This window comes from Nocardioides pacificus, from assembly GCF_054775955.1.
Map to the genome: position 1 here is coordinate 221,518 of NZ_BAAHCI010000004.1, position 54,490 is coordinate 276,007.

General features: G+C 71.3%; 61 protein-coding genes and 1 pseudogene (2 of these 62 running past the window's edge). 33 read left to right on the forward strand and 29 right to left on the reverse strand.

Going from position 1 to position 54,490, the window contains the following annotated elements; translation table 11 throughout:
* A protein-coding gene (locus ACYU7L_RS02220) for an NAD(P)H-dependent flavin oxidoreductase (protein WP_460793550.1) crosses the window boundary here: on the reverse strand, positions 1–950 show its 5' portion. It extends 169 nt beyond the left edge of the window; 950 of the gene's 1,119 nt are visible here — the first part of the coding sequence; its start codon is at positions 948–950; the stop codon falls past the left edge of the window.
* Between the two features lie 46 nt (positions 951–996).
* Here ACYU7L_RS02220 and ACYU7L_RS02225 point away from each other — a divergent pair, with 46 nt between their 5' ends.
* A complete protein-coding gene (locus tag ACYU7L_RS02225) occupies positions 997–1,821 on the forward strand; it encodes a crotonase/enoyl-CoA hydratase family protein (RefSeq protein ID WP_460793551.1) in 825 nt (274 codons plus the stop codon).
* Positions 1,822–1,831: 10 nt separating this feature from the next.
* Here ACYU7L_RS02225 and ACYU7L_RS02230 read toward each other — a convergent pair whose 3' ends face one another.
* Positions 1,832–2,743, reverse strand: coding sequence for a hypothetical protein (locus ACYU7L_RS02230; RefSeq protein ID WP_460793552.1), 912 nt, complete (start codon positions 2,741–2,743; stop codon positions 1,832–1,834).
* Positions 2,740–3,264, reverse strand: a complete 525-nt coding sequence (locus tag ACYU7L_RS02235) for an RNA polymerase sigma factor (RefSeq protein ID WP_460793553.1) — start codon at positions 3,262–3,264, stop codon at positions 2,740–2,742. Before ACYU7L_RS02235 ends, ACYU7L_RS02230 begins: the two co-directional genes overlap by 4 nt.
* Before the next feature lie 104 nt (positions 3,265–3,368).
* On the opposite strand from ACYU7L_RS02235, the gene ACYU7L_RS02240 reads away from it, so the two are divergent.
* A complete protein-coding gene (locus ACYU7L_RS02240) occupies positions 3,369–3,746 on the forward strand; it encodes a PaaI family thioesterase (RefSeq protein ID WP_460793554.1) in 378 nt (125 codons plus the stop codon).
* Between the two features lie 6 nt (positions 3,747–3,752).
* Here the strand turns inward: ACYU7L_RS02240 and ACYU7L_RS02245 are convergent, their stop codons facing one another.
* Entirely contained in the window at positions 3,753–4,661 is a 909-nt protein-coding gene (locus ACYU7L_RS02245; protein ID WP_460793555.1) for a helix-turn-helix transcriptional regulator, read from the reverse strand.
* Positions 4,662–4,787: 126 nt separating this feature from the next.
* On the opposite strand from ACYU7L_RS02245, the gene ACYU7L_RS02250 reads away from it, so the two are divergent.
* The 3 genes and pseudogenes from ACYU7L_RS02250 to ACYU7L_RS02260 form a co-directional block, all read left to right on the forward strand.
* Positions 4,788–5,585: an alpha/beta fold hydrolase gene (locus ACYU7L_RS02250; RefSeq protein ID WP_460793556.1), complete on the forward strand. Its 798-nt coding sequence runs from the start codon at positions 4,788–4,790 to the stop codon at positions 5,583–5,585.
* A gap of 72 nt (positions 5,586–5,657) precedes the next feature.
* Positions 5,658–6,962 (forward strand): PP2C family protein-serine/threonine phosphatase, encoded by a 1,305-nt coding sequence (locus tag ACYU7L_RS02255; protein ID WP_460793557.1) that lies wholly within the window; start codon positions 5,658–5,660, stop codon positions 6,960–6,962.
* A 129-nt stretch (positions 6,963–7,091) separates the two neighbouring features.
* Positions 7,092–7,421: pseudogene (locus ACYU7L_RS02260) on the forward strand (VOC family protein); the annotation flags it as partial.
* 10 nt (positions 7,422–7,431) lie between these two features.
* Here the strand turns inward: ACYU7L_RS02260 and ACYU7L_RS02265 are convergent.
* Positions 7,432–7,941, reverse strand: coding sequence for a DUF2087 domain-containing protein (locus ACYU7L_RS02265; RefSeq protein WP_460793558.1), 510 nt, complete (start codon positions 7,939–7,941; stop codon positions 7,432–7,434).
* A 218-nt stretch (positions 7,942–8,159) separates the two neighbouring features.
* On the opposite strand from ACYU7L_RS02265, the gene ACYU7L_RS02270 reads away from it, so the two are divergent.
* Positions 8,160–8,813, forward strand: a complete 654-nt coding sequence (locus ACYU7L_RS02270) for an HD domain-containing protein (RefSeq protein WP_460793559.1) — start codon at positions 8,160–8,162, stop codon at positions 8,811–8,813.
* A 17-nt stretch (positions 8,814–8,830) separates the two neighbouring features.
* Here the strand turns inward: ACYU7L_RS02270 and ACYU7L_RS02275 are convergent, their stop codons facing one another.
* Complete coding sequence (locus tag ACYU7L_RS02275; protein ID WP_460793560.1) at positions 8,831–9,016, reverse strand: hypothetical protein; 186 nt, start codon at positions 9,014–9,016, stop codon at positions 8,831–8,833.
* Between the two features lie 216 nt (positions 9,017–9,232).
* Here ACYU7L_RS02275 and ACYU7L_RS02280 point away from each other — a divergent pair, with 216 nt between their 5' ends.
* Entirely contained in the window at positions 9,233–10,216 is a 984-nt protein-coding gene (locus ACYU7L_RS02280; RefSeq protein WP_460793561.1) for an NAD(P)-dependent alcohol dehydrogenase, read from the forward strand.
* Between the two features lie 85 nt (positions 10,217–10,301).
* Here the strand turns inward: ACYU7L_RS02280 and ACYU7L_RS02285 are convergent, their stop codons facing one another.
* From ACYU7L_RS02285 to ACYU7L_RS02295, 3 genes are all read right to left on the reverse strand, one after another.
* A complete protein-coding gene (locus ACYU7L_RS02285; protein ID WP_460793562.1) occupies positions 10,302–10,982 on the reverse strand; it encodes a DUF6989 domain-containing protein in 681 nt (226 codons plus the stop codon).
* A 61-nt stretch (positions 10,983–11,043) separates the two neighbouring features.
* Complete coding sequence (locus tag ACYU7L_RS02290; protein ID WP_460793563.1) at positions 11,044–11,487, reverse strand: VOC family protein; 444 nt, start codon at positions 11,485–11,487, stop codon at positions 11,044–11,046.
* A 28-nt stretch (positions 11,488–11,515) separates the two neighbouring features.
* Positions 11,516–11,869: an MmcQ/YjbR family DNA-binding protein gene (locus ACYU7L_RS02295; protein ID WP_460793564.1), complete on the reverse strand. Its 354-nt coding sequence runs from the start codon at positions 11,867–11,869 to the stop codon at positions 11,516–11,518.
* A 59-nt stretch (positions 11,870–11,928) separates the two neighbouring features.
* Between ACYU7L_RS02295 and ACYU7L_RS02300 the strand changes: the two genes are divergently transcribed.
* The 3 genes from ACYU7L_RS02300 to ACYU7L_RS02310 are packed head-to-tail and all read left to right on the forward strand — an operon-like array spanning position 11,929 to position 15,491.
* Entirely contained in the window at positions 11,929–12,720 is a 792-nt protein-coding gene (locus ACYU7L_RS02300; RefSeq protein ID WP_460793565.1) for a hypothetical protein, read from the forward strand.
* A gap of 42 nt (positions 12,721–12,762) precedes the next feature.
* Complete coding sequence (locus ACYU7L_RS02305) at positions 12,763–13,791, forward strand: NAD(P)H-binding protein (RefSeq protein WP_460793566.1); 1,029 nt, start codon at positions 12,763–12,765, stop codon at positions 13,789–13,791.
* Between the two features lie 44 nt (positions 13,792–13,835).
* On the forward strand, positions 13,836–15,491 hold the full coding sequence (locus ACYU7L_RS02310; protein WP_460793567.1) for a sensor histidine kinase: 1,656 nt from the start codon (positions 13,836–13,838) through the stop codon (positions 15,489–15,491).
* Positions 15,492–15,516: 25 nt separating this feature from the next.
* Here ACYU7L_RS02310 and ACYU7L_RS02315 read toward each other — a convergent pair whose 3' ends face one another.
* The 5 genes from ACYU7L_RS02315 to ACYU7L_RS02335 form a co-directional block, all read right to left on the reverse strand.
* Positions 15,517–15,813, reverse strand: coding sequence for a DUF4193 domain-containing protein (locus ACYU7L_RS02315; protein ID WP_460793568.1), 297 nt, complete (start codon positions 15,811–15,813; stop codon positions 15,517–15,519).
* Positions 15,814–15,990: 177 nt separating this feature from the next.
* Complete coding sequence (locus ACYU7L_RS02320) at positions 15,991–16,191, reverse strand: hypothetical protein (RefSeq protein WP_460793569.1); 201 nt, start codon at positions 16,189–16,191, stop codon at positions 15,991–15,993.
* 106 nt (positions 16,192–16,297) lie between these two features.
* The gene (locus tag ACYU7L_RS02325) at positions 16,298–17,530 is read right to left on the reverse strand and encodes a hypothetical protein (protein ID WP_460793570.1); all 1,233 of its coding nucleotides are present in this window, start codon (positions 17,528–17,530) and stop codon (positions 16,298–16,300) included.
* Positions 17,527–19,158: a fatty-acid--CoA ligase FadD8 gene (fadD8, locus tag ACYU7L_RS02330; RefSeq protein WP_460793571.1), complete on the reverse strand. Its 1,632-nt coding sequence runs from the start codon at positions 19,156–19,158 to the stop codon at positions 17,527–17,529. The genes ACYU7L_RS02325 and fadD8 overlap by 4 nt, the downstream gene beginning before the upstream one ends.
* Positions 19,155–20,198, reverse strand: a complete 1,044-nt coding sequence (locus ACYU7L_RS02335; RefSeq protein ID WP_460793572.1) for an LLM class F420-dependent oxidoreductase — start codon at positions 20,196–20,198, stop codon at positions 19,155–19,157. The genes fadD8 and ACYU7L_RS02335 overlap by 4 nt, the downstream gene beginning before the upstream one ends.
* A 79-nt stretch (positions 20,199–20,277) precedes the next feature.
* On the opposite strand from ACYU7L_RS02335, the gene ACYU7L_RS02340 reads away from it, so the two are divergent.
* The 5 genes from ACYU7L_RS02340 to ACYU7L_RS02360 all read left to right on the forward strand — a co-directional run bounded on the left by ACYU7L_RS02340 (position 20,278) and on the right by ACYU7L_RS02360 (position 24,999).
* The gene (locus ACYU7L_RS02340) at positions 20,278–21,240 is read left to right on the forward strand and encodes a Zn-ribbon domain-containing OB-fold protein (RefSeq protein ID WP_460793573.1); all 963 of its coding nucleotides are present in this window, start codon (positions 20,278–20,280) and stop codon (positions 21,238–21,240) included.
* A gap of 19 nt (positions 21,241–21,259) precedes the next feature.
* Positions 21,260–22,312 (forward strand): thiolase domain-containing protein, encoded by a 1,053-nt coding sequence (locus tag ACYU7L_RS02345; RefSeq protein ID WP_460793574.1) that lies wholly within the window; start codon positions 21,260–21,262, stop codon positions 22,310–22,312.
* Entirely contained in the window at positions 22,312–23,475 is a 1,164-nt protein-coding gene (locus ACYU7L_RS02350) for a thiolase domain-containing protein (protein WP_460793575.1), read from the forward strand. The genes ACYU7L_RS02345 and ACYU7L_RS02350 overlap by 1 nt, the downstream gene beginning before the upstream one ends.
* 127 nt (positions 23,476–23,602) lie before the next feature.
* Positions 23,603–24,367 (forward strand): type I methionyl aminopeptidase, encoded by a 765-nt coding sequence (gene map / locus ACYU7L_RS02355; RefSeq protein ID WP_460793576.1) that lies wholly within the window; start codon positions 23,603–23,605, stop codon positions 24,365–24,367.
* A gap of 284 nt (positions 24,368–24,651) precedes the next feature.
* On the forward strand, positions 24,652–24,999 hold the full coding sequence (locus tag ACYU7L_RS02360) for a hypothetical protein (RefSeq protein ID WP_460793577.1): 348 nt from the start codon (positions 24,652–24,654) through the stop codon (positions 24,997–24,999).
* A 102-nt stretch (positions 25,000–25,101) separates the two neighbouring features.
* Here ACYU7L_RS02360 and ACYU7L_RS02365 read toward each other — a convergent pair whose 3' ends face one another.
* The gene (locus ACYU7L_RS02365) at positions 25,102–27,351 is read right to left on the reverse strand and encodes a SpoIIE family protein phosphatase (protein WP_460793578.1); all 2,250 of its coding nucleotides are present in this window, start codon (positions 27,349–27,351) and stop codon (positions 25,102–25,104) included.
* A 161-nt stretch (positions 27,352–27,512) separates the two neighbouring features.
* On the opposite strand from ACYU7L_RS02365, the gene ACYU7L_RS02370 reads away from it, so the two are divergent.
* Positions 27,513–28,397 (forward strand): ABC transporter ATP-binding protein, encoded by an 885-nt coding sequence (locus tag ACYU7L_RS02370; RefSeq protein WP_460793579.1) that lies wholly within the window; start codon positions 27,513–27,515, stop codon positions 28,395–28,397.
* Positions 28,394–29,146: a hypothetical protein gene (locus ACYU7L_RS02375; protein ID WP_460793580.1), complete on the forward strand. Its 753-nt coding sequence runs from the start codon at positions 28,394–28,396 to the stop codon at positions 29,144–29,146. Before ACYU7L_RS02370 ends, ACYU7L_RS02375 begins: the two co-directional genes overlap by 4 nt.
* 105 nt (positions 29,147–29,251) lie before the next feature.
* Here the strand turns inward: ACYU7L_RS02375 and ACYU7L_RS02380 are convergent, their stop codons facing one another.
* A complete protein-coding gene (locus ACYU7L_RS02380) occupies positions 29,252–30,487 on the reverse strand; it encodes a cytochrome P450 (protein ID WP_460793581.1) in 1,236 nt (411 codons plus the stop codon).
* A gap of 206 nt (positions 30,488–30,693) precedes the next feature.
* On the opposite strand from ACYU7L_RS02380, the gene ACYU7L_RS02385 reads away from it, so the two are divergent.
* On the forward strand, positions 30,694–31,857 hold the full coding sequence (locus ACYU7L_RS02385; protein WP_460793582.1) for a steroid 3-ketoacyl-CoA thiolase: 1,164 nt from the start codon (positions 30,694–30,696) through the stop codon (positions 31,855–31,857).
* Entirely contained in the window at positions 31,857–33,086 is a 1,230-nt protein-coding gene (locus ACYU7L_RS02390; protein WP_460793583.1) for an acyl-CoA dehydrogenase family protein, read from the forward strand. Before ACYU7L_RS02385 ends, ACYU7L_RS02390 begins: the two co-directional genes overlap by 1 nt.
* A 100-nt stretch (positions 33,087–33,186) precedes the next feature.
* Here ACYU7L_RS02390 and ACYU7L_RS02395 read toward each other — a convergent pair whose 3' ends face one another.
* Entirely contained in the window at positions 33,187–33,324 is a 138-nt protein-coding gene (locus ACYU7L_RS02395) for a hypothetical protein (protein WP_460793584.1), read from the reverse strand.
* Here ACYU7L_RS02395 and ACYU7L_RS02400 point away from each other — a divergent pair.
* A complete protein-coding gene (locus ACYU7L_RS02400; RefSeq protein ID WP_460793585.1) occupies positions 33,301–34,281 on the forward strand; it encodes a hypothetical protein in 981 nt (326 codons plus the stop codon). The genes ACYU7L_RS02395 and ACYU7L_RS02400 overlap by 24 nt on opposite strands.
* A gap of 53 nt (positions 34,282–34,334) precedes the next feature.
* On the opposite strand, the gene ACYU7L_RS02405 is transcribed toward ACYU7L_RS02400, so the two are convergent.
* Complete coding sequence (locus ACYU7L_RS02405) at positions 34,335–35,243, reverse strand: SDR family oxidoreductase (RefSeq protein WP_460793586.1); 909 nt, start codon at positions 35,241–35,243, stop codon at positions 34,335–34,337.
* The gene (locus ACYU7L_RS02410) at positions 35,240–36,007 is read right to left on the reverse strand and encodes an SDR family oxidoreductase (protein ID WP_460793587.1); all 768 of its coding nucleotides are present in this window, start codon (positions 36,005–36,007) and stop codon (positions 35,240–35,242) included. The genes ACYU7L_RS02405 and ACYU7L_RS02410 overlap by 4 nt, the downstream gene beginning before the upstream one ends.
* 119 nt (positions 36,008–36,126) lie before the next feature.
* On the opposite strand from ACYU7L_RS02410, the gene ACYU7L_RS02415 reads away from it, so the two are divergent.
* The 4 genes from ACYU7L_RS02415 to ACYU7L_RS02430 are packed head-to-tail and all read left to right on the forward strand — an operon-like array spanning position 36,127 to position 39,627.
* Complete coding sequence (locus ACYU7L_RS02415) at positions 36,127–36,885, forward strand: enoyl-CoA hydratase family protein (RefSeq protein WP_460793588.1); 759 nt, start codon at positions 36,127–36,129, stop codon at positions 36,883–36,885.
* Positions 36,882–37,772: a CoA transferase subunit A gene (locus ACYU7L_RS02420; protein ID WP_460793589.1), complete on the forward strand. Its 891-nt coding sequence runs from the start codon at positions 36,882–36,884 to the stop codon at positions 37,770–37,772. Before ACYU7L_RS02415 ends, ACYU7L_RS02420 begins: the two co-directional genes overlap by 4 nt.
* 2 nt (positions 37,773–37,774) lie before the next feature.
* The gene (locus ACYU7L_RS02425) at positions 37,775–38,560 is read left to right on the forward strand and encodes a CoA-transferase subunit beta (protein WP_460793590.1); all 786 of its coding nucleotides are present in this window, start codon (positions 37,775–37,777) and stop codon (positions 38,558–38,560) included.
* The gene (locus tag ACYU7L_RS02430) at positions 38,557–39,627 is read left to right on the forward strand and encodes an NAD(P)H-dependent flavin oxidoreductase (protein ID WP_460793591.1); all 1,071 of its coding nucleotides are present in this window, start codon (positions 38,557–38,559) and stop codon (positions 39,625–39,627) included. The genes ACYU7L_RS02425 and ACYU7L_RS02430 overlap by 4 nt, the downstream gene beginning before the upstream one ends.
* A 61-nt stretch (positions 39,628–39,688) precedes the next feature.
* Here ACYU7L_RS02430 and ACYU7L_RS02435 read toward each other — a convergent pair whose 3' ends face one another.
* Together ACYU7L_RS02435 and ACYU7L_RS02440 are read right to left on the reverse strand one after the other, a co-directional pair.
* Positions 39,689–40,039 (reverse strand): VOC family protein, encoded by a 351-nt coding sequence (locus ACYU7L_RS02435; RefSeq protein ID WP_460793592.1) that lies wholly within the window; start codon positions 40,037–40,039, stop codon positions 39,689–39,691.
* 71 nt (positions 40,040–40,110) lie between these two features.
* Complete coding sequence (locus tag ACYU7L_RS02440) at positions 40,111–41,097, reverse strand: GNAT family N-acetyltransferase (protein WP_460793593.1); 987 nt, start codon at positions 41,095–41,097, stop codon at positions 40,111–40,113.
* 126 nt (positions 41,098–41,223) lie between these two features.
* Between ACYU7L_RS02440 and ACYU7L_RS02445 the strand changes: the two genes are divergently transcribed.
* Complete coding sequence (locus ACYU7L_RS02445; RefSeq protein WP_460793594.1) at positions 41,224–42,543, forward strand: CehA/McbA family metallohydrolase domain-containing protein; 1,320 nt, start codon at positions 41,224–41,226, stop codon at positions 42,541–42,543.
* A gap of 107 nt (positions 42,544–42,650) precedes the next feature.
* Positions 42,651–43,139 carry a hypothetical protein gene (locus ACYU7L_RS02450; RefSeq protein ID WP_460793595.1) on the forward strand — a complete coding sequence of 163 codons (489 nt, stop codon included), beginning with the start codon at positions 42,651–42,653 and terminating at the stop codon, positions 43,137–43,139.
* Between the two features lie 30 nt (positions 43,140–43,169).
* On the opposite strand, the gene ACYU7L_RS02455 is transcribed toward ACYU7L_RS02450, so the two are convergent.
* The 4 genes from ACYU7L_RS02455 to ACYU7L_RS02470 form a co-directional block, all read right to left on the reverse strand.
* Entirely contained in the window at positions 43,170–43,733 is a 564-nt protein-coding gene (locus ACYU7L_RS02455) for a dihydrofolate reductase family protein (protein WP_460793596.1), read from the reverse strand.
* 69 nt (positions 43,734–43,802) lie between these two features.
* Entirely contained in the window at positions 43,803–44,516 is a 714-nt protein-coding gene (locus ACYU7L_RS02460; protein WP_460793597.1) for a hypothetical protein, read from the reverse strand.
* A complete protein-coding gene (locus ACYU7L_RS02465; RefSeq protein ID WP_460793598.1) occupies positions 44,513–45,352 on the reverse strand; it encodes a hypothetical protein in 840 nt (279 codons plus the stop codon). Before ACYU7L_RS02465 ends, ACYU7L_RS02460 begins: the two co-directional genes overlap by 4 nt.
* A gap of 98 nt (positions 45,353–45,450) precedes the next feature.
* Positions 45,451–46,002 carry a pyridoxamine 5'-phosphate oxidase family protein gene (locus ACYU7L_RS02470; protein ID WP_460793599.1) on the reverse strand — a complete coding sequence of 184 codons (552 nt, stop codon included), beginning with the start codon at positions 46,000–46,002 and terminating at the stop codon, positions 45,451–45,453.
* Between the two features lie 71 nt (positions 46,003–46,073).
* Between ACYU7L_RS02470 and ACYU7L_RS02475 the strand changes: the two genes are divergently transcribed.
* Positions 46,074–46,655, forward strand: coding sequence for a hypothetical protein (locus tag ACYU7L_RS02475; RefSeq protein ID WP_460793600.1), 582 nt, complete (start codon positions 46,074–46,076; stop codon positions 46,653–46,655).
* A gap of 12 nt (positions 46,656–46,667) precedes the next feature.
* Here ACYU7L_RS02475 and ACYU7L_RS02480 read toward each other — a convergent pair whose 3' ends face one another.
* Positions 46,668–47,609: an NADP-dependent oxidoreductase gene (locus ACYU7L_RS02480; RefSeq protein ID WP_460793601.1), complete on the reverse strand. Its 942-nt coding sequence runs from the start codon at positions 47,607–47,609 to the stop codon at positions 46,668–46,670.
* Between the two features lie 73 nt (positions 47,610–47,682).
* Between ACYU7L_RS02480 and ACYU7L_RS02485 the strand changes: the two genes are divergently transcribed.
* Complete coding sequence (locus tag ACYU7L_RS02485; protein WP_460793602.1) at positions 47,683–48,657, forward strand: MsnO8 family LLM class oxidoreductase; 975 nt, start codon at positions 47,683–47,685, stop codon at positions 48,655–48,657.
* A 3-nt stretch (positions 48,658–48,660) separates the two neighbouring features.
* On the opposite strand, the gene ACYU7L_RS02490 is transcribed toward ACYU7L_RS02485, so the two are convergent.
* Complete coding sequence (locus tag ACYU7L_RS02490; RefSeq protein ID WP_460793636.1) at positions 48,661–49,839, reverse strand: MFS transporter; 1,179 nt, start codon at positions 49,837–49,839, stop codon at positions 48,661–48,663.
* Between the two features lie 49 nt (positions 49,840–49,888).
* On the opposite strand from ACYU7L_RS02490, the gene ACYU7L_RS02495 reads away from it, so the two are divergent.
* The 3 genes from ACYU7L_RS02495 to ACYU7L_RS02505 all read left to right on the forward strand — a co-directional run bounded on the left by ACYU7L_RS02495 (position 49,889) and on the right by ACYU7L_RS02505 (position 51,646).
* Positions 49,889–50,122 carry a hypothetical protein gene (locus ACYU7L_RS02495; protein WP_460793603.1) on the forward strand — a complete coding sequence of 78 codons (234 nt, stop codon included), beginning with the start codon at positions 49,889–49,891 and terminating at the stop codon, positions 50,120–50,122.
* A gap of 8 nt (positions 50,123–50,130) precedes the next feature.
* Positions 50,131–50,523, forward strand: a complete 393-nt coding sequence (locus tag ACYU7L_RS02500) for a hypothetical protein (RefSeq protein ID WP_460793604.1) — start codon at positions 50,131–50,133, stop codon at positions 50,521–50,523.
* Between the two features lie 85 nt (positions 50,524–50,608).
* Complete coding sequence (locus ACYU7L_RS02505) at positions 50,609–51,646, forward strand: RNA polymerase subunit sigma-70 (RefSeq protein WP_460793605.1); 1,038 nt, start codon at positions 50,609–50,611, stop codon at positions 51,644–51,646.
* Between the two features lie 113 nt (positions 51,647–51,759).
* Here ACYU7L_RS02505 and ACYU7L_RS02510 read toward each other — a convergent pair whose 3' ends face one another.
* Positions 51,760–52,467 carry a hypothetical protein gene (locus ACYU7L_RS02510; protein ID WP_460793606.1) on the reverse strand — a complete coding sequence of 236 codons (708 nt, stop codon included), beginning with the start codon at positions 52,465–52,467 and terminating at the stop codon, positions 51,760–51,762.
* 198 nt (positions 52,468–52,665) lie between these two features.
* On the opposite strand from ACYU7L_RS02510, the gene ACYU7L_RS02515 reads away from it, so the two are divergent.
* On the forward strand, positions 52,666–53,616 hold the full coding sequence (locus ACYU7L_RS02515; protein WP_460793607.1) for a hypothetical protein: 951 nt from the start codon (positions 52,666–52,668) through the stop codon (positions 53,614–53,616).
* On the opposite strand, the gene ACYU7L_RS02520 is transcribed toward ACYU7L_RS02515, so the two are convergent.
* The gene (locus tag ACYU7L_RS02520) at positions 53,582–54,274 is read right to left on the reverse strand and encodes a DUF4184 family protein (protein WP_460793608.1); all 693 of its coding nucleotides are present in this window, start codon (positions 54,272–54,274) and stop codon (positions 53,582–53,584) included. The genes ACYU7L_RS02515 and ACYU7L_RS02520 overlap by 35 nt on opposite strands.
* 97 nt (positions 54,275–54,371) lie before the next feature.
* Between ACYU7L_RS02520 and ACYU7L_RS02525 the strand changes: the two genes are divergently transcribed.
* A protein-coding gene (locus ACYU7L_RS02525) for a fibronectin type III domain-containing protein (protein WP_460793609.1) crosses the window boundary here: on the forward strand, positions 54,372–54,490 show its 5' end (the start). The gene runs 610 nt beyond the window's last position; 119 of the gene's 729 nt are visible here — the first part of the coding sequence; its start codon is at positions 54,372–54,374; its stop codon lies off the right edge, out of view.

The window sequence follows — 54,490 nt, forward strand, 5'->3', positions numbered from 1 at the left end:
CGGCTGTGCGCCTCGGCGACGAGCAGGTTCTGCAACGGCATCGGCAGCGGCTCGGGAGCGCCCTCCTCGGCCCAGGCCTCGGTCCACTTCGTCTTGAGCAGCCGCGCCGGCTTGCCGGTGTAGACCCGGGTGCGCACGGTGTCGCTGGACGTGGCCCGCGTGAACGCCTCGGTCCAGCCGTCGTGGGACTGGAGGTTCTGGTACTCCTCCGTGCCCAGCCAGATCGAGCCGGTCCACACGCCCTGGGCGCCCAGGGCGAGCGAGGCTGCCACCTGGCGCCCCGAGCCGATGCCACCGGCGCCGAGCACGGGCACGTCGGGCCCGACGGCGTCGACGATGTCGGGCGTCAGCACCATGCTGGCCACCTCGCCGGTGTGCCCGCCGGCCTCGTAGCCCTGGGCCACGATGATGTCGACGCCGTTGCGGACGTGGTTGACCGCGTGCTTGGCGGCACCGGCGAGCGCCGCGACCTTGACGCCGTGCTCGTGGCACTTGTCGATGACGTCCTTGGGCGGGGAGCCCAGCGCGTTGGCGATCAGCACCGGGCGGTGGTTGAGCGCGATGTCGAGGTGGGAGCGGGCCACCGAGTGCAGCCAGCCGAGCACGCCGTCGCGCCCCTCGCCCTCGGGCAGCGGCGGGACGCCCAGCTTCTGCAGCGTGCGCTCGACGAAGGAGATGTGCTCGTCGGGGATCATCGCCTTGAGGTCGACCGACGTGCCCTCCGTCGGGATCTTCATCGGCATCACGATGTCGACGCCGTACGGCTTGCCGTCGGTGTTCTCGTCGAGCCACACGAGCGACTTCTCGAGCTCCTCGGGATCGTTGAACCTCACGCAGCCCAGGACGCCCAGTCCTCCAGCACGCGAGACCGCGGCCGCGACGTGCTCGGAGGGGGTGAAGGCGAAGATCGGGTACTCGATGCCGAACTGCTCGCAGATGTCGGTGTGCATGGCGCGAGACTAGAACACGTTCTTGTTTTTGACTAGACTCACCCCCGTGACCGACACCATCGCCCCCGAGACCTCGCCCGCCGCGGACCAGCCGCACTGCATCGTGGAGTACGCCGACCACAAGCTGGTCGTGACGATGAACCGCCCCGAGGCCCGCAACGCCCTGTCCAGCGAGATGCTCGCGATCATGAGCGACGCATGGGACCGCGCCAACACCGACGACGACGTGCGCGTGGTCATCCTGACCGGGGCCGGGGGCTACTTCTGCGCCGGCGCCGACCTGAAGGCGATGACGAAGAAGGCGCCGACCGACAGCTTCGAGTCCGGCGAGTTCGACCCGTCGCGCATCAAGTCGCTGCTCAAGGGCTTCCGCCTCACCAAGCCGCTGATCGCGGCCGTCGAGGGCCCCGCGATCGCCGGCGGCACCGAGATCCTCCAGGGCACCGACATCCGCGTCGCCGGCGAGTCCGCCAAGTTCGGCATCTCCGAGGCCCGCTGGAGCCTCTACCCGATGGGCGGCTCCGCTGTCCGCCTCGTCCGCCAGATCCCCTACACCGTCGCCGCCGATCTGTTGCTCACCGGTCGTCACGTGCTCGCCCCGGAGGCCAAGGAGATCGGGCTCATCGGACACGTCGTCCCCGACGGAACGGCCCTGTCGAAGGCGCACGAGATCGCCGACCAGATCGCGGCCAACGGCCCGCTCGCCGTCCAGGCCATCCTCAAGACGATGCGCGACTCCGAGGGCAAGCACGAGGACGAGTGCTGGGCCGACGACGCCAAGGTGGGCGCCGCGGTCTTCGCGTCGGCCGACGCCAAGGAGGGCCCGCGCGCGTTCGCGGAGAAGCGGAAGCCGAGCTTCGAGGGTCGCTAGTCCTGAGAGATCACGGGTTCGGGGTGACGCCCTCGGTCGTACCGCACGAGAGGTTCTCGCCGTCCAGCGACCAGGCGGGGCAGCCGTTCTCGCCCGGTGGGGGCAGCGGCATCACCAGGACCGGGTCGGCTCCGATCTCGGCCAGGTCGGCGATCGGGGTGGCGAACCCGGCGCCGGCGGGGTCACGGTCGATGGCCTTGACCACCTCGGACACGTAGGTCACGAGGGTCTCGGACTTGACGACCTTCACGGTGTGGTCGAACCAGAGCCGGTCGAGTCTGAAGTCGGCGAGCCGCGCGCCGTCCACGACCATCCAGCCCCCTCCCCGCATCGGCCGCAGCGCCTCGAGCTTGCTGATCACCACGTCCCCGCCGTCGGTCCGCTCGACGGCGCACTCCAGGTAGTAGCCCTCCTCCAACCCGCTCGCGCAATACTTGTCGGGGTCCCCCTCGGCCTCCCCTCGTGCGTGGCTGATCGACACCGACCAGGAGTGCTCGCGCGCGCCGTACTCGACGCTCAGTCCGCTCGCCTTGTCCCAGTGCTCCTCGGGCAGGTCGTTGTGCTGGCTGTCGAAGGCCGTGAACCGGGAGGCTCCCAGGTCGGGCACGCTGCGGTCGAGGACCTCGCGCACCCGCTCGTCCATCAGGGCGGGCATCTCGCGGGCGTCGTACGACTCCAGCGCGGCTGCCGAGGCGGGATCCATCACCTGCTCGGCTCCCGCAGGTGCCGCGTCGCGCGAGGCGAGCGGCACGACGACCGCACCGATGAGGCCGAGGGCGGCCAGGGATCCTCCCGCCAGGGTGATGCGAGAACGGCGGCGACGGCGACGCCCCTCGGCCAGCGCGACGTCCGGCAGTGGGAACGCAGGCTCGTCGCGGGTGACGTGGTCGCGCAGCAACGTGGCGAGGTCGTCGTTGGTCATCGGTCTTCCTCCGGCGTGTAGGGAGCGGATCGGCCCGGAAGAGCGGGCTCGAGGTCCGGCAGGTGGCGGCGCAGTGTGTCGAGGGCGCGGGAGGTCTGGCTCTTGACGGTCCCCTCGGCGATGCCGAGCACGCCACCGACCTCGTGGACCGACAGGTCGTCGAGGAAGCGCAGGGCGATGATCGCGCGCTGCCGAGCAGGCAGCAGCGCCAGCGCCTGGCCCAGGTCGAGAGGACTCTCGGCCGGCTCGGCGTGGGCCGGGCCGTCGAACAGGGTCGCGACCGAGGTCTCGGGCGGTCTGCGGCGCAGGTGGCTCAGGCACTCGTTGACCACGATCCGACGGGCATAGGCCAGCCGGGTCGCCTCGCGGGTGCGACTCCACGCGGCGTACAGCTTGGCCATCGCCTGCTGGGTCAGGTCCTCGGCCAGGTGCCAGTCCCGGACGACGACGTACGCCGTCCGCCGCAGCCCCGGGGCGTGGGCCGCGAAGAACTCGGTGAACTCCTGATCGCGTCTCGTCACACCTCTCCTACGCCGGGTGGGGGTCGCCAGGTTCGCATCCGGCGAAAATGGGTGTCACCGGGACCGCCACGAGTCGAGCATGGGCGGATGGGTACTGCCGTCGCGTGACGGACACTGACAGCGACCATGGATTCCTCGCGCTCATCGGCGCTGCTCCCCCGGAGACGGGCGAGGGACGGGCGACGCTCGAGGTCGACGTCGACGAGCGCCACCTCAACCCCGCGGGCACCGTGCACGGCGGCCTGCTGGCCACACTGGTGGACACCACGATGGGTGCTGCTGTGCGCAGCGCCGTCGACGGGGAGACGCCGGCAACCAGCCAGCTCAGCATCACCTACCTGCGTCCCGGGAGGCCCGGGCGGCTGCGGGTGACGGCCACCGTGCGCAAGCGCGGTGAGCACCTGACGGTCTGCGAGGCCGACGTCGAGCAGGAGGGCCGGTCGCTGGTCGACGCGCTGGCGACCTTCGCGATCGTGGGCTGACCCTCGTCAGGCAGTGCCCCGGTAGTCGGTGGGACTGCAGCCGAAGCGCGCCCGGAACGACGTGTTGAACGCCGTCACCGACCCGAACCCCGACGCGTGCGCGATGTGGCTGATCGTGTGGGCGCGCCAGCCGGGATCGCGCAGCCGCGAGGCAGCCCGCTCGAGCCGCTGCGTGCGGATCATCTCCGCAGGGCCGGTGCCGGCCGCGCGCATCGCCTTCTGCAGCGATCGCAGCGACCAGCCCAGCCGCGCCGCCAGCTCGGTCGGGCCGAAGCCGGCCTGGTCGGCGTGCTCACGGACGATCGGCAGGGCCTGGGCGCCGAGGTCGGTCGGCGCGTCGCGAGGCAGCACGAGTGCCGCCGCCTCGCACGTCCGAACGAACGAGTCCGCATCAAGGTCGGCTCGTTGAGCCGCCACCTGACGCAGCATCGCGGCGAAGACCGCACCCGGGCCCGTCACGAGGTCCCAGATCACCGGGCGGTCCAACGACTGCGCCGGCCACCAGCCTCGTGGGAGGTTGAGGATCAGAGCACGAGCGTGTCGGTCCTGCTCCAAGGAGAAGCCCCGCTCCATCGACACGGTGCCCGCCCGTCCCGGAGCCAGGTCGTGGCGCTCTCCCGACGCCACGATCCGCAGAGAGCCGGCGAGGGGTAGGACCACGCGCAGGCTGTCGTCACCGTCCCGGTCGACCGCGTCGGCGCGGCGGTGATAGGCGATCGCCTCGGACCAGAACTCGACGAGCTGGACGCCGCCGCAGCGCTGCACCAGCGTCGTACCGACGAACGCCGGGGCGGCCCCGAACTCGAGCTCGAGGAGGCCGTGGTTGTCGCTGACGTGCTCGCACCACGCCCGGGTGCGCGCCTCCGGGGCCAGCAGGCGCGTGTCCGTGGCCCCGGTCACGTAGCCGAGCGTCATGTCGCAGCCCTGCATGAGCGTGCGTGCATCCGTCCTCCTCGTGCGCGAATCGGTGAGACCCACCCCGAGCGGTGTGACTAGCGTCGCATCGTACGGGGACTCACCCAAGCGCTAGGAGCACAAGTCATGGAGCACGTGGACGTCAACGGCACTCGACTCGCCTATGTCGACCAAGGGCCGAGGGACGCGGAGGTGGTGCTGCTCAGCCACTCGCTGTTCTTCGACCTCACCATGTTCGACCCGCTGGTCGCCCTGCTGAACGACGCGGGCTACCGCACGGTCGCCTACGACCACCGCGGGCAGGGCGACAGCGCCCCGGGCGCGCACCGCGACGAGCTGTCGATGGACCACCTCGCCGAGGACGCGGCGGCGCTGATCAGTGCCCTGGGCATCGGGCCCGTGCACGCCGTCGGCAACTCCATGGGCGGCTTCGTCACCCTGCGTCTAGCGGCTCGCCACCCTGAGCTCGTGCGCACGGTCGCCGCGCTGGGTGCCTCGGCCGAGGAGGAGCACCAGCTCGCGGAGTTCGCTCCTCTGGTGGAGGCGCTCGGCGAGCACGGCGGGGCTCCCGCGATCGACGTCCTGCTCCACATCATGTTCGGTGACGCCTCGCTGGCCGCGGGGGGCCCGATGATCGACCACTGGCGCGCCCGGATGTCGGCGCTGGGCCCCTCCATCGGCGATGCCGCACACCAGGTCATCCATCGCACCCGCATCGTCGAGGAGCTCGCCGGCTGCGCGGTGCCGGTGCTGGCGATCGCCGGCGACCAGGACCACGCCTACCCCCAGCCGATCTCCGGGGTCAACATCGCTCAGGCGGCCGGTGGCCGCGAGGCGACCGTCGCCGATGCGGGTCACTCAGTGGCGCTGGAGAAGCCGCAGGAGACTGCGCGGCTGCTGCTGCCCCACTTCGCGTCGGTCTGAGGTCCGACCCTCGGCGATCCGGCCTCGACCGCCTCGGCGGCGCTGCGCCCACCGGAGGGCTATGCTCCGCTGATGCAGCGTCCGCGCAGGACCACAGTCGTCGGACGCGTCCTCGAGGCGGCCGAGGCCGCCTCGCCCGTCGAGGCTATCGACGGAGTCGCCCACGAACTCGGCCTCGCGTTCGGCGCGGCCTCGGTCTCGTTCCTCATCATGGACAAGTCCGGGCGTGCTCTGGCGCGGCTGGCGCACGTGCCGCTCGTCCCCGCCCTGGGCCATGGCCACGATCCGTTGGTCGACGGCGAACGACGCGACGACGCCGAGTCCGCGACGGTGATCCCCCTGGACGGCGGCCCGCCGGAGCAGGCCCTGCGCACCCAGACGGTGCAGGTCCTGCCGACCGAGGCAGATGCCGCGGGGGGCCTGTGGCGGGTGCTGGCTCCGGTGACCGAGCGTGGTGAGTCCATCGGGCTGCTCGAGATGTACCTGCCCCAGGAGCCCGACCACGGGGTCGTCGCGGAGATCGCCGAGGTCGCGCATCTGCTCGCGTTCGTGGTGATCGCGAACCGCCGCCACACCGACCTGTTCGAGTGGGGCCAGCGCGGCGAGGACTACAGCCTCTCGGCCGAGATCCAGCAGCGGCTGCTGCCGTCCGCACGCACCTGCGAGGCCGCCTCGTTCACCCTCGCCGGGTGGCTGGAGCCGGCCGCGAGCATCGGTGGGGACACCTTCGACTACAGCCTGGGCCGCGACTCGCTCTACCTGTCGCTGACCGACGCGATGGGCCACGGCGTCGACGCCGCCCTCACGGCCAGCATGTGCCTCGGCGGGCTCCGCGGTGCGCGCCGCAGGGGCATGACGCTGCTCGAGCAGGCCGCGGCCACCAACGAGGCCCTGGCCGCGCACGCGAGCAGGCGCGCGGGCGATGACTTCGTGACCGGCCTGCTCGGGCGCGTCGACCTCGGCACCGGCACGGTCGAGGTCATCAACGCGGGGCACGTCGCGCCGTACGTCCTGCGCGGGTCGGAGCTGATCTCGCCGGAGCTGCGCGTCGACCTGCCGCTGGGCATGTTCTCCGAGAGCACCTATGGCAGCACCCGACTCTCCCTCGAGCCGGGCGACCGCGTGGTCCTCGTGACCGACGGCATGCTGGAGCGCAACGTCGCAGGGATCGACCTGCCCGGCGCTATCAAGGACAGTCGGGACCTGCACCCGCGCGAGGTGGTCCGCGCCCTCGCGGACAGCGCGCTGGCCGCGGCCGGGCACAGCCTGCAGGACGATGCCACGGTGATGGTGCTCGACTGGCACGGCGAGCGGGACACCGCCCGGGTCTCCGTCGCGGGGGCCGACCGCTCCCGCGCCAGCGAGCCGCTCGCCTGACCACGAGGGGCGACGCGGGCCAGCCCAGGATCTACGGTGCTGCGATGAGCGAGTAGCAGGCTGGAGATCGGGAGTCGCCGGAGGTGGGCGGTCGAGCGCTCGCGGACGCTGACCGGAAAGGGAGTCAGCATGCCGAGCAGGATCTCCGCCATCGTGATCGACGCTGTCCGCACCGACCTGGTCGCCGCGTTCTGGTGCGCGGCTCTGGGCTGGCAGGTTCTCGAGCGGGACGCCGAGGTGATCACCATCGGGGCGCAGGACGGTGACGGACCTGCGATCGACGTCGCCCGGGTTCCGGAGCCCAAGCAGGTCAAGGACAGGCTGCATCTCGACCTGCGGGCCGTGGACGTGACCCGCGACGAGGAGCTCGAGCGACTGCTGCAGCTGGGCGCGCGACGCGTCGACGTCGGTCAGCCGGAGGATGCCTCGTGGGTGGTGCTGGCCGACCCCGAGGGCAACGAGTTCTGCCTCAACGTGACGCTGGAGGTCCGGAGGCGAGGAAGCCGGGCAGCCAGGCGGCCTCCCACTCCGGGATCTCCTGATGCTCGACCGGCGCCCGGGTCGGGGCCCGCGAGACCACCCGGTAGCGGCCCTCGGAGCGCTCCAGATAGCGGTAGTTGACCAGCTCGCGGCGCAGGTAGGCGAAGTCCTCGTGGACGGCGCGGAGAATGTCGTTGACCTCGGGCTCGTCGTAGTCCCGCCCAGGCTCGAAGCGGGTCAGCACCTCCAACAGCGCTCCCGCACGCGTCTTGCGCTTGGCCGGGACCTGGGCGAGCCGACCGTCGGTGAACAGGCGGGTAACGAGCCGCTCCTGCTCACGGCGCGCCACGTCGTACGACGTGTCCGCGGGCTCGTCCGGAGGCGCCGGCCGGGTCGGCGGGGACAGCTGCTCGACGACCGCACGCGCAGCGGCGTAGGTCTCCCCGGTCCGGGCCATCCGCGCTCGGACGACCTTCTTGAAGTCACGGTCCTTGGTCACTGTGCTCACCTCGACTGCGATGCGTCCCCAGTCCGCCGCCGCAGTGCGTGTGGAGCGACGAGTGCCATCCGATCGCCCGAGGATCTGCTCCCCTTCGCCCGGTCGCTCGGACTGGGGCCGATGCGCTGGGCTGGGCGCTGGACAGCGCCGCTGGAGCGGCATCTTGGCACGACTCGGCACCACGGATCCAGCGGAGATCGAAACGCTAGGCTCGAGGGGTGCCTGACTCCCTGGACGATGACGCCCTGATGATCGACGCCAGCCCGCTGCCCGACGACCTCCCCCAGCGGCTGCGGGAGCAGCTCAGCTTCATCGCCGAGGCCGACCGGCTCAAGACGATCCTGCGGGCCTCGCCGCTGGCCGCCGCGGACCGGCGGGAGAACGACGCCGAGCACTCGTGGCACCTCGCGCTGATGGTGATGCTGCTCGCCGAGCACGCCGACGAGCCGATCGACGTCGGGCACGCGATGAGGTTGGTGATCATCCACGACCTGGTGGAGATCTATGCCGGAGACAGCCCGGTCTTCGACGCCACCGCGGTGGTCGGCCAGGTCGAGCGGGAGGAGGCTGCGGCCGATCGGCTCTTCCCGCTGCTGCCGCCCGACCAGGCCATCGAGATGCGCGCGCTCTGGGACGAGTTCGAGGCCGGGCAGACGCCGGAGGCGCGCTTCTGCAAGGGCATGGACCGGCTCCAGCCGATGCTGCTCAACTGGCTCAACCACGGCGGGACCTGGCAGATGCCGGGCGCCACCGAGTCGACCGTGCGGGCGCGGGAGGCGGGCGTCGTCGCCGCGTCAACCACGTTGGGCTCGCTCACCGGACGGCTCGTCGAGGAGGGTCTGCGGCGCGGTTGGATCCGGCCGGACGCCTGATCACTCCTGCGAAGGGCTCAGATGTGGGTGTTCTGGGCGCTGCGGTTCGTGGACACCTGTGCGCCGATCGCGGACGCCGGGACCGAGGGATCGGTGCTGCCTGCGAAGGAGCCGCTCGACCCACCGGCGGCCTGCAGCCTCCTGGCGCGTCGCCTCTGCACACGGTCGTAGGCCGCACCGGAGACACCGAGGACGACGATCACTGCACCGAGGATGGGGATGTGCGCTCATCTGAGCACACCCCGCGAGGACACACAACGACCTGGATGCGCGCTTCACGCATGGGACGGCGCGGCTGAGCCACCGCAGCGGTTCCCTCGGGGGCGGACCAGGGTCGACCCCCATGGCTGGGCGGGCGCCCGCGCCCTAGCGTCGAAGCGCCGACCGGGAGCACCCGGTCCCACCGTCAGAGGGAGACCATGAAGGCGCTCGTGCAGGACATCTACGGCAGCTCCGACGTGCTCCGCGTGGCGGACGTCAGCCGGCCCGTGCCGGCCCCCGGCGAGGTGCTCGTGCGGATCGCCGCTGCCTCGGTCAACGCCGCCGACTGGCACATCATGCGGGGCGAGCCGAGGGTCGCCCGGTTGATGGATCGCAAGATCTTCGGGCGCCGTCGCCCGTGGCAGCCGATCCGCGGTCGCGACTTCGCCGGCACCATCGAGGCCGTCGGACCCGGCGTCACCGGCTGGCAGGTCGGGGACGAGGTGCTGGGCGAGGACGACGGGACCCTGGCGGAGTACGCCGTGGTCCCGCACGACTGCCTGGCCCGCAAACCGGAAGAGCTCTCGATGGAGCACGCCGCCTCACTCCCCTTGGCCGCATGCACCGCCGACCTCCTCCTGACCCGGGGCGGGGTCGCCGCCGGTCATCGGGTCCTCGTAGTCGGAGCCTCGGGTGGTGTCGGCACCTTCGCCGTCCAGCTGGCCGCCGCCCAGGGCGCCGTCGTCACCGGCGTCTGCTCCACCCGCAACGTCGACCTGGTGGGCTCACTCGGGGCGACGGACGTCGTCGACTACACCCAGGCGGACTTCACCGCCCGCGGCTCGTCGTACGACGTGGTGGTCGACCTGGTCGGCAACCGCAAGCTGCGCGACCTGCGCCGCGTCGTCGCTCCGGGCGGCACCCTGGTGCTGTCGGGCGGCGGCAACCCGGGCGAGGGCAGGCTCCTCGGGCCGATCGGCCTGATGGCCAGGGCCGGGCTGTTCGGCCGGCTGCTCGGCCTCCGCGTGGAGATCCCGATGGCCACACCTGACGCCGAGCAGCTCACGAGGCTGGCCGCGCAGGCCGCGCGCGGGGAGATCCGACCGGTGATCGACCGGGTCTACCCGCTGGCCGAGGCCGCAGCCGCCATGCGGCACCTCGAGGTGGAGCACGCGCGCGGCAAGATCGTCGTCACGATGTGAAGCGGGTCAGAGCTCTGAAGGCAGGCCGACATCCTCCGCGAGCAGGTGCTCGCCGCCCGGCATCGGACGCCCGCGACTCCCCCGCTCAGACGGTGAGGCGCCAGCCTGCGACGTCGATCAGGAAGTGTGCGAGCACGAGCGCCCCGAGATAGAACGTCGACACCGCCAGCGCCGCGGCGGCCCTCACTGCCAGCGAGCTGTCGCGGACGTGGATGAACGCGGTCGCGGCGGCCCAGCCGAGCGCTGCCTCGGCGGGGAGCACATAGAGCGCCACGCCGAGCAGGCGCTGGGTGTCTCCGGTCGGCTCCCACAGTCCGAGGGTAGGGGCGAGGATCTCGGCGCCGAGGAAGATGAGCGCCGAGAGGGCAGCGGCGCGACCGGGCCGGCCACCGCTCAGCGCGACCGCCGCGAAGAGCGGCGCGACCCACATGGCGGCCATCGCCAGCGGGATCACGTCGTCGACCCGCGGACCGCCGGTATCAGGGAACCGCAGGGTGCCGACGAGATCGGCCAGCACCCAGTCCGGGAGCACTTGGAAGACCGAGACGATCGCGAGGAAGCCGGCCAGCGCCAGCAGGTCGTCACGACCCTCGCGGCGGCACACCACGAGCAGCGCGACGACGTACGCCACGACAATCGCGAGGACGCCCCAGCCCTGGGCGGGCCGGTCCAGGGACAGCGCCGCCGCGCCGCCGAGCAGGAGCGCCGCATGGACCCCGAGGAGGGGCCCGAGCCCGTGACGGGACGTGCGCAGGGTCGTGGCCACGGGGACAAGGTAGCGGCGGCGAAGCCGATCGGGGTCGTACGGCGCGCGGCGGACCCGTCCGTCAGAAGATGTCGAACTCGTTGCCCTCGGGGTCCGTCAGAGCGACCGCGTAGTGGTCCAGCCCCTCCTCGGACAGCGTGCTCGACCGGGTGGCGCCCAGGGCGACCAGGCGCCTCGCCTCGGCTTCGACGCGTGCGCGCCGCGTGGCGAGCGGCAGGGCGCGGCCACCGCCGGCGTCGATGTCGAGGTGGATGCGGTTCTTGATCGTCTTGCGCTCCGGCACGACCTGGAACCAGATGCTCGGTCCCTCGCCGTTCGGGTCCTCGATCCGGTCGGGTCCCTGGCCGAGCTCGTCCTCCGAGACACCGATCGAGCGATAGAAGTCGTCCCAGGTGTCGAATCCCGGCGGTGGGGGTTGGGCGACGTAGTGCAGCGCCTCCGCCCAGAACGCGGCAAGCCGCTCAGGAGCTGCGCAGTCGATCACGAGCTGGAACGACACAGGCATGGGACCTCCAGAGGTATTCGGTGGGATCTCAGCGCGGCAGCAGCTCACCGCGTCGTTCGGTCAGTGTGACCGGGGCGCTCAGCCGCCAGGCCTCGAAGGCGAGCTCGGCCAGCTCGTCGCGCTCGACGCCCGCCAGCCGCACCACCACCCACCCGAAGGCCCCGGAGGTGAACTGGATCTCGAACGTCTCGGGACGCTCGGCCACGAGTGAGAGCTGCTCGGCGATGGTCTGCTTCAGCCCCACCGTCCGCGTCGGCTCCCAGAGGTAGCCGAAGGTCGCGCCGCCGACAGTGAGCCGCCAGTAGCGGCCGTTGTCCGTACGCGTGACCTCGGGGAGCTGGTCCACCAGCTCGAAGAGGTCCGTGATGCTGCATCCGGTCACCACATCATGGTGACATCCGCCGCCGACACCCGGCTTTCGGCGGAACCTAGACTCCGATCATGGATCCGATCCTGGGACTGCTCCTCCTCGCGGCCGTGGTCGTCATCGCCGTCGTCGCAGGACGCCGCAACAAGCAGCGTGAGCTGAGCCGGCGCGAGAGCGAGCTCGCCCCGGTGCGCAAGCTGGCCTTCGAGGACGTCACCGCGTTCGGCGAGGACCTGCAGCAGCTCGACCTCGAGATGAGCGGCCACGCGCTGGACGCCGGCGCGAACGCCGACTACCAGCGCGCACTCGATGCCTACGAGTCCGCGAAGGCTGCGGGAGACGCCATCGCCTCCCCCGACGACATCCGGCACATCACCGAGATCGTCGAGGACGGCCGCTACGCCATCGCGTGCGTGCGTGCCCGGGTGGCGGGCGAGGCGCTGCCGACCCGGCGTCCACCGTGCTTCTTCGACCCGCGTCATGGTCTCTCCGTCGCCGACGTCTCCTTCGTGCCCCCGGACGGCATGGCGCGGGACGTCCCCGCCTGCGCTCTCGACGTCGAGCGGGTCCGGGCCGGGGCGGAGCCGGACACCCGCAAGGTCATGGTCGGGGCCCAGCGCGTCCCCTACTGGCAGGGGGGCCGTGCCTACGAGCCCTACGCGATGGGCTACTTCGGGGCCTTCGGGCCGATGACGTGGATGTTCATGGGCGGCATGATGTTCGGCGATCTCGGTGGCGGTGACTTCGGTGGCGGTGACTTCGGTGGCGGTGATTCCGGCGATGGCGGCGGCGACTTCGGTGGTGGCGATGCCGGCGGAGATTTCGGTGGCGGGGATTTCGGTGGCTTTGACGGCGGCGGCTTCTGACCGACTGACGGTCCGTGTTGGTGACGACGAGATGAGGACGACGTGAAGATCCTGGTGACCGGCGCGACAGGCTATGTCGGGAGCCGGCTGGTGCCGCTCCTGCTCGACCTCGGCCACGACGTGCGCACGACCACCAGCGACCCGGACCGGGAGCCGCCGTGGTGGGGGGACCGTGTGGAGACCGTCGTCATGGACGCCCTGAACGGACCCCAGGTGGCGGAAGCCTGCGACGGGATGGACGCGGTCTACTACCTGATCCACGGGATGGGCGGAGACGATTTCGCGCGGACCGACCGTGAGGCAGCCCAGAACATGGCCGAGGGCGTGCGCGCCCACCGTGTCGCCCGGGTCGTCTACCTCTCCGGCGTGGTGCCGGACGTCCCCGACGACGAGCTCTCCGAGCACATCCAGTCGCGCCGCGAGGTCGAGCGGATCCTGACCGACAGCCCGGCCCTCGTCGTCGTCCTGCGCGCCGCTGTGCTGCTGGGCAGCGGGTCCACGTCGTTCGAGATCATCCGACAGATCAGCGAGCGGCTCCCGGTGCACACGGTGCCGACCTGGATGGACTCGATGGTGCAGCCGATCGCCGTGGTCGACGCGCTGCAGGCGTTGGCCGGTGCACTCGACTACGACGGGCCCTCACGCCACTTCGATGTCGGTGGGCCCGACCAGTTGCGCTACGGCGCGCTGCTCGAGGCCTTCACCTCGCACGCCGGGCTGCTGCGCCCCCAGGTCGACGTACCCCTGCTGCCGACGGCGCTCGTCGGGACGCTGGCCGGCAGTCTGACCGACGTGCCACGGCCGACGGTCGAGGCGTTGGTGGAGAGCCTGCGTCACGACATGGTCGCGGCAGACAGTGACTTCCAGGAGATGCTGTTGCCGACCGGGCATCGCCTGGTGGGACTGGACGAGGCCTTCCGCCGGTCCCTCACCGCAGTGTCCGCCGGACCCGAGGAGGCGGACCCGATGGGCCCTCTGCCACAGGACCCCGCCTGGGCCAGCGGCGGGGATGAGCGGCCGGTGGCGGCGAAGGTGGTCGACGCCGTCAAGGACGTACTGCCCTCGCTCTGAGGCTCGATCTGACAGGCTGTCCGCCAACCGACCCGGAGGTGGGCATGGGCAAGCTCAACGACCTGCACCCGATCGACGCTGTTCGCGTGCTGGCCGTCGCCAGGACGCCCGACCCACGGATGCTCCAGATCGTCTTCTCGGCCTTCGTCGCCGTCGACTTCGCGATCCGCGCAGCAGACGGCGGAGATATCGAGCTGAACGGGTGGCCCGGTGCCGGCCTGCTGATGACCGTCGTCGCGACGGTGCTGGCCTTCGTCGTCCCGTGGCACCGGTTGAGCCCGCAGGTGGTGACGGTGCTGCCGGTGATGGACATCGCGGCACTGGGTGCGGTGCGGATCAGCCAGGAGGGCAGCGCCAGCGGGATCCTGGTCGTGGTGCCGGCCCTGTGGCTGGGCCGGCAGCTCGGTCGACGAGGCGCTGTGGTCGCCGTCATCGCGGTCGCCGCGCTCGCCGCCACGCCGAGCATGGTCATCCTGGGAACGGATGGGCTCGCCGCAGCGCGGGCGTTGCTGATCACTGTCGTCGCCGGGTGGAGCGCCCTGGCGATCGCCTACAGCCTCGAGCAGCTGCGCAAGGAGCGCGACGAGGCCGAGCGCCGCGGCGAGGAGCTGGCCGCGGCGATGACGACCATCGAGCAGCACCAGCGGGCGTCCGAGGCCATCTTCGATGCGGTCGACGTCGGCTTGGTGCTGCTCGACCGCGAGGGCCGCTTCCAGGCCCACAACCGGCGTCAGGCGGAGTTCCTCGAGCTGGCCCATCCCGACGGCCATCATGGCCACGCCGGACAGGTCGGCCTCCTGTTCGGGCCGGACGGCATCACCCCGTTGCCCCGGGAGGAGACGCCGACCTATCGCGCCGCCCAGGGCGAGGAGTTCCAGGACCGTCGCACGCTGGTCGGAGCCGATCCGCTCACCCGACGGGCGCTGTCCGTGTCAGCGCGAGCGCTCCGCGGGCCCGACGGCAGCTTCGAAGGGGCTGCCCTGGCCTCGACGGACATCACCGACCTCGTGCGGGCGATGGCGATCAAGGAGGATTTCATCGCGCTGGTGTCACACGAGCTGCGGACGCCTCTCACCTCGATCGCCGGCTATGTCGAGCTGTTGCAGGAGCGCCCCGACCTGCCGGCCGACGTCGCGGGGCAGCTGGACGTCGTCGACCGCAACGCGCAACGTCTCCTGCGTCTGATCGGCGACATTCTGCAGAGTGCGCAGCTGACCTCCGGACGCGTGCTCGCGCTCACGCGGCGCCGATGCGACCTGGTCCAGATCGTGCGCGACGCGGTCCAGGCAGTGGTCCCCGCCGCGAGCGACGCGGGGCTGAGTCTCGCAGTCGACCTGCCCGAGGAGCTGTGGCTGGTCGCGGATGCGCTGCGTCTGGGGCAGCTCGTCGACAACCTGCTCACCAACGCCGTGAAGTACACCCCGGCAGGCGGGAGCGTGACCGTCGAGGTCGGCCTGGACGGCCCTCGGGCCGAACTGGTGGTCAGCGACACCGGAATCGGCATCGCGGCCGCCGACAGGGACCGACTCTTCATCCGGTTCTTCCGCGGGCTCGCGGCCGAGCAACAGGCCATCCAGGGGGTAGGCCTGGGGCTCAGCATCGTCCGGGGCATCGTGGAGGCGCACGGCGGCCGGATCGAGGTCGACAGCGAGGTCGGCGTCGGCAGCACCTTCCGCGTGCGCCTACCGCTCGAGGCCTAGCTCCCGGAGGCGCCAGCCCCGGGAGTCAGGCGCAGTCGCGGCAGAGGTCGACGGAGGGGGTCTCACGCCGGGAGCCGTGCTGGACGAGGAAGCAGCCGGTGCAGGTGAACTCGTCGGCCTGCATGGGAGTCACCTCGATGGAGAGGGTCTCGTGCGACAGGTCGGCTCCGGGGAGCTCGTAGGACTCGGCCAGCTCGGCCTCGTCCTCGTCCACCTTCCCCGAGGTCTTGTCCTGGGCACCGGACGTGAGACGTCGGGCCTCCAGGCTCTCTTCCTTCTGCTCGTCTTCGGACTTGCGGGATGCGTCGTAGTCGGTCGCCATGTGGTGGTCCTCTCGGGGCTGAGCGCGAATGGTAGCCCTGGACGGCGTCGTGACCTGCAATCGCGACCGGGTATCGGGGCCGTTAGTTCCCTCACCCTCGGCCGCAGGCGGTCAGGACGTGCTGCCGGAGGTGTGAGCCGCACGGCTTGGGACCAGCGCGAGAGGTCGGCCCGCGCCTCAGCGCTCGGCCCAGGCGTCCCAGGTGGTGCCGATGACGACGCCCAGCCCTGCGCCGACGATCAGCCCCCAGGCGATCGCGTCGCCACCGACCAGGATCAGCGCGAGCAGCATGCCCAGCGCGGGCCCGAAGATCAGCCCGTAGATGAGCATCGAGGTGCGCCCGGGTTCCTGGCGCTTGTCAGTGGTCGGAGCAGCCATGGCGATCACGTCCTCTCACCCCCATCCTCCGCCGGCCAGGACCGAGCGCAACACCGGAGCCGCGTTGCGTGGCTCACAGCTCGAGCCCCGCCAGCGCGCTCGGCGGTCACACCGGGGTGATCGGCAACGACCTCCGCGGCTCGAAGGCGAACCCGGCACCGGTGCTGAAGCGGGTCACCGCCACCTCGCCCGGCTCCGGCGCCGCCTCCTCACGTCGTACAACGCGCACGGACCACGCGTCCTCTGTCCCGTCGACCTCGACGTCGAGGAAGGGGTCCACAGCGCGCACAACCGCCTGCAGCGGCGCGGCCCGGTCGGGCCCGCACAGCGTGATCCAGCCGCCGTCCTCGGCAGCAGGGCTCGGCCCGACGCGCAGCGAGTCGGCGAGCTCGTCCGGTATGTGAGCAGTGACATAGGCGGCGGGGTTGAGCATCGGGTGCAGCTCCAGCACCCGCAGTGCCCCCGCCTCGCCACCGGGCAGCCCGAGCGCCCGGTGCAGCCGCTCGGCGGCGATGCCCGCGATCCCCACCAGCTGCTTGGTGGCGATCTCGCGGGTCTGCTCCTCGTCCGCGGCCCGCTGGCGCACGGCGTGCACGAACGAGAGGTTCAGCAGCTGCATCTGCAGGCAGACCTCGTCGGCCATCCGCACCAGGGCGGAGTGCGAGAACGCAGCGAAGTCCACGTCGGAGAGCAGCGGACCGGAGTAGTCCCCCATCCCCTGGTCGCTCGGGTCGATGGGTTCGAGCTCCACGCTGGCCGCGCGGGTCTGCGCGATCACGTGGTAGGCCGGCAGCGGCGAGACCGGTGGGTGGGACTCGTCGATGTTCACGGTCCACGCGCAGTGCGGCTTGCGGTCCGAGGGCAGGCGGGGCGGGCGGTGGATCGGCCTCACCTGGGCCTTGGCGTTGGTGGCCACGGCCGTCGCGTCGAAGGTGGGGTCCTCGATGTCGTGGCACATCGAGGTGACGTAGGCCTCCCCCATCGGCTCGACGTCCATCAGCGCGCCACAGTGGTCGAGGTGGAACTCGCCGTGCCACGGGTCGTGCACGGTGTAGCGGAAGTCCATGAACTGCGGCGGGGCGCCGATGTCGAGCTGGAGTCCCTTGAAGATGGTGACCACGTCGGTGCCCTCGTAGCCCAGCGCCCGCTGCATCCGCCGGGTGTAGATCGGGCTGGAGCCGGCCCACTCCTCGATCGCGATCTGCGCCATCTCCTCTCGCCCGAAAGCAGAGATGCACCAGGCCATCCCGGAGCGGTCGATGAGCTGCCCGATCAGCAGCAGCTCCGGCAGCAGCGTGGCCAGCTCGTCGCGGGTCAGCGACGCGTAGCGGCTGCTCACCCGATCGACCTGTCGCCGGTCCAGAACTGCGCGCGCAGCACCTTCTTGTCCAGCTTGCCGACTGCCGTCAGCGGCAGCGAGTCGACATAGATGACCTCCTTGGGGGACTGCACTCCCCCCTTGCGCTCCTTGACCGCCGCCTGGATCTCCGCGGTGACCCGCGCCCGCGTCTCGTCGTCACCGGCCGCTCCGTCGCGGAGCACGACGATCGCCGTCACCGCCTCGCCCCAGCGCTCGTCGGGCGTGCCGATCACGCCGACCTGGGCGACCGCGGGGTGCTCGGCGATGACGTCCTCGACCTCGCGCGGATAGACGTTGAAGCCGCCGGTCACGATCATGTCCTTGGTCCGGTCGACGATGAACCAGAAGCCGTCCTCGTCCTCGCGGGCCACGTCGCCGGTATGCATCCAGCCGTCGCGGAACGTCTCGGCGGTCGCGTCGGGCAGGTTCCAGTAGCCGCCCGCGAGCAGCGGACCGGCCACGCAGATCTCACCCGGCTCGCCCACCGCCACCGGCTGTCCGTCCTCGCCGAGCAGCGCCGTACGCAGGAAAGCCGAGGGTCGCCCGCACGACGTCAGCCGGGCGTCGTCGTGCGCGCCCTTCGGGAGATAGGTGATCACCATCGGCGCTTCGGACTGGCCGTAGTACTGCGCGAAGATCGGTCCGAACCGGTCGATGGCCTCCTTGAGCCGGACCGGGTTGATCGCCGACGCGCCGTAGTAGACGGTCTCCAGCGACGACAGGTCGCGGGTGTGCGAGTCGGGGTGGTCGAGCAGCGCGTAGAGCATCGACGGCACCAGCATCGTGGCCGTGATCCGCTCCTCCTCGATCGTGCGGAGCACCTCGGCCGGGTCGAAGCGCGGCAGCACGTAGCAGCAGCCGCCCTTGAGCACCGTCGGCACGAAGAACGCCGCGCCCGCGTGCGACAGCGGCGTGCACATCAGGAACTTCGGCGCCTCGGGCCACTCCCACTCCGCCATCTGGATCTGCGACATCGTGGTCATCGCCTGGACGGTGCCGATGACCCCCTTGGGCTTGCCGGTGGTGCCGCCGGTGTAGGCGATCGAGACCACGTGGTCGGACGGCAGCGTGGCGGCCGCGAGCGGCTCGGGCTCGTACGTTGCGGCGGCCGCGGCGAGGTCGGTCCCCACGGCGCTGAGCTCCGCGGGGACCGGCCCGATCGTCAGCACCTGACGCAGCCCGGGGCACTGCTCGAGCAGGCCGAGCGCGCGCTCCACGAACATCGGGATGGGGTCGATGATGATCGTGGTGATGTCGGCGTCGTTGATGACGTAGGCGTGGTCCTCGAGCGAGCCCAACGGGTGCAGCGCGGTGCGCCGGAAGCCCTGGGTCTGCCCGGCTCCGAGGATGAACAGCACCTCGGGCCGGTTCAGAGCGAGGAGTGCCGCGCCGGCACCGGACCCGGCGCCGAGCTTCTCGAAGGCCTGGACGTACTGGCTGATCCGCGCCGCCGTCTCCCGGCCGGTGAGCGTGGTCTCGCCTAGGTGCATCACCGGGACGTCCTGGTGGCGCTTGAGGGCGGCGACCATCAGGTGGCCGTTGTGGGTGCCGACTCGCATGGAGTCGTGCTGGGTGGGGTCGTGCTGCTTCATGGTGCTGTCGCTCACGCGAGGACCTCCGCTACTCGTCGTACGTCGTCAGGGGTGTGGGCGGTCAGCAGCAGCATCGTCACGCCGGCGTCGGCCCAGCGCTGCACACCGGCGCGGACCTGCTCGGGGGTGCCGATGATGGTGACCTCGTCGACCAGCTCGTCAGGGACCAACGCGCTGGCCTCGTCCTTGCGGCCCTCGAGGTAGAGCGCCTGGATCCGCTCCGCCACGTCGGCGTAGCCCATCCGCTCGAAGACCTGCTTGTGGAAGTTCTGCTCCTTGGCGCCCATGCCGCCCATGTAGAGCGCGAGCCAGGGCCGGTAGGCCTCGCGCGCGGCGGCCGCCTGATCCTCGTCGTCGGCGACCACGAGGTGGCAGGTCGCGGCGACCTCGAACGTCTCGCGGGTACGGCGAGCGCCGGGGCGCGCGAAGCCCTCGTCGAGCCAGCCGGCGTACATGTCGGCCATCCGCGGCGAGAAGTAGATCGGCAGCCAGCCGTCGGCGATCTCCGCGGCCAAGGCGACGTTCTTGGGACCCTCGGCGCCCATCCAGATCGGCAGGTCCGCGCGCAACGGGTGCACGATCGGCTTGAGCGGCTTGCCGAGCCCGACCCCGTCGTCACCCGCGTAGGGCAGCGGGTAGTGCGGGCCGGCGCTGGTGACCTTGTCCTCCCTGGCCAGCACCTGGCGGACGATGTCGACGTACTCCCGGGTCCGCGCGAGCGGCTTGGTGAAGGGCCGGCCGTACCAGCCCTCGACGACCTGCGGACCGCTCACGCCGAGGCCGAGGATCATCCGCCCGCCGCTGAGGTGGTCGAGGGTGAGCGCGTGCATCGCGGTCGAGGTCGGGGTGCGCCCGGAGAGCTGGACGATCGCCGTGCCGAGCCGCAGCCGGGTCGTCTCGCGGCCCCACCAGGCCAGCGGTGTGAAGGCGTCGGAGCCCCACGCCTCCGCGGTGAAGACCGAGTCGAAGCCGGCCTCCTCGGCCGCCGCGACGAGCTCCGGGACGCCTGTCGGAGGCGCCGCTCCCCAGTAGCCGAGCTGCAGACCGAGCTTCATCCAACCTCCTCCGGAGTCGGGCCACAGGGCCCGGTGAGACGCTTGCCACACACACTAGAACATGTTTCACTTCCGAGCCATGACCCGCACTCTCCAGGCCCCGGTCCAGGTGGCCTTCGACTACACCCGCTCGGTCGGACCCGTCCTCGGCGCCTTCTTCACCGGCCTGCGCGACGGGCGCCTCGTCGCCGGCCGCATCAGCGACGGATCGGTGGTCCTGCCGCCCCCGGAGTTCGACCCCCACACTCACGAGCAGCTGACCGACCTGGTCGAGGTGGCCCCCACCGGCACGGTCGTGTCCTGGACGTGGGTCCCCGAGCCGGTCAAGGACCAGCCCTTCGACCGGCCCTTCGCCTGGGCGCTGGTGCGACTCGACGGCGCGAGCGTGCCGTTCCTGCACGCGCTCGACGTCGAGTCCGCTGCCGACGCGTCGGTCGGGATGCGGGTGAGGGTCCGCTGGGCCGAGGAGCGCACCGGGGTGATCACCGACATCGCGTGCTTCGAGCCGGACGACAGCGTCGCGGCAGTCGACGCGCTCCAGCCGTTCACGGCCGCGCAGGACCCGCTCACCGGCATCATCACGCCGGTCTCCCTGGACTACCTCTACGCCGCCTCCCCGGAGGAGTCGGCGTTCTTCCGCGGGCTCGAGGAGGGCCGGATCCTCGGCCAGCGCTGCCCCACCTGCCACAAGGTCTATGTGCCGCCGCGCAGCGCCTGCCCGGTCGACGGGGTCGCGACCACCGACGAGGTGGAGCTCGCGCACAGCGGCACCGTCACGACGTACTGCATCGTGAACGTGCCGTTCCTGGGCCAGAAGATCAAGCCGCCCTACGTCTCGGCCTACGTGCTGCTCGACGGGGCCGACATCGCCTTCCTGCACCTGATCCTCGACGTCCCGGCCGAGGAGGTCCGGATGGGGATGCGGGTCGAGGCCGTCTGGCGACCGCGCGAGGAGTGGGGCACGACCGTGGAGAACATCAGCCACTTCCGTCCGACCGGCGAGCCGGACGCGGACTACGACACCTACAAGCAACACCTCTGAGACGAAGGACTACGAGACTGTGAGAGACGTAGCGGTCGTCGGGTTCGCCCAGCGACAGATGAAGGAGTTCGACGGCTCCCCCACCTGCGTGGAGATGCTGGTCCCGATCTTCGCCGAGCTCTACGAGCAGACCGGCTTCACCCGCAAGGACATCGGCTTCTGGTGCTCGGGGTCCTCCGACTACCTGGCCGGGCGCTCCTTCTCCTTCGTGTCGGCGGTGGACGCGATCGGCGCGCTGCCACCCGTCAACGAGTCGCACGTGGAGATGGACGCGGCCTGGGCGCTCTACGAGGCCTGGCTGAAGATCCAGACCGGCGAGGTCGACACCGCGCTGGTCTACGGGTTCGGCAAGGCCTCTGCCGGTGTCCTGCGCCGCACCATGGCGATGCAGCTGGACCCCTACTCGATGACGCCGCTGTGGCCCGACACCGTGTCGCTGGCCGGGCTCCAGGCCCGCCTGGGCATGGAGGCCGGGCTATGGGACGAGCAGGCGATGGCCGAGGTGGCCAACCGCTCGCTGAGCGACGCCGAGAAGAACGAGTACGCCATCCGCAGCGGCGGCTCGTCGGTCGAGGAGCTGCTGGCCCGCCCCGTCTATGCCGACCCGCTGCGCAAGCACGACTGCGCGCCGGTCAGTGACGGCGCCTCCGCGATCGTGCTGGCCGCCGACGACCGGGCCCGCTCGGTCACCCAGCGCCCGGCGTGGATCACCGGCATCGCGCACAACGTCGACCCGCTGCACCTCGGCGCGCGTGATCTGACTGTCTCCGCCTCCACCTCGGCCGCGGCCCGGGGCCTCGACACCGACGGCGTCCAGGTGGCGGAGCTGCACGCGCCGTTCAGCCACCAGGAGCTGGTGCTGCGCTCGGCGCTGGGCCTGCCCGACGACGTACGCGTGAACCCCTCGGGCGGTGCACTGGTCGCCAACCCGATGTTCACCGCGGGCCTCAACCGCATCGGCGAGGCCGCCCGCCAGGTCTGGGACGGCTCCGCGAGCAAGGTGCTCGCGCACGCCACCTCGGGACCGGTGCTGCAGCAGAACCTCGTGTGCGTGATGGAAGGGAACAGCTGATGGGCAAGCAGCTCGCCGCCGTGGTCGGGGTCGGTCAGACCCACCACCGGGCCAAGCGCGAGGACGTCTCGATGGCCGGGCTGTGCCGCGAGGCCATCGACCGGGCCCTCGAGGACGCCCAGATGACCTTCGACGACATCGACGCGATCGTCGTCGGCAAGGCGCCCGACCTGTTCGAGGGCGTGATGATGCCCGAGCTCTACCTCGCCGAGGCGCTCGGCGCCGCGGGCAAGCCGCTGCTGCGCGTGCACACGGCCGGCTCGGTGGGCGGCTCGACCGCAATCGTCGCCGCCTCGCTCGTCCAGGCCGGGGTGCACAAGCGGGTGCTGACCGTGGCCTACGAGAAGCAGTCGGAGTCGAACGCGATGTGGGCGCTGTCGGTGCCGGTGCCGTTCATCATGCCGGTGCACGCTGGGGCGGGCGGCTACTTCGCGCCGCACGTGCGGTCCTACATCCGTCGCTCTGGCGCACCCCTGCACGTGGGGGCGATCGTGGCGGCCAAGGACCGGCAGAACGCGCTGCGCAACCCCTATGCGCACCTGCGCAACAAGGACACCACGGTCGAGTCGGTGCTGGCCTCGCAGATGCTGTGGGACCCGATCCGCTACGACGAGACCTGCCCCTCCTCCGACGGCGCCTGCGCGATGGTGATCGGCGACGAGGACACCGCACGGTCGGCGACCTCGCCCGCGTGGATCCACGGCACCGTGATGCGCTCGGAGCCGACGACCGCCGCCGAGCGCGACCAGGTCAACCCGCAGGCCGGCCAGGAGGCCGCGGCCGCGCTGTGGAAGCAGGCGGGGATCACCAGCCCGATCGACGAGATCGACGCTGCCGAGATCTACGTGCCGTTCTCGTGGTTCGAGCCGATGTGGCTGGAGAACCTCGGCTTCGCCGCCGAGGGCGAGGGCTGGAAGCTCACCGAGGCCGGCGAGACCGCGATGGACGGCCGGATCCCCATCAACTGCTCCGGCGGCGTGCTGTCGTCCAACCCGATCGGCGCCTCAGGCATGCTGCGCTTCGCCGAGGCGGCTCTGCAGGCCCGCGGCCAGGCCGGCGAGCACCAGGTCGACGGCGTACGACGCGCGCTGGGGCACGCCTACGGCGGCGGGTCGCAGTTCTTCGCGATGTGGGTCGTGGGCGCGGAGCGGCCGGGGAGCTGAGCCCGAGGGTGGCGACCAGCGGGTAGCTGGAGATGTTCACGCATGTGGTGCGTGGACATCTCCAGCTACTCGCGGGTCACCCTCCAGGGATTCCGCTACCGGCCGAGCACCCGCCTAGGCTGGACCCGTGATCGAGCTCCGTACCCCTGCCCAGATCGAGGAGATGCGACCCGCCGGCCGCTTCGTCGCCGAGGTCCTCACCGCCCTCTCCGAGGCCGCCGACGTCGGCGTCAACCTGCTCGAGCTGGACGCCCTGGCCCACCAGATGATCCGCGAGCGCGGCGCGGAGTCGTGCTACATCGACTACCACCCCTCCTTCGGTGCCTCGCCGTTCGGCAAGGTGCTGTGCACGTCCGTCAACGACGCGGTCCTGCACGGACTCCCCCACGACTACAGGCTCCGCGACGGCGACCTGCTCAGCCTCGACTTCGCGGTCGCGGTCGACGGCTGGGTCTGCGACTCGGCGATCAGCGTCGTCGTGGGTACGCCGCGCGAGGAGGACCTGCGCCTCATCGACGTCTCCGAGCGAGCGCTCGCCGCCGGCATCTCGGCCGCGACCGTCGGCAACCGGATCGGCGACATCTCCGCCGCCATCGCGGGCGTCGCCCGGGAGGCGGGGCTGCGGATCAACACCCAGTTCGGTGGACACGGCGTCGGGCGCACCATGCACGGCGACCCGCACATCCCCAACGACGGTCGCGCCGGCCGCGGCTTCAAGCTGGCCGAGGGCCTGGTCATCGCGATCGAGCCGTGGTTCCTGCACACCACCGACGAGATCGTCACCGACCCCGACGGCTGGACGCTGCGCAGCGCCGACGGCTCGCGCGGCGCCCACAGCGAGCACACGATCGCCATCACCGCCGACGGCCCGCAGATCCTCACCGCTCGCTGACGCCGCGGCACGTCGTACGCCCGGGGCTAGCTGCTGGCCTCAGCCCGGCCGGCCCCATGTAACGCGGGGTTATCTCGACTATCGCAGCGATATTTCGCTGTGGCAGGTCGCATAACCCCGCGTTACATGGGCGTGGGGCGTGCCTCCGACGGCGGGTGCGCGGATTTTGCCCGAGAAGTCTCGTTGAGACCTCAACTTCGCCTCCGCGGACGCCGTTCTTAGGTCATGGCGGCGTGCCCCGTGCACAACCGCTTCCGACGTCGACGACCTTCTGGAGCGAACCCGTGATCATCACAGCCGCCCCCCTCACTGCCACGGTCGTGCGCGTTGCCTACGACCTCAGCTGGATCCCCGGCCACGCGTGGGGGTCCACCACGACCCACATCGACGCTCAGCTGAGCGACGGTCGACAGCTCGCCGTCGCGACGTACGGTGACCACGATCTCGCCGGCCTCGACATCCGCGTCGGCGCGACCCACGAGTGGCTCCACTACGGCGTCCTGGTCCTCGACGACGACGGCATCCCCACCCTGGTCGTCCCGGTCGACCGACTCAACGAGGGCGTCATCGCGGAGGCCGTGCGCCGCTGGCTCCTCGGGCAGCGCCGAGCCGAGCACGCCACCGCCAGCTGAGCCGCGACGCCCGCCCCGCGCCGTACCCACCCCCGCATGTAACGCGTGGTCAGCGCCACTACCACCGCGGTAGAGCGCTCCGGTAGTGGCCGTAACCCCGCGTTACAGCTGGCGGGAGCGGCGTACGGCGAGCACGGTCGTGTCGTCGTCCGTGCGGGCCTGGTCGACGAGGAGCCCGTCCACCCAGGCGTCCAGGTCGGCGCCCGGGACAGGACGCGCCGCCAGGTCGCGAAGGCGCTCGGTGCCGTCGTTGATGTCCTCGCCGCGACGCTCGACGACACCGTCGGAGAAGAGCAACAGCGTCTGCCCCACCTCGAGCTGCAGGCGCAGCTGCTCCGCGCCGCTGATGCCGACGCCGAGGAGGGGGCGTGCATCGACCGCCACCTCGCACGCCTCGCCGTCTGCGACGAGGATCGGCGCAGGGTGCCCGGCCGACGCCACGTCCGCAACACCGGTCGCGGCATCCACCACCACCACGATCGCGGTGGCCACACGCTGGTCGAGCAGGCCGTCCATGAGCAGGTCGAGGCGGTCGAGGCACTGGGCCGGCGCGTGTCCCTCATAGAGATAGGCCCGCAGCGCCGTGCGCAGCTGGGTCATCGCCGAGGCCGCCGAGACCCCGTGCCCGGCGACATCGCCCACCACCAGCGCCAGCCGACCGTCCGGGAGCTCGAAGGCGTCCCACCAGTCTCCACCCAGCTGGAAGGCGGACGCCGGGAGATAGCGGGCCGCGAGCTCCACGCCGGCGAATTGTGGCGCCCGGTCGAGCACCACGCTGCGCTGCAGCGACTCGGCCATCGCGATCTGCTCGCGGGCGTCGGCCAGCAGCAGCCCGGCCATGTGCCTACCCAGGGCGTCGGCGGCCGCGACCTGCCAGGGCAGCCACTCGGCGCTGTGCCCCTGCACCCGCTGCTGCCACTTCTCGAAGGACTTGCGCGGGCTGAGCCGGACCTCCGGCCCCTCCGCCTCCGCGAGCAGCTTGTTGGTCGGGTCACCGCCCCACTCGACCACCTGCTGCAGCTCCGGGCGCAGCCAGAGCAGCCAGCGGCCCGGAGTCGTCCCCAGTCGCAGCGCCCCGGCCGCGATGTCGGCCACCGCCGCGAGCTCCGGGTCACGATCCCCGAGGTGGTCGTCCCAGGACGCGTAGTGGTCGGGCCGCTCCAGCACCTCCGCGATCCGGTCGAGCACCGAAGGCTCGGGGACGGTCCCCGCGGTCAGCAGCATGCCGTCGTACAGCAGCGCGACGCCGTGGGCGCCGACGAGGTCGAGCATCTCGGGATCGGCGACGGCCGCCTCGAGGGTGCCGCGCTCGGACGCCGACAGGCGCGAGGTGATCGCGGAGAGCACCCCCTGCGTGGCCAGCTCGGCCTCTCGATCGTCGGCCCGCTCACGGTCGACGATCATCTGCGAGGCGACCTGGCCCAGGAACTCCGCGGCCGAGCGGGCGTCCTGACTGGGCCGGTGCGGACCGGAGTAGTGGTGGCACGCCACCAGCCCCCACAGCTGACCGTCGACCACCAGCGACACCGACATCGAGGCGGTGACCCCCATGTTGGTGAGGTACTCCACGTGGATCGGCGAGACGCTGCGCAGCGTGGCGTGCGACAGGTCGAGCGGCGCCCCCGTCGCAGGGTCGAGCACCGGCTGCAGGGGCACCGGCTCGTAGGAGAGGTCCGCGATCAACCGGGTCCAGTTGACCGTGTAGAGCCGGCGCGCCTGGGCGGGGATGTCGGTGGCCGGGTAGTGCAGGCCGAAGAAGGAGTTCAGGTCGGCGCGCACGTCCTCGGCGAACACCTCGCCGTTCCAGTCGCGGTCGAAGCGGTAGACCATCACCCGGTCGAAGCCGGTGAGCTCGCGGATCTCGCGCGTCAGCCTGTCGGCCAGGCCCTGCGCGGACCCCGCCCCCGCCAGGCGGCCGATCACCGTGCGCGCCGAGCGCAGCGACATCATCGAGGTCTCCCGGCCCCGGCCCTCGATCTCGACGATCACACGCTCCCCTGAGCGGTGGACGCGTACGTCGACCTCGGCGCCGGCCAGCTCGCCGCGGCGTACCTCGTCGAGCATCAGCACCAGCGACTCGCCGGGGAAGCCGAGCCGCGCCTGCTCGGCCACGGCCTTCTCCAGCTCGGCGCCGCCGACCTCCCGCAGGGCCTGGCCCAGCGCGTCGTCAGCGGCGATGCCGAGCATCGCGGCGCAGTTCGCGGAGGCCATCGCGATGGCGTCGAGGCCGGCGTCGAGGGCGAGGAGCACGCCGTGTGGCTGGACCGCGCCGGGGATGTGGATCGGCTCGCGGTCGCAGGTCGCGAGGTCGACGGCGTCGTAGGCCGGGGTGTGGGCCGAGCGCTCCTGCATCCGGTCTCCCTCCCCGTCCAGCGCCGAGCCGATCCCCGCCGGACCCCCGTGACCCTACAACGAGCCGGGGTCGATGACCTTCGCCTCTGCCGCCGCAAGCCCGGACCCGCCAGCCTGGAGGTCGGTCGCATCCACCTCGTGATCGTCCTGAGGGGCACCGTATGCACGCACTCGAGTTCGACCACGTCACCAAGCGCTACGGCGACACGGCCGTCGTCGACGATCTGTCGTTCACGGCGCGGCCCGGGCGGGTGACCGGCTTCCTCGGCCCGAACGGGTCCGGCAAGACCACCTCGATGAAGGTGCTGCTCGACCTCGCGAAGGCCCAGCAGGGTCACGCGACCATCGGGGGCCGCCGCTACCGCGACCTGCCCGACCCGACCCGCACCGTGGGGGTCGCGCTGGAGGCCGACGCGTTCCACCCGGGCCGCAGCGGTCGTCAGCACCTGCGCGTCCTCGCCGACAGCGCTGGCATCGAGACCAGGCGTGTCGACGAGGTGCTCGACATCGTCGGGCTCGAGGAGGCGCGCGAGCGCCGCGTCGGTGCGTACTCGCTCGGCATGCGCCAGCGGCTGGGCCTGGCCGGTGCGCTGCTCGGCGACCCGCCGGTGCTGATCCTCGACGAGCCCGGCAACGGCCTCGACCCCCAGGGCATCCTGCAGCTGCGCGACCTGCTCCGCACCAGTGCGGATCGCGGCGCCACCGTCTTCGTCTCCGGCCACCTCCTCGGTGAGATCGAGCACCTCGCCGACGACGTGGTGGTCCTCCACCACGGCCGGCTGGTCACCAGCGGGGCACTGGCGGACCTGCAGCACAGCGACGTCGCCGTGCGCGCCAACGAGCCGACCACGCTGAGCAGTGTGCTGCTCCGCGCCGGTGCCGAGGTGTCGATGCTCGAGGACGGCGCCCTGTCGGTCCGGGGGCTGTCGCTCAGCGAGATCGGTGAGCGCGCGTTCGCAGCCGGCGTGGTGCTGCACGAGCTCACCCAGAGAGAAGGGTCCCTGGAGGAGCTGTTCATGCGCTGGACGGAGGAATCGACGCCATGACCTGGTTGCGCCTGGTGCGCGGTGAACTGCGCAAGCTGGCGACCACGCGGATGCCCTGGGGGTTCCTCGTCGCCCTGTTGGTGATCAGCGGAACGACGGCCGTCGCCGTGCTCGTCGGCACCGACATGGACGGCAGCAAGGGCTTCATCGCCGGCGCGGAGGACCAGCGCTCACTGGTGGCCTTCTCGTTCAACGCGATGATCGGCACCTCACTGTTCGGGGCCATCGCCTCCGCGCGCGAGTACGCCCACCACACGGTCGTGCCGACGTTCCTGCTCTCCCCACGGCGCGAGCGCGCGACCCTCGCCCAGCTCACCGCCATCATGCTCGGCGGCGGCCTGCTCGGGGCGGTGGGCACGGCCCTGACGATCGCCGCCGTCGCCGTCTCGCTGCCGCTGGTCGACCACGAGTTCCTGGTGCCCGCCGGCGAGGTTGCCCGACTGCTGGTCGCGTCCACCTTCACCGGCGCGGTGGGGGCCGTGCTCGGCGGCGGCCTCGGCACGATCCTGCGCAACCCCGGCGGCGCCGTCACCGCCGCCATGGTCCTGCTGTTCATCCTGCCGCCGACGGTGGCTCAGCTCGCCGGAGAGGCCGCTGACTGGGTGCCCAGCACACTGGCCAACACCGTCTCGGGAACCCTGCCAGGACCGGGCCCGGGAGTGACCGGGGCGGTGCTGGCGCTGCTGCTCTGGGCGCTGGTGCCGGCGCTCGCGGCGGTGGCGAGCGTGCGCGTCCGGGACGTCGCCTAGCTGAGGGACGGGTGCACCGTGCGGGCAGCGTCGGACGCCGTACGAGACGACGCCCCGGACTCCTGAGGGAAGGAGGACGGGGCGTCGTGTCTGGGGGCAGGCGACTCAGGCGTACTTGACGCGGAGCTGCTTGATGCCGTTGATCCAGCCCGAGCGCAGCCGCTCGGGGTCGCCGAGCTTGGAGATGTCGGGGCAGTGGTCGGCCAGCGCCTCGAACATCACCTTCACCTCGAGCCGCGCGAGGTTGGCGCCGATGCAGTAGTGCGCACCGTGCCCGCCGAACGCGAGGTGCGGGTTGGGGTCGCGCATGATGTCGAACGTGTCCGCGTTGTCGAAGACGTCCTCGTCGTGGTTCGCGCTGGCGTAGAAGAGCCCGACGCGCTGGCCCTTCTTCACCGGCACGCCGCCGACCTCGACGTCGTTGAGCGCGGTGCGCTGGAAGACCGTCACCGGCGTCGCCCAGCGGATGACCTCGTCGACCATCGTCTCGGGGCGCTCCCGCTTGTAGAGCTCCCACTGGTCGGGGTGCTCGAAGAAGGCGTTCATCCCGTGGGTGATCGCGTTGCGGGTGGTCTCGTTGCCGGCGACCGCGAGCAGGATGACGAAGAATCCGAACTCGTCGTCGCTGAGGCCCTCGCCGTCGACGTCCGCGGTGATCAGCTTGGTGACGATGTCGTCCTTGGGCTCACGGCGGCGCTCGTCGGCCATCGCCATCGCGTAGGTGAGGATCTCGATCGACGCGGCCTCGGGGTCGCCCCCGATCGTCGGGTCGTCGTAGGACAGCATCTGGTTGGACCACTCGAAGAGCTTCTTGCGGTCCTCCTGCGGCACGCCGAGCAGGTCGGCGATCGCCTGCAGCGGGAGCTCGGCGGCCACCTCCTCGACGAAGTCGCCCTCGCCGCGGGCCAACGCCTCCTTCACGATCAGCTCGGCGCGCTGCACCATCACCTCGTGCATGGCGTTGATCGCCCGCGGGGTGAAGCCGCGCGAGATGACGCGGCGGCTCTTGGTGTGGTCCGGCGGGTCCTGGTTGATCAGCATCACGCGCTGGAACTCAACCTGGTCGCGCGTCATGTCGGGGGCGAAGCGGATGATCGCGCCGTTCTCGTGGGTCGAGAAGTCCTTGCTGTTCTTGGACACCGCGGCCACGTCGGCGTGCTTGCTCACCGCCCAGTAGCCCTGGTCCCCGAGCATCCCGACAGCGGCGACCTCGTCCTGCTCGACCCAGAAGACGGGGGCCTTCTGGCGCAGGGCGAGGAACTCCTCGTGCGGGACCCGGGTCTCGTAGATGGCCGGGTCGGTGGGGTCGAACCCTGCGGGCAGGACATCGCTAGCGGTCACAACTCAGCCTCTCGATACTGGAACACGTTCTAGTGATGATGCTTACATACTCTCGGTAGGTTAGGAAGCCCGGTCGCCAGATTTCCCGCCGATTCCCTGCTGGCGGGACTCGTCCTTGCCGGGGCCAAGGAACCTGTTCTACCTTCCGAACCGGTCCGCACGACGCCGCGTCGCGTCGTACTCCCCCATCTGCAGTGAGGCTTGAAATGGGCAACCCCGTCATCGTCGAAACGCTGCGTCTCCCCCTCGGCAAGCGCCGGGGCTGGCTGGCGGGGATCCACCCCGGCGAGCTGCTCGGCCACGCCATGACCCAGGTGCTCGCGCGCTCCGGCGTCGACGCGGCCGAGATCGAGCAGGTCATCGGCGGCGTGGTCACCCAGGCCGGCGAGCAGTCCAACGACATGGTCCGCCGCGCGTGGCTGCACGCGGGGCTCCCCCAGGCGACCGGCGGTACGACGATCGACGCGCAGTGCGGCTCCGGCCAGCAGTCGGCGCACCTGATCAACGACCTGGTGCGCGCCGGGTCGATCAGCGCCGGCATCGCCTGCGGCGTGGAGTCGATGAGCCGGATCCCGCTGGGCGCGAGCGTCCCCGCCGGCACCGGTGACCCGCGCCCGGCCAGCTGGAGCATCGACATGCCCGACCAGTTCACCGGCGCGGACCGGATCGCGCGCAACCGCGGCATCACCCGCGAGGACCTCGACGCGTTCGGCCTCGCCTCCCAGCTCAAGGCGCGTACGGCGGTCGACGAGGGTCGATTCAAGCGCGAGATCGCGCCGATCGAGGCGCCGATCCTCGACGAGGAGGGCAAGCCGACCGGCGAGACCCGCGTCGTCGACACCGACCAGGGACTGCGCGACACGACCCCCGAGGGGCTGGCCCGACTCAAGCCGGTGCTCGAGGACGGGCTGCACACCGCGGGCACGTCGTCGCAGATCTCCGACGGCGCCTCGGCGATGATCATCATGGACGAGGACCGCGCCCGCGCCCTCGGCCTGACCCCCAAGGCGCGGATCCACACGCACTGCCTCGTCGGCTCCGACCCCTACTACCACCTCGACGGCCCGGTCGACGCGACCCAGCGGCTGCTCGAACGCACCGGCATGGCGATCTCGGACTTCGACCTGTTCGAGGTGAACGAGGCCTTCGCCTCCGTCGTGCTGTCGTGGGCGCAGGTGCACGGCGTGGACATGGACAAGGTCAACGTGAACGGTGGCGCGATCGCGCTCGGCCACCCCGTCGGCTCCACGGGTGTCCGACTGATCACGACCGCTCTGCACGAGCTGGAGCGGCGCGACAAGAGCACGGCGCTGATCTCGATGTGCGCCGGTGGCGCGATGGCGACGGGCACCATCATCGAGCGCATCTGATGTTCGCCTGGAGCGAGGACGGCCTCGCCGTCCGCGACGCGGTGCGCCAGTTCGTGGACCGGGAGATCCGCCCGCTCCAGGACGAGCTCGAGTTCGAGGGGCTCCCGCCGTACGACCTGGTGCGGAAGTACTCCGCCGCGTTCGGGATCGGCGAGGCGTCGCTGGAGCAGTTCGAGTGGTCGATGCGGCGGGACACCGCAGCGGCGGCCGGTGAGGCCTTCGACGAGCCCGCCCCCGAGGCGGCAGACCCGGCCCAGCAGGTGATCGCCAACATCGAGCTGGTCAAGGTCGGGATGGGCATCCCGGCCGCGATCGGCGTCTCGACCGGGATGGCGGCGCTGACCATCAACGCGATGGGCTCGCTCGAGCAGCGCCGGCGCTGGGTGCCGGACCTGCTGACCTTCAAGACCATCGGCAGCTGGGCCATCACCGAGCCCGACGCCGGCTCCGACGCCTTCGGCGGGATGCGCACGACCGCGAAGCCGGACGGCGACGGGTGGGTGCTCAACGGGCAGAAGACGTTCATCACCAACGGGCCCTACGCCGACACGATCGTCGTCTACGCCAAGCTCGACGACGGCTCCGGCGTGGACCGGCGCGAGCAGCCGGTGCTCACCTTCGTCCTCGACGCGGACATGCCCGGCCTGACCCGGTCGAAGCCGCTGAAGAAGATGGGCATGGCCTCCTCCCCCACGGGCCAGCTCTTCTTCGAGAACGTCGCGGTGGGTCGGGATCGGCTGCTCGCCGGCGGATCGGGCGCCGGGGGCGGCGACGGGCGCGAGTCGGCGCGGGCCAACTTCGTCAACGAGCGCGTCGGCCTCACGACGTTCGCGCTCGGCATCATCGAGGAGTGCCAGCGGCTCAGCCTCGACTACGCCAAGCAGCGGATGCTGTGGGGCAACCCGATCTCCCAGCTGCAGCTCATCCAGCTCAAGCTCGCCGAGATGGAGGTCGCGCGCGTCAACGTCCAGAACATGGTCTTCCGCGCCGTCGAGATGCGCCGCGCCGGCATCGTGATGGACCTCGCCGAGGCGTCGGCCTACAAGCTCTACTCCTCCCGCACCGCCTGCGACGTGGCGATGGAGGCCGTGCAGCTCTTCGGCGGCAACGGCTACATGGCCGAGTATCGCGTCGAGCAGCTCGCCCGCGACGCCAAGAGCCTGATGATCTACGCCGGCTCCAACGAGGTGCAGGTCACGCACGTGGCCAAGGGGTTGCTGCGGCGGTAGGGGCTGGTGGGGTTGGCGGGGCTGTCCGTTTCACGAGTTAACTCGTGAAACGGTCACTTCCCACACGAAGTTCCACGTGGGAAGTGCTCGTTTCGTGTGGTCAGTACGGCGCGAACAGGCCACCGATCATCCACAGGGCCGTGCCGGCGCCACCCCCTCCACAGGTACGACGCGTCGCGGCGTACCCCGTACGGATCTGGCGCAGGCTCCCCGCATGGATGAGCTCTTCAGACTTCACCCCGACAAGGTGTTCCTGACCCGCGAGGCACTCGAGCACGGCTACACGCAGCGAGACCTCACCAACGCCCGCCGCGCCCGACACATCGCCCGTGTCCGCCACGGCGCCTACACCGCGCGCACCACCTGGGACGCGTCAGACGAGACTGACCGCCACCTCCTGCGGGCCCACGCCGTACTGCACTCGCACGGCAGCGCGGTCGCACTGAGCCACACCTCGGGCGCCCTGGACCACGGTCTGCGCGCCTGGGAACCCGACCTGCAGCGGATCCATGTCACCCGTCTCGACGGCGGGCCGGCCCGCATCATCGGAGACGTGGTCTATCACGCCGGGTCGTGGACGCCCGACGACGTGCTGCTCAGCGCCAGCGGACACCTCGCGATGACACCTCTGCGGTGCGGGCTCGATCACGCGGCGATCAGCAGCGTGGAGCAGGGAGTCGTGACGCTGGACTCGGTGGTCGATCACGGCCACGCGACGACGGACGAGATCCTGGCCGCCCACGCAGCACGGGAGCGCTGGCCCGGAAGCCACCGGCTCCAGCTGACCGTTCGGCTGGTGCGGGCGGGAGCACAGTCCCTCTTCGAATCGCGCGGGAGGCACCTGTGCTGGCTGCAGCATCTGCCCGAACCGGTGCTCCAGTTCGAAGTGCGCGACCCCTCAGGTGCGTTGATCGGGATCACGGACATGGCGTGGCCGGAGCACGGACTGCTCGCTGAGTTCGACGGCCGCGTGAAGTACGGGCGGTTCCTGCGCCAGGGCGAGACGGCGGCTGACGCCGTCGTACGCGAGAAGGTCCGCGAGGACCGGATACGCGAGGCGACGGGATGGCTGATGATCCGGCTGATCTGGGCCGACCTCTACCGCCCCGAGGCGACGGCCGCCCGGATCCGCCGGATGATGCGCCAGGCGGCCTGCGGCCGTACTGACCACACGAAACGGTCACTTCCCACGTGAACCTTCATGTGGGAAGTGACCGTTTCACGAGTTAACTCGTGAAACGAGCAGCCTCACGCCGTCCCGTACACCGGCTCCGGCAGGGCGCCGTCGGCGATCAGCCCACGCAGGGCGTCGCCGACCTCGGCGGTCTCCCAGCGCCGGCCGATGTCCTTCTTGGGCCCGTGGGCCCAGCCCTGCTCCAGGCAGATCTGGCCACCCTCGATCTCGATGACGCGGCCGGTGACGTCGCCGGCGTCCTCGGAGGCGAGCCAGGCGACGACGGGCGAGTTGTTGGCGGGGTCCATCGCGTCGAAGGCGGCTTCGGACGACGCCATCATCTCGGGGAACGCACCCTCGGTCATCCGCGTGCGAGCAACAGGGGCGATCGCGTTGACGGTCACTCCGTAGCGGCCCATCTCGGAGGCGGCCACCAGCGTCATCGCCGCGATGCCGGCCTTGGCGGCCGAGTACGTCGTCTGGCCGATCGAGCCCTGCAGCCCGGCGCCCGACGACGTGTTGATCACCCGGGCGGCGCGCGGACGGCCGGCCTTGGCCTCGTTGCGCCAGTAGGCGCCGGCGTGGCGCAGCGGCGCGAAGTGGCCCTTGAGGTGCACGCGGATGACGGCGTCCCACTCCTCCTCGGAGGTGTTGACGAGCATCCGGTCGCGCACGAAGCCGGCGTTGTTGACGAGGATGTCGAGCCCGCCGAAGGTGTCGATGGCCTGCTGCACCATGGCCGCGGCCTGCTCGAAGTCGGCGACGTCCGCACCGTTGGCCACCGCCTCGCCCCCCGACGACCGGATCGCCGCGACGACCTCGTGGGCGGGGCCGTCGGAGGCGCCCTGGCCGTCGAGCGAGGCACCGAGGTCGTTGACGACGACCTTCGCGCCCTGGCGGGCCAGCTCCAGCGCGTGCTCGCGGCCGATGCCGCGCCCAGCGCCGGTGACGATCGCGACGCGTCCTTCGAGGATCCTGCTCACTTGTTCTCCTTGACTGAGGGGGTTTGGGTGACCGAGAGGAAGACCGGCGGCTCTCCCCCGCCGTGGCAGGCGACGCTCGCGCCGCTGACGTACGACGCGAGGTCGGACGCCAGGAACAGCGCGACGTGGCCGACCTCCTCGGGCCGGGCCATCCGGCCCAGGGGGATCGTGCGCTCGATCGCGGCGACGGTGTCGTCGCCGCCGTAGTGCTCACCGGTCAGCTCGGTGCGGCACAGGCCGACGTTGATCGAGTTCATCCGGACCTTCGGGGCCCACTCCATCGCCAGCGAGGTGGTCAGCGAGTCGATGCCGGCCTTCGCCGCGCCGTACACCGCGGTCCCCGGCGAGGGCCGGATCGCGCTGATCGAGGAGATGTTGACGATGGATCCCCCGCTCGGCTGCCGCTGCATCACCGCGTTGGCGGCCTGAGCGACGAGCAGCGGCCCGAAGAAGTTGAGGTCCATCACCTTGGAGTGCAGCCGGGGCGAGGCCTCCGCCGCCAGCACGTACGGCGAGCCGCCGGCGTTGTTGACGACGACGTCGAGCCGACCGTGCTCCGCGACGACAGCGTCCACCACCGCAGCGACGGAGGCAGGGTCACGCACGTCGCACTGCAGGTGACTCGTCCCCTCAGCGAGCGACGACACGGCAGACCGCGCACAGGTGACGACCGTCGCCCCCGCCGAGACGAAGACCCGCGCGATCCCGGCCCCGATCCCCTTCGTCCCGCCCGTGACGAGCACGACCCGACCGGTCAGGTCCATCCCTACCGCCACGAGCAGCCTCCCAGTGAATCGATGATTGATATCGATGATCGACGTCCGAACCAAGCAACTGTTAGGCTACCAAGCAAACGTTAGGTTTGGATACCGGAAGGCAGAACATGGGCATCTCCTCACACCTGCGCGACGACGGGATCCGCGTCGTCACGATGGACTACCCGCCGGTCAACGCGCTGCCCGTCCAAGGCTGGTTCGACGTCGCGGCCGCGCTCGACGAGGCCAGCGCCGACATGGCGACGAAGGTCGTCGTGCTGCGCGCCGAGGGCAAGGGCTTCAACGCCGGCGTCGACATCAAGGAGATGCAGAACACCGAGGGCTTCGGCGCGCTGATCGGCGCCAACAAGGGCTGCTTCGCCGCCTTCAAGGCCGTCTACGAGTGCGCGGTCCCCGTGATCGCTGCGGTCAACGGCTTCTGCGTCGGCGGTGGCGTCGGCCTGGTCGGCAACGCCGACTGCGTGGTGGCCAGCGACGACGCGTTCTTCGGCGTCCCCGAGGTCAATCAGGGCGCCCTCGGCGCCGCGACCCACATGGCCCGCCTGGTCCCCCAGCACCTGATGCGCACCCTCTACTTCACCGCGCGCACCATCAAGGCCGCGGACCTCATCCAGCACGGATCCGTCCTCGAGGTGGTCCCCCGCGATCAGCTCGACGACGCGGCCCTCGCGGTCGCCGCCGAGATCGCCGCCAAGGACACCCGGGTCATCCGGGCCGCCAAGGAGGCCCTCAACGGGATCGACCCCATCGACGTCAACAAGAGCTACCGCTTCGAGCAGGGCTTCACCATGGAGCTCAACCTCGCAGGGGTGGCCGACGAGCTGCGCGACGAGTTCGCCGGCACCGAGAAAGCGAGCAAGAAGTGAGCCTGAAGCCGCGCGACAAGCGCATGAGCATCGACGAGGTCGTCGCCCAGCTCGAGGACGGGATGACCATCGGCATCGGCGGCTGGGGCCCGCGGCGCAAGCCGATGGCCCTGGTCCGCGCGATCCTGCGCTCCGACCTCAAGGACCTGACGATCGTCTCGTGGGGCGGCGCCGACGTCGGCCTGCTCGCCCGCGCGGGCAAGATCCGCAAGCTCGTCTACGCCTTCGTCTCCCTCGACACCGTCCCGCTGGAGCCGAACTTCCAGCAGGCGCGCCAGAACCGCACGATCCCCGAGATCGTCGAGCTCGACGAGGGCATGTTCCAGACCGGCCTCAAGGCCGCCGCCGAGCGGCTGCCGTTCCTGCCGATGCGCGCCGGCCTCGGCTCCGACGTGCTCGTCAACAACCCGGACATCAAGACCGTCACCAGCCCCTACGCAGCCGAGGACGGCGAGTACGACGAGCTGGTCGCGGTCCCCGCGCTCCGTCTCGACGTGGCGCTGGTCCACCTCAACCGCGCCGACGCGCACGGCAACGCGTCGTACCTCGGACCGGACCCCTACTTCGACGACCTCTTCTGCATGGCCGCCGACAAGGCGTTCGTCAGCGTCGAGCAGGTCGTCGACACCGCCGGCCTGACCGTCGACACCCCGGTGCAGCGGCTGCTGCTCAACCGGATGATGGTCACCGGCGTCGTCGAGACGCCCAACGGGGCGCACTTCACCACGTGCACGCCCGACTACGAGCGCGACGAGAAGTTCCAGAGGGCCTACGCGAAGGCCGCAGCCGACCCCGAGGAGTGGGCAGCCTTCGAGGCGCGCTTCCTGTCCGGGTCCGAGGACGACTACCAGGCGGCCGTCCAGGCCTTCCACGCAGAGGAGAAGTGACGATGAGTGACGCACCCGACTGCAGCCGCGCCGAGGTCTGCGCCGCCGCCATCGCCGACGCCTTCGCCGAGGACGGCGAGATCTTCGGCAGCCCGATGGGGATGCTGCCGATGCTGGGCGTGCGCCTGGCCAAGCTGACCTCGAACCCCGACCTCGTCATCTCCGACGGCGAGTCGCTCTTCCTCGGCGGCGTGCCCCCGCTGTTCGCCAAGGCCGACGTCGTCGAGGGCTGGATCCCGTTCCGCCGGGTCTTCGACGTGGTCGCCTACGGCAAGCGCCACGTGATGATGGGCGCCACCCAGGTGGACCGGCACGGCAACCAGAACATCTCGGCCATCGGCGACTTCGCCCAGCCCAAGCGCCAGCTGCTCGGCTCGCGCGGCGCGCCGGGCAACACCGTCAACAACCGCACGTCCTACTGGGTGCCCAAGCACTCCCCGCGGGTGTTCGTCGAGAAGGTCGACATCGTCTCCGGCGTCGGCCCCAAGAACGCCAAGGAGGCCGGCTCCGGCGCCGCCCGCTACAACGACATCCACCGCATCGTCACCAACCTCGCGGTCCTCGACGTCAAGGGCGCCGGAGACACCGTGCGGCTGCTGTCGGTGCACCCCGGCGTCACCGTCGACGACGTCCGCGCGGCCACCGGCTTCGAGCTGACCGTTGACGGCGACGTCCCCGAGACCAGGACCCCCACGATGCAGGAGCTGATCCTGATCCGCGAGGTCCTCGACCCCAAGACCCTGCGCGACCGCGAGGTCCCGCCCGTCGAGAGCGGAGTCACCAGATGACCACCCCGCAGCTGCTCTCCACCCCGCTCACCGAGCTGGTCGGCGTCCGCCACCCGGTCGTGCAGACCGGCATGGGCTGGGTCGCCGGCCCCCGCCTGGTCAGCGGTACGGCGAACGCCGGCGGGCTGGGCATCCTGGCCAGCGCGACGATGACCTACGAGGAGCTCGAGCACGCGATCGTCGAGGTCAAGGGCCGCACCGACCAGCCCTTCGGGGTCAACCTGCGCGCCGACGCCGGTGACGCCTCCGACCGCTGCGACCTCTTGATCAAGCACGGCGTGAAGGTCGCGTCGTTCGCACTGGCGCCCAAGAAGGACCTGATCGCCAAGCTCAAGGACCACGGCATCGTGGTGATGCCGTCGGTCGGTCTGCCGCGCCACGCGGAGAAGGTCGCCGGCTGGGGCGCCGACGCGGTGATGATCCAGGGCGGTGAGGGCGGCGGCCACACCGGCTCGGTCCCCACCACGCTGCTGCTGCCGAGCGTGCTCGACGCCGTCGACATCCCGGTCGTCGCGGCCGGCGGCTTCTTCGACGGGCGTGGCCTCGCGGCCGCCCTGTCGTACGGCGCAGCCGGAATCGGCATGGGCACCCGCTTCCTGCTCACCCAGGACAGCGCGGTCCCGCAGGCGGTCAAGGAGCTCTACCTCTCCCACGACGTCAACGGCACGGTCGTCACCGCCAAGGTCGACGGCATGCCCCACCGGATGCTGCGCACCGCGCTCGTCGAGGAGATCGAGGAGTCCAGCCCGGTCAAGCGGCTCGCGCCGACCGTGCGCCGTACGCTCGAGTTCAAGAAGATGAGCGGCCTGTCCTGGCTCGACCTGGCCCGCGACGGCCGGGAGATGAAGAAGACCCAGGGCCGCTCGCTGGCCCAGATGACGCTCGCCGCCAACACCCCGATGATGCTCAAGGCCGGGCTCGTCGAGGGCGACACAGGTGCGGGCGTGCTCGCGTCGGGTCAGGTCGTCGGTGTGCTCGACGACCTGCCGACCTGCGAGGCCCTCATCGACCGGGTGGTCACCGAGGCCGCCGCCTGCCTCCAGCGCACCCACAGCTACCTGGTCTGACCGATCGCTGCCTCACGACGCCGCCACGCACTGATGCGAGTCGCCTGACGGACGGCGTGGCTCAGTCGTGCTGGGCGACGCAGAACTGGTTGCCGTCCGGGTCGGCGAGCGTCACCCAGTGGAAGTCCCCCATCTCGCGGCGCCCGACCAGCGTCGCCCCGGCACCGAGCAGCCGGTCGACCTCGGCGTCCAGGTCGTCGGTGGACAGGTCGAGGTGGACGCGGTTCTTCCCCGGCGTCGGGTCCTCGACCTGCTGGAAGGCCAGCATCACCGGCAGCCCGCCGCCCTCGACCACGGCGAACCAGCCGTCGTTCGTCTGGGTGACCGCAGCCCCGGTCTGCTCAGCCCACCAACGGGCGAGCGGCTCCGCGTCGAGGGTGTCGATCGTGACCATGCTCAGCTTCATCGTCATGGTCCGACACTAGGCACGGGTGGGCCCCTCGGTCACTGGGTCGAACGGGTGGTTCTCAGTACTCACCGTTCTCACAGGGACCGCTGGAACAGCGGGGTGTACCCGAGCACCCGATAGCCCAGCAGCTCGTTGACCCCGATCATGTGGTCGTTGGACTCGGCGTTCCACGTGTCGATGGAGACGAGCTGCGGCTGGGTCTCGCGCAGCCAACGCAGCACCTCGAGCTTGAGCAGCAGCCCGAGCCGGTGCCCGCGATGGGCGCGCACGACGGACGTGTCGTGCTGCTCGCCCAGCTCGGGGCGCTCGAGATAGACCGCCACCACGCTCTGCCCGGCCAGCTCACCGGTCTCGCGGTGCCGCGCGACGACGCGGTGCAGCAGATGCCCCTGCGCCTCCTGCGCCGCCTCGTAGTCGCGGATCCGCTGCGGCGCGAAGACCTCGTCCTCGATGTCGAGGTCGTCGGTCGGCGCGTCGTTGATGGCGCCGGTCATCACCGCGACGGGGTCGACCTGATCCTCGGGGGTGTGCGCGAGCCAGCGCACCATCTCGTACGACGACGCCGCCGTGCGCGCCTGCTCGTGGACCAGGTCCAGGGCGGCGACGTCGAGCTGGGTCACCACCTGGCGCCGGCACACCTCACGCCCCTTGAAGTCCAGCTTGTGGTGCTCGGCGAACGTCCGCGTCGCCGCCGACTCCCAGCCGCCGATGCCGATCGAGGTCCGCCCGAGCTCGCGGGCGCGGCCCGACAGCGCCTCGAGCATCGCCGACCCGTGGCCGGCGCGGCGCCGCTCGGGAGCCACGCTCACGTCCAGCCAGGCGAGGTGGAGGTTGTCCCACTCGCTGACCGAGCACTCCCCCGTCGCCACCGGCTCGCCGTCCTGGTAGCCGACGAAGCCGATCGCCGGCTCCTCGTCCCAGCCGTGGCGCAGCTGCCCGGCGCAGCCGCGCTCGGTCATCGGGTGCGACCACGGCGAGTCGACACGTCGTACGGCGTTGGTGACCGTCACGAAGTCCCGCACCGCCTCGGCGGAGTCGGGATCGACCTGCTTGATGTCCATGCTCCGAGCATCCGCCGCGTCACGCCGCTGTGCCAGCGATTAAACAGAGCCGAATGTTCACGGATGCTCACCGACTGTTCACCGCCGCGGCAGTGACCCGAGGGACGGCTCCGCGTTGATGGGGGCATGTGCGACCACGACCACACCGGGCCCGTCCAGCTGCCGGCCGCTCCCCTCTCCCGCCGTACGGCGCTGGGCGGCGCAGGCGCGTCGCTGCTGGTGGCCGGCGTGCTCGGCGCGCACACCCCGGCGATCGCCGACGTGGGCACGCGGGCGGTGCGCGGCGCCGCCCGGCGGTCGCGGATTCGCCGGGGCACGCGCCTGGTGCACGCCGACCTGCACAACCACACGCTGCTCTCCGACGGCGACGGCGACCCCGAGCTGGCGTTCGACTCGATGCGCAGCGCGGGGCTCGACGTGGCCGCGCTGACCGACCACGCCACGATCTCCGACAACCTGCTGGGCGACGTGCTCTCGGGGATCCTGCCGCCGGAGTACGCCCAGCTCGGCGGCCTGACCCGCAGCGGCTGGCGCCGGACGAAGGAGTACGCCGACGCCGCCAACGTCGACGGCGCCTTCACCGCCATCCGCGGCTTCGAGTGGTCCGAGCCCCTGATCGGGCACGTCAACGTCTGGTTCACCGAGCACTATGTCGACATCCTGCAGGCCGGGCTGATGCAGCCGCTGCTGTCCTGGCTGCGTCGCGAGCCGGGTCTGGTCCTCGGCGGTGGCGCCGACGGCATCGCCGGCTTCAACCACCCCGGCCGCGAGCCGGGGCGCTTCCAGGAGTTCCACTTCGACCCGCGGGTGCGCGACCAGATGGTGTCGCTGGAGATGTTCAACCGCCGCGACGACTACCTCTTCGAGGGCTGGGCCGACGGCAGGTCCTCACCCCTGGTGGCCTGCCTCAACGCCGGGTGGCGCACCGGGATCACCGGCGTCACCGACGAGCACGGCGTCGACTGGGGCCACCCCGAGGGCAAGGGTCGCACCGGCCTCTGGGTCACCGAGCACTCCCGGCGCGGGGTGAAGGCCGCGATGCAGGCGCGCCGCTTCTTCGCCACGCGTACGTCGGGACTGCGCGTCGACGCGACCGCGACCCCGCGGGGCGGCAAGCCGCGCCGGATGGGCTCGACGCTGCCGATGCGCAAGGGCACCGTGACGATCCGGCTCGACCTGGCGCGCGACGCGTCCTGGCTGGGCCGCAAGCTCGCCGTGCAGGTGCTGCGCCCGGGGGTCGAGGTGCCGACCGTGGCGGCGGTCGAGGAGTTCCGCGTCGGGGACGTGCACCGCTTCAAGGTCCCCATCGACGTGGCCGACGGCGACTGGATGCTGCTGCGCATCTCCGACCCCGAGCAGCCCAACGCGACGCCCGGGCCGGCCGGTCATCCCTGCAACGACCTCGCCGTCGCCTACACCAGCCCTTGGTGGCTGCAGCCCCGCTGACCGACCCGCCGACCCGTCACTCCCTCGACCAGACACGCCGTACGGCGCGGAGCCGGTGACGGGTCGACGTCTCGTCGGACCCGAGCCGAGCACGAGAGAATCGCCGCGTGCCCCGCAAGCGACCCGTCCAGTTCACCGTGCCGGGCCGCACCCCGGACGACATCGCCCACGTGGCCGAGCGTCGACGGCGCGTCTGGGGGGAGCGGATCCGGGTCCGCGAGGGTCGGATCCGGGTGCGGTTCCTGCGCGGGCGGCACCCGGTGCCGGTGCTCCACGGCACCCTGACCGAGACTCCGGGCGGCACGAGGGTGGAGGGGCAGGTCCACTTCACGGTGATGAACTTTCGCAACCACGTCCTCGTCGGCGGCGCCGTCCTCCTGACTGCGGTCGCGGCCATGTCGGTCCTCGGGGAGGCGCCTGCGGAGGAGGTCGCGCTGACCGTCGCGCTCGCGGGTCTGTTCGGCGCCATGGGTCTGTGGGAGGTGGTGCGGGCGTCCCGGCGGGCGGAGGAGATGACCGAGGCGCTGTGCCGCCGACTGGTCGGCGTGCTCACCCAGGAGCCTCGGGTTCGTCGACGACGCGACCGCCGGGCCTAGCGCCTACGAGCACGAGGGAGAGCCAGGCGCTCAGCGCCGGGTCTCATACCGCGTCAGGACCACGCCACCCGGGAACGTCCGGGTCTCCACCAGGCGCAGGTCCACCCAGCTGTCCAGGGCAGCGAAGAACGGCGTGCCGCCACCCAGCACGACCGGTGCGGTCAGCAGCAGGTACTCGTCGATCAGCCCGGCCCGCATCGCCGCCCCGGCGAGCGTCGCGCCACCGATGTCCATGGGGCCGTCGTCCTCGGCCTTGAGCCGGGTGATCTCGGTGACCGCGTCGCCCGTGACCAGGCGCGTGTTCCAGTCGACCGGTGTCGGCGTCGAGGAGAACACCACTTTCGGCATGCTGCGCCACCGGCCGGCGTACTCGACGTCCGCGGCTGTGGCGCCCGGTTGCTGGTCGGCGGTCGGCCAGTGTGAGCTCATCCCCTCCCACAGGCGGCGTCCGTAGAGCGCCAGCCCCGTCGCCGCGACCCGGTCGGACCACCACTGAAACAGCTCGTCGCTCGGCGTGCTCCAGCCGAGGTCGTCGCCCGGTGCGGCGGTGTAGCCGTCCAGGCTCACGTTCATGCCGTAGGTCAGTCGTCGCATGCCCTCGCCCTTCCTGCGTCGGATGTGACGTGGAGACCAGTACAGCCCGGCGGATTGATCGGTACGACGTCAGCCGTCTAGCGCGCCCGCGCCGGGCACGATCCCGCTCCGCCCCTCCCACCGGCCGTGCTCCGACAGGGGCCGGAAGCGGTAGGTCGCGAACTCGTGGTGGAAGTCGCGGCGCTCCCGCTCGCGCATCGCCGCGGCGTGCCGCTCCGGGTCGGGCACGTCCGAGCGGCCGTGGACCATCTCGACCATCTGCCGCACGCTGCGCCAGACCGAGAACGTCGAGATGGTCTGTGGCGGGCGCAGGGCGGCGACCGCGAGGGTGACGCCCGGATCGTCTCGCACCAGTCGCTCCACTGGCCGGCCGTGGTGCAGGAAGCGCGGCAGCTCAGGCAGGCGCATCCGGGCTACCGTGACGGCCACGACCGGCTCGTCCTGCTCCCACGTGCCGGCGCGCGCCGGCAGCCCCGGCAGAGCGGCGAGACTCGACCACCGGCGGAGGAACTCCAGTCGCACGTGCCACCCCCGGTCCAGCACGCGTCCCAGCGCGTCGCGGGCCAGGAACCGCGCGAGGGCGTCCTCGTCCTGCCACTGCGCGAAGACTGCCAACCGGGTGAGCTGCAGTCGGTCGAGCGAGACCACGGGAGCGCCGAGCCGCATGAGCGACATGCACTCGACGTGGTCGAGGCCGGGCGTCGACCTGGACGGGGGTCGCACCAGTGCCCGCGCACCGACCAGCCGCGGGACCTCGGCGAGGTGGAAGCTGTGGATCGTCATGACACCCGCTCGAGCTTGTAGTGGAGCCGGACCGCGGGCGCGGACCACAGCCTCAGCTCGTGGTCGGTGCGCAGCACGCCGTGTGCGTCGACGTACACGTGGAAGGTCTCGTGCAGCGGGACGCGAGCGGCATGAGCCCCTCGGTCGCGTACGACGACGTAGGCGCCGTCATCACCGAACCGGCCCTTGGGCGACTCCAGGAGGAATCCGCCGTCCCCGACGACCGAGGGGCGCAGGAAGACCTGCACGTTGCCCGACTCGAGGGGGAACGCGACATGCACGCTCGGGCGGTCGGCTCCGGGGAGCGCCCGCGCGGAGTAGGCGCCGCTGAACACAGGCCGGCCGTCACTGCGCAGGGTCCGGGTCCAGGCCGACGCCACGTGGTCGCCGTGGCGGTCCCGGATGGGCGTGATCCGGCTGTCCATCCCGTGCGCCACGTCCAGCGGGCGCATCGGCAGGGCGAGCTGCTCGACCCGTCGTCCCCACAGCCGCGACACCAGCTCCCCGCCCGGCCAGAACAGCGGCGACCAGCCGGTCCACACCTCCATCCGCCAGGACGCCGTGTGCTCGTAGAAGTCCCGGACGTCGGGGTGCAGCCGATCGGCGTCGAAGCCGGGACCGTCGAGGGCGGACATCGACGGCAGCAGCCCGGCCGCCGGGTCCTCGGCCCCCAGCGTGCCTCCGTGCCGTGCCGCCTCAGCCTGGAGCCACTCGGTGCTCACCCGCGGCGACCGGCTCACCGGGGCATCGAGCCACCGCTCACGGCCCTCCAGGTCGACGCGTCGACCGGTGAGCTGCCAGAACTTCCGGGACCCTAGGTCCAGCACATGGGGCACGAGCCGGATTCTGCCTCAGGCGCCGCCAGCGGTCCCCGGCGCACTGTGGCGTAGGGCTCGTCGACCCGGGCCCTTCCCCCGGTCTTCGCCGGACACCTTCACGCCTCGACGGCCAACCCCGGCAAGCCGTCGATGCTCCGCGCGTTCCGCTCGGCGCGGTAGTCGGCCATGCCGGCAGCGCCCTTCTTCTCGGCGTGCAAGCGAATGAGGTCGCGCTCGCCGGTGACCTCCATGACAGGCACGCCCCAGCCACAGGAGTCGCTGATGCGGGTGACATCCACGGTGATGACCGCTCGGGTGCTCGGGTGCTCCGGGTGAAGCCGCACGACCTCGTCGAAGGTGGCCTCTCCCGGGAGGAACACCGAGCCGCGCCCGTGGAGGCGCACGATGCGGGGTCGGTCGCTGAAGGAGTTGAACATCAGGCAGACGCGGCCGTTCTCCCGGATGTGGGCGATCGTCTCGACGCCGCTGCCTGTGTAGTCGACCCAGGCGACACGGTGAGGCCCCAGGACGGAGAACGAGTCGTGCCCGCGAGGGGACATGTTCACGTGTCCGTCACCGCCCAAGGGTGCGGTCGCGACGAACCACATGGGCTGTTCCTCGATCCACGACTGCAGGCCCTGGTCGATGGAATCGAAGATCTTCGCCACCCGCAGAGCCTACTTCGTCAGACCCTCCGCACTCGCTCCCCTAGGCGTCGGCCGAGAGCTAGGGTCGCCGCATGCCCGACTTCACCTGGCGTCCGGCCAACCGCGCCGCGACCGCGGACGTCGAGGCGGTCTTCGCCACCGGGGGCGCCCACAAGTGCCGGTGCCAAGCGCTGAAGGTGCCGGGCTGGATCTGGCGCGACACCACCCAGGAGCAGAGGGACGTCGCGCTGTTGGAGCAGACCGCCTGCGGCACCGCCGGACCGACGTCCGGGCTCATCGGGTACGTCGACGGCGAGGCGGCCGGCTGGGTCGCGATCGAGCCCCGCGAGAGCTACCCCCGGCTCTGGAGCCGGAAGCAGGCGTGGATGCGGATGGACCCCGAGCTGGAGGGAGTCTGGTCAGTCACCTGCTTCATCGTGCGCAAGGGTTGGCGACAGTCCGGGCTGACCTACGAGCTCGCCGCAGCCACGGTCGAGTACGGCGAGCACGTCGGCGCCCGCGTCCTGGAGGGCTACCCGATCGAGCCGGCGCCTGGGCAGTCCGTGATCTGGGACGAAGCCTCGGTCGGACTGGTGCAGGTCTTCCTCGAGGCAGGTTATGAGGTGGTCGCCTCGCCCACCCTGCGACGGCGCGTCGTCCGACGAGGGCCCTGACCGTCGCGAGACTCAGAACTCCAGCACCAGCCGCCCCCGCACTCCCCCGGCCTCCAGCAACCGATGCGCCTCCGCCGCCTCAGCGGCAGGCAGAGTCCGCGCCACCCGCGGCGTGATCTCCCCCGTCTCCGCCTGCTGTCGCAGCCGGTCGAGCGTCTCCTGCTCCTGCGCATACACGGTGATCCACACCTGGTGGCTGGTGATCCCCCGCGGCGGCTCGCCGCGGAAGCCGCGCACGGCGGCGAAGCCTCCGCCGTCACGGATCGCCGGGAAGAGCGCCTCGTCCTGCACGGAGCCGTCGACCAGGCCGTGGACCCCGTCCGGGACCTCGGCCAGCATCCGCTCGGCGACGCCGTCCCCACGTCGTACGACGATGTCGGCGCCCAGCTTGCGCACCAGGGGCTCGTCGGCCTCCGAGGCGTCCGCGATCACGACGAGCCCGTCCGCCTTGGCCAGCTCGATCACATAGCCACCGAGCGCTCCGGCGGCCCCGGTGACGCCCAGCATCTGCCCGGCCGAGAGGCCGAGCAGGTCCAGGGCGAGCCGGGCCGTCAGCCCGTTCATCGGCAGCGTGGACGCCTCGGCGTGACTGCTGCCGGCGGGCGCGGCCGCCACCGACCCGACGGGCAGGGCGAGCAGCTCCGAGTAGGCACCGTGGTGGCCGTTCGGGACCACGACGCCCATCACCCGGTCGCCGACCGTCAGCGCCGTCTCCACCCCCGGGCCGATCGCCTCCAGCACGCCCGCGACGTCCATCCCCGGCACGTAGGGCGGCGGCGACTGCTTGATCTGGACCGAGGCGCGGTCGCCGTTGCGGACGTAGGTGTCGGTGGGGTTGACGGTGGCGGCGTGCACGCGGACCAGGACCTCGCCCGGTCCCGGCTGCGGGTCCGGCAGCTCGACCACCTCGAGCACCTCGGGACCGCCATAGCTGTTCGCTCCGATTGCCTTCATGTCTCGCACCATGGCACGCAGCGCCAAGCCGCGGCTGTGGGAAGTCCAGGCCGGGTCCCCGCGTTGACTTCCCGTGAGGCTCTCCCTGCTCGACCGCTCCCGCACCCGCACCGGCCACCCCGAAGGCGCCGCCCTGACGCACACCGTCGAGCGCGCTGTCGCTGTGGAGCGGCTGGGCTACGAGCGGTTCTGGGTGGCCGAGCACCACAGCGTCCCGGGCATCGCGTCCGGGGCGCCCGCCGTACTCCTCGCCGCTGTCGGCGCCCGCACGGGCACCATCCGGATCGGGTCGGGCGGCGTGATGCTGCCCAACCACCAGCCGCTGGTCGTGGCCGAGCAGTTCCTGATGCTCGCGGCCCTGCACCCTGGCCGGGTCGACCTCGGCGTGGGTCGCTCCCTAGGCTTCACCGACCCGGTACGGCGAGCGCTGCGCCGCGCGCGGGACGAGGCCGACACGTTCGCCGACGACATCGTGGAGCTGCGCGCCTTCCTGGAGCGGACGGCGCCGGTGACCGCGCGGCCGGTGCTGGACGAGGAGATCCCGATCTTCGTGCTCGCCACCGGGGCGGGGCTCACGATCGCGGCCGAGCTCGGACTCCCCGTGGTGCTGGGCGGGCCGGTCCTCGACAAGCCCGAGCTCGGCGACCTCCTGGCGACGTACCGCCACGACTTCCGCCCCCACCGTGGCAGCCGCCCCCACGTCACCGTCTCGCTCGACGTGCTCATCGCCGACACCGACGCCGAGGCGCGCGAGCTCGCGCTGCCGGAGGTCTGGGCGATGGTGCAGTCGCGTCGCACCGGCCTCTTCGAGGCGCTCGAGCCGGTCGCGGCGATCCGCGGGCAGCAGCACTCCGACCGGGTCGCCGAGCTGGTCGAGCGCGGTCTGGACGGCGTGACCGCCGGCACACGCGAGACGGTACGACGCCGGCTCGAGCGGCTCGCCGACCGCACCGGCGCCGACGAGCTCCTCGCCTCGAGCTCCACCTATGACCGCGCGGCACTCGCGGCCTCGGACGCCGCGCTCGCGGACCTGCTCGGCGTCGGCTGAACGCTACGGCGTGGGGGCCGGCGTCGCGCGCCGCTCCAGCGACATCACCACGACGGGTGCCGTCAGCGCGATCACGCCCACGCCGATCAGCATCAGCGCCTCCGCCGACAGCTGCTGAAGGATCAGCGTGCTGACGAGCGGCGCCGCGAAGCCGACGTAGGTCAGGCTGTAGAACACCGCGTTGAGCGTGCCGAGGTCGTCGGCGTGTGCGAGACCCTCGACGGTGGTGAGCCCGCCAACCAGGATCAGTCCGTACGACGTGCCGAGCAGCACCGCCGTTGGCAGCACCAGCCACGCGGCCCCGGTCGAGGCGAGGAGCAGTCCCGCGAGGAGTCCGGCAGCGGCGGCGCCCAGTCCTGCGGTGATGACCAGACGCGGGTCTCCGAGGCGGCGCCCCAGGGGCTGCACCGCGACGCCGGTCCACAGCGTCAGCCCGCACAGCGCTCCCGTCACCGCGATCGGCGCGAACCCGATCTCGACGAAGGTCGGCACCGTCGCGAAGGCGGTCGCGGCGGCGCCGAACACCCACGGGGCCGTCAGGGTGATCCCGAGCGCGAAGGGACGTGAGCGGATCGCCTGCCACACCTCCGAGCGACGTCGCGTCTCGTCGTGGCTGCGCGTCATCGTGGGCTCGGGCGCGTTCCACGAGATCGCGAGGACGAAGACCATCAGCACCAGGTGCGGGACGTAGGGCAGCACGGTGGGCGCGGGCAGCCACTGCGCGGCGATGCCCGCGACCAGTGGACCCGAGCCGAAGCCGGCGGAGAGCGCCCACGTCGCCCGGCGGGCACCGGTCCCCGGCGGTTCGGAGGCGGAGAGCTCCTTGACCCACGCCGTACCCGGCGCGAAGGCGGCACCCGACGCGATGCCCGCAGCCAGCCGGCCCAGCAGCAGGACTGTCTCGTTGTCGCCTCCGAGGAGGAGCACGACGGTCGCCACGACCGACAGCACGAGGACCGGGCGGATGACCTTGCGCCGCCCGATCCGGTCCGACAGCGGAGCGACCAGCAGCAGCGCCGGGATGAGCCCCAGGGCATAGGCGCCGAACAGCGCGGTGACCGCCTCGGTCGAGGCGCCGTTCTCCTCGCGGTAGACCAGCAGCATCGCGGCGAACTGGTTGGCTCCCCACCCGACGGCGAACAGCGCCGCGGCGACCCGCAGCCACGCGGGGATCCGAGTCATTGCCACGCGGGGCACTCTAGTGTGGGCCCCAGCGACGGGAGGTGCGCAGATGAGGGTGTCGACCAGGTCCGCGCTCGGCGCCGTGGCACTGCTGGTGGCCGCCGGCTGCGGACAGGACGACGCGGAACCCGTCGATCCCGGCGATCCGGTCTCCCGCAGCGCGACGTCGTCCGCGCCAGCCGAGAGCCCCGCCCGACCCGGTCGCTCGACGCGCACCAACCCCTGTGCGACCGCGCCGCCGGCGGCCCCGCCGCGCGAGCCCTCGCGCCGCCGGGCGACGTGACGACGAGCGTGACCGAGGTGCAGGCCGACGCCGAGCAGCGCCGCACCATGGGCCTGCTGCCGCTGCGCGCGACCCTGGCCTGCCTCGGTGGCGGTGTGGACCTGACGGTCAGCGACGCGATGAGCACGGCGGAGGCCGAGGAGCTGGTGTCGCTCTACATGGACGGGCTCCCCGAGCTCTCCGACGTCTGGGCCGCCCAGGACCTCGGCGGCGTCAGTGGGCGGTTCGGCTATCTCCCCGGCGAACGGCCCACAGCGGTCTTCACCGGCCGCGACGGGGTCCGGGTCATCCACGTCACGCTGATGCCTGACGTGGGCGACGTCGACGAGCCGGCCGCCGAGAGGGCCTTTGACGAGATCGCGGGGCGGGTCCGCACCATGGAGCTGCCTCCTCTGGAGTGAGAACCGTCCGCGTCGACCCCATGTGTTGAGTCATCGCACCCGTCGCCGTCATACCTACGACGGAACCCGACGGAAGGACGAGATGATGAGTGCAGACCTGCGAGTGGAGGGGCTCGACGTGGACGGTCTCGACGAGCTCGACGAGCAGGCGTTCACCGGCCTGGTTGAGCAGCACCGCCGCGAGCTGCACGTGCACTGCTATCGGATGCTCGGGTCGTTCGAGGACGCCGAGGACGCCGTGCAGGAGACGCTGCTGCGTGCCTGGCGGCGGCGAGAGACCTTCGAGAGACGCTCGACCCTGCGGGCCTGGCTCTACCGCATCGCGACCAACGTCTGCCTGGACCTGCTCGCCAAGCGCCGCCCCCAGCCGGCGACCGGCGGTGAGGTCCCGTGGCTGCAGCCCTACCCGGACCGGCTGCTCGACGAGCTGGGAGACGAGGGCGCGGCGGACCCGGAGACGGCCGTCGTCGCCCAGGAGACCATCGAGCTCGCCTACCTCGTCGCGGTCCAGCACCTCGCGCCTCGCCCGCGGGCGGCGCTGATCCTGCGAGACGTGCTCGGCTGGCCGGCCAAGGACGTCGCTGAGCTGCTCGGGGACTCGGTCAACTCCGTCAACAGCGCGCTGCAGCGCGCCCGCGCCGGCATGCGCGAGCACCTGCCCGCCGAACGGCAGGACTGGTCCGGAGACGCTGTGGAGGCGGCCGAGACCCGCGAGCTGGTACGCCGCTACATCGACGCCGGCGAGGCCACCGACATCGACGGGCTCGCCGCCCTCCTGCGCCACGACGTCCGTTGCTCGATGCCGCCGACACCGGGCCTGTACGTCGGGCGCGACGCGGTGCTGCGCGACTGGACGGAGAGCGGGTTCGCGGACATGGACGGGCTGCGCGCCGTCCTCACCGCGGTGAACCGCCAGCCGGCCGTCGCCTATTACCTCTGGCAGGAGCCGGAGGGCGCCTATCTGCCGCTCACCATCGACGTCCTGCGCATCGCCGGTGGTGCGGTCACGGAGATCGTCACGTTCCACAGCGACCAGTTCCCGCGGCTCGGACTGCCCGAGCGACTGCCGGCAGGACCATCGGCCGACCGATCCGACGACCAGGCGGAGGGACGCGCGCGATGAGTCAGCGCCACGGACTCACGAGCCTCCCTGCCACCGGCCTGGGCACCGCCCAGGGTTCGTCTCAGGGTTCGTCTCAGGGTTCGTCTCAGCAGGGTCGGTGACGCGGCACCCGATCAGAACTCGGTCACCAGCAGGTGGTTGACGTTCGCCCCGTTCCAGCACCCGGGATCGAAGTACGCGCCCGTCCCCGTTCCGCCGTTGACGCGCACCCAGATGCTGACGGTGTGGGTCCCCGCCGGCAGGTCCTTGAAGACGCCGAACATCGGGTGCTGCACCTGAGTGGCGTAGTCATCGGGCCGGACGAGCGTGTTCGCCGCCCCCAGTGTCGTCGGCGTGTTGTCGACCCGCAGCTCGAACACAGTGCCGGTGCCGCCGCTAGCGGCATCGATCTGCACGCGCCCGGCCAGGTCGAGCCGGACCAAGGTGTCGTCCGCGGCCTTGGTGAAGGTCGCGATGTCGGTGATCTTCTGGAAGGTGGTCGTCACCGCAGGCAGGCTCGTGCATCCGGTGGTCTGGTGCGCGGTGACCCGCGACCGAGGGGCGAGCTGGCTCGAGTCGAGGCCGTCGACGCGGTCGGCGTTCAGGTTCGCCACCTTGGCCGGCTGCTTGACCTTGAAGGGGGGTGAGCCGGGTTTGGTGACCAGGCTGAGTGCGGGACCGGCGTTGGTTCGCACGACGGTGGTCACCTGGTTGGCCTTGTTCAGCTTGCCGAGCACCATGCTCTGCCCGGTCGCGGCGAAGGACGCGTAGTCGATCGCGAGCACGAGGGCGACGGCAAGGGCCACAGCCTGGAGGAATGAACGGAACGAGAAGTGAGTCATGACCGGACCTCCTGGGTCTCGAAGACTCTTCGATTCTCTGCCCGTGGCGGTGCGCGGTCCATGGTCCATTCGGGCGAGCACATCTGCGCCAGACTGCCCCCGACGGGGGCACCCTGTGCGTCAGACTGGGCGACGCCACCCTCCACTGTTGAGTACGACTGCTCAGGCGCCCGGTCGTTCACCGACAGGCTTGGCCGCATGAGATCGCTCACGTCACTGACCCTCCTCGTCACTGTCGCCGCCCTGTCCTTCGGATGCGCCAACCCGACCCTCGACTCCGAAGCCGAGCAGCTCCGCTCCGAGCTGGCCGACCTGCCCGGCGTCACCTCCGCGGCGCTCGACTACAGCGAGCCGGTGACGCTCGACTCCGGCAAGCTCGCCCTGGCGGTCGAGATGAGCGACAGCGCCACCCCCGACGAGGTGGTCACGGTGGCCGAGACGGCGTACCGCGCGTTCAGCTCGACCCACGACGGCGAGGAGGCCGACCTCGCGATCCGTGCCGGGGCGAGCGCCGTCACGCTGCGGTCCTACGAGCCCGACGCGTCGGTGGCCGCCGTCGGCGAGGCGGTCCGCACCGGGTTCGCGGCCACGCCTGAGGACGCCTCGGTCGCGATCGAGCTGACCACCCAGGACGTGGCGAAGGGCGACCATGTGGCGGGCAGCTACCTCGTCGCGCTCCCCCAGGGCTCGACCTTCGCGGATGTCCCCGATCTGCTCGGCTCGCTCGACACGGGCCAGTCCGACACCTCCCTGTTCGGCTGGGGCGGCGCCGCTGCCGACGGCTCGTCGCTGACCTATGAGAAGGGCCTCCCCTCGGAGGAGCTCATCGACAGGTGGCGGCAGATGCAGTCGCCCGAGGCCCCCCTCTCCGTGCGCGCCTTCGAGGACGGCGCACTCCTCACCGAGGCGCGACTGACCAAGCGCTTCGATGTCGACGACCCGGCCCAGCGCCGCGCCCTCGACAGCATCACCCACCCGCAGCTCCTCGCCCTGGGCGACGGCGAGTGGTCCTACGCCCTCCTCGGCCCCCGTGGCTCCTACCTGGCCGACATCGACCGCTACATCTGCGCGCCGGGCTCGGAGGGTGCCTACGACGACCAGCTCGAGGCGTGGGTCACCGAGCAGTTCGGGCCCTGCCAGGCCGAGTGACGATCCTGTGTGCCGCTCCGACGACGAGAACGGCGAGCAGCGCAGCGCCGACCGTGGCCTCCGGATCCCGTACGACGATCGCGGCGCCCAGCATGGTCACCGGGATCGGGAGCACCCACAGGCCGCTGCGTCGTACGGCGGGCGGCCGCGGACTCAGCGGCCGTCGCCGCAGCCGGGACACGCCGTACACCGCCACGACCACCGCACCCGCCCCCGTGGAGAGGTGCTGCAGCCAGCGGTAGAGCGGGACGGGACCGTGCACCTCACGCAGGAACGCGAGCTCGCGCACCACCAACCCCCAGTCATGGGTCACGGAGTCCCACAGCAGATGCGTCCCCGCTCCGACCGCGACCGCCACTGGAGCCAGCAGCCAGGCCCGTCGCTCGAGCTGGGCCCGCGCCGGCAGACGACGCCGAAGCGCGGGGGTCAGATCCACCACGGCGTCACGCACCAGCGCGAACCAGACCCCCAGCAGGCCCAGGCCGATCACGGTGTCCGCGCCGATGCCCCCTCCGCTGTGGGTCGTCCCATAGCTGACGGCGATCGGCAGGTAGACCGGCAGATCAGGCGCGACCGCACCCGCCACCAAAGCGCTCAGCGGCAGGCCGAGCCCTTGCAGCGGCAGCACCGCCGCGGGATGCGCAGGAGCCAGCGGCATCAAACGAGAATAGGTCTTCCTCGACCCATCTGGCCGAGGTGGCCGTCCTGCTCGCAAAACAGTCTCGCCACGGCCGGACACGCCCTACATTGGTCCGATGATCGCTCGGGGGACGCGCGCACTGGCACTGATGCTGCTGACGTTGGGGCTGGTCTCGCTCCCGACAGGAGCCGTTCTTGCTGAGGAGGCCGCGGACACGACCGCGCCACAGATCAA

Coding starts and splice junctions, on each gene's coding strand:
- ACYU7L_RS02230 (WP_460793552.1), bottom strand. CDS start 2,743: ATGACCAACGACGACCTCGCCACGTTGCTGCGCGACCACGTCACCCGC.
- ACYU7L_RS02245 (WP_460793555.1), bottom strand. CDS start 4,661: ATGACGCTCGGCTACGTGACCGGGGCCACGGACACGCGCCTGCTGGCC.
- ACYU7L_RS02250 (WP_460793556.1), top strand. CDS start 4,788: ATGGAGCACGTGGACGTCAACGGCACTCGACTCGCCTATGTCGACCAA.
- ACYU7L_RS02255 (WP_460793557.1), top strand. CDS start 5,658: ATGCAGCGTCCGCGCAGGACCACAGTCGTCGGACGCGTCCTCGAGGCG.
- ACYU7L_RS02280 (WP_460793561.1), top strand. CDS start 9,233: ATGAAGGCGCTCGTGCAGGACATCTACGGCAGCTCCGACGTGCTCCGC.
- ACYU7L_RS02290 (WP_460793563.1), bottom strand. CDS start 11,487: ATGCCTGTGTCGTTCCAGCTCGTGATCGACTGCGCAGCTCCTGAGCGG.
- ACYU7L_RS02300 (WP_460793565.1), top strand. CDS start 11,929: ATGGATCCGATCCTGGGACTGCTCCTCCTCGCGGCCGTGGTCGTCATC.
- ACYU7L_RS02310 (WP_460793567.1), top strand. CDS start 13,836: ATGGGCAAGCTCAACGACCTGCACCCGATCGACGCTGTTCGCGTGCTG.
- ACYU7L_RS02315 (WP_460793568.1), bottom strand. CDS start 15,813: ATGGCGACCGACTACGACGCATCCCGCAAGTCCGAAGACGAGCAGAAG.
- ACYU7L_RS02320 (WP_460793569.1), bottom strand. CDS start 16,191: ATGGCTGCTCCGACCACTGACAAGCGCCAGGAACCCGGGCGCACCTCG.
- ACYU7L_RS02335 (WP_460793572.1), bottom strand. CDS start 20,198: ATGAAGCTCGGTCTGCAGCTCGGCTACTGGGGAGCGGCGCCTCCGACA.
- ACYU7L_RS02340 (WP_460793573.1), top strand. CDS start 20,278: ATGACCCGCACTCTCCAGGCCCCGGTCCAGGTGGCCTTCGACTACACC.
- ACYU7L_RS02350 (WP_460793575.1), top strand. CDS start 22,312: ATGGGCAAGCAGCTCGCCGCCGTGGTCGGGGTCGGTCAGACCCACCAC.
- ACYU7L_RS02365 (WP_460793578.1), bottom strand. CDS start 27,351: ATGCAGGAGCGCTCGGCCCACACCCCGGCCTACGACGCCGTCGACCTC.
- ACYU7L_RS02370 (WP_460793579.1), top strand. CDS start 27,513: ATGCACGCACTCGAGTTCGACCACGTCACCAAGCGCTACGGCGACACG.
- ACYU7L_RS02375 (WP_460793580.1), top strand. CDS start 28,394: ATGACCTGGTTGCGCCTGGTGCGCGGTGAACTGCGCAAGCTGGCGACC.
- ACYU7L_RS02385 (WP_460793582.1), top strand. CDS start 30,694: ATGGGCAACCCCGTCATCGTCGAAACGCTGCGTCTCCCCCTCGGCAAG.
- ACYU7L_RS02390 (WP_460793583.1), top strand. CDS start 31,857: ATGTTCGCCTGGAGCGAGGACGGCCTCGCCGTCCGCGACGCGGTGCGC.
- ACYU7L_RS02400 (WP_460793585.1), top strand. CDS start 33,301: ATGGATGAGCTCTTCAGACTTCACCCCGACAAGGTGTTCCTGACCCGC.
- ACYU7L_RS02410 (WP_460793587.1), bottom strand. CDS start 36,007: ATGGACCTGACCGGTCGGGTCGTGCTCGTCACGGGCGGGACGAAGGGG.
- ACYU7L_RS02415 (WP_460793588.1), top strand. CDS start 36,127: ATGGGCATCTCCTCACACCTGCGCGACGACGGGATCCGCGTCGTCACG.
- ACYU7L_RS02425 (WP_460793590.1), top strand. CDS start 37,775: ATGAGTGACGCACCCGACTGCAGCCGCGCCGAGGTCTGCGCCGCCGCC.
- ACYU7L_RS02430 (WP_460793591.1), top strand. CDS start 38,557: ATGACCACCCCGCAGCTGCTCTCCACCCCGCTCACCGAGCTGGTCGGC.
- ACYU7L_RS02435 (WP_460793592.1), bottom strand. CDS start 40,039: ATGACGATGAAGCTGAGCATGGTCACGATCGACACCCTCGACGCGGAG.
- ACYU7L_RS02440 (WP_460793593.1), bottom strand. CDS start 41,097: ATGGACATCAAGCAGGTCGATCCCGACTCCGCCGAGGCGGTGCGGGAC.
- ACYU7L_RS02445 (WP_460793594.1), top strand. CDS start 41,224: ATGTGCGACCACGACCACACCGGGCCCGTCCAGCTGCCGGCCGCTCCC.
- ACYU7L_RS02455 (WP_460793596.1), bottom strand. CDS start 43,733: ATGCGACGACTGACCTACGGCATGAACGTGAGCCTGGACGGCTACACC.
- ACYU7L_RS02460 (WP_460793597.1), bottom strand. CDS start 44,516: ATGACGATCCACAGCTTCCACCTCGCCGAGGTCCCGCGGCTGGTCGGT.
- ACYU7L_RS02475 (WP_460793600.1), top strand. CDS start 46,074: ATGCCCGACTTCACCTGGCGTCCGGCCAACCGCGCCGCGACCGCGGAC.
- ACYU7L_RS02480 (WP_460793601.1), bottom strand. CDS start 47,609: ATGAAGGCAATCGGAGCGAACAGCTATGGCGGTCCCGAGGTGCTCGAG.
- ACYU7L_RS02490 (WP_460793636.1), bottom strand. CDS start 49,839: ATGACTCGGATCCCCGCGTGGCTGCGGGTCGCCGCGGCGCTGTTCGCC.
- ACYU7L_RS02495 (WP_460793603.1), top strand. CDS start 49,889: ATGAGGGTGTCGACCAGGTCCGCGCTCGGCGCCGTGGCACTGCTGGTG.
- ACYU7L_RS02505 (WP_460793605.1), top strand. CDS start 50,609: ATGAGTGCAGACCTGCGAGTGGAGGGGCTCGACGTGGACGGTCTCGAC.
- ACYU7L_RS02510 (WP_460793606.1), bottom strand. CDS start 52,467: ATGACTCACTTCTCGTTCCGTTCATTCCTCCAGGCTGTGGCCCTTGCC.
- ACYU7L_RS02515 (WP_460793607.1), top strand. CDS start 52,666: ATGAGATCGCTCACGTCACTGACCCTCCTCGTCACTGTCGCCGCCCTG.
- ACYU7L_RS02520 (WP_460793608.1), bottom strand. CDS start 54,274: ATGCCGCTGGCTCCTGCGCATCCCGCGGCGGTGCTGCCGCTGCAAGGG.